This window comes from Bacillus sp. 2CMS4F (genome assembly GCF_023161785.1).
In the GTDB taxonomy this organism is placed as follows: domain Bacteria; phylum Bacillota; class Bacilli; order Bacillales; family Bacillaceae; genus Bacillus; species Bacillus halotolerans.
In genome coordinates this window covers 115,344-172,355 of record NZ_JALNTO010000006.1, presented here as the reverse complement: position 1 = coordinate 172,355, position 57,012 = coordinate 115,344, and the positions used below count along the sequence as shown (strand labels likewise).

At 45.5% G+C, this 57,012-nt stretch carries 61 protein-coding genes (2 of these 61 running past the window's edge); 9 read left to right on the top strand and 52 right to left on the bottom strand.

Annotated elements, in window-relative coordinates; translation table 11 throughout:
* The 4 genes from spoIID to MTN95_RS11340 form a co-directional block, all read right to left on the bottom strand.
* Positions 1-145, bottom strand: partial view of a stage II sporulation protein D gene (spoIID, locus tag MTN95_RS11355; protein WP_248338199.1) — the 5' portion only. Its footprint begins 887 nt before the window's first position; the window shows 145 of its 1,032 coding nt (coding positions 1-145); its start codon is at positions 143-145; its stop codon lies off the left edge, out of view.
* 193 nt (positions 146-338) lie between these two features.
* Complete coding sequence (gene murA, locus MTN95_RS11350; RefSeq protein ID WP_024123156.1) at positions 339-1,649, bottom strand: UDP-N-acetylglucosamine 1-carboxyvinyltransferase; 1,311 nt, start codon at positions 1,647-1,649, stop codon at positions 339-341.
* A gap of 33 nt (positions 1,650-1,682) precedes the next feature.
* The gene (locus MTN95_RS11345; protein ID WP_248338197.1) at positions 1,683-2,423 is read right to left on the bottom strand and encodes a YwmB family TATA-box binding protein; all 741 of its coding nucleotides are present in this window, start codon (positions 2,421-2,423) and stop codon (positions 1,683-1,685) included.
* Between the two features lie 143 nt (positions 2,424-2,566).
* Positions 2,567-2,797: a DUF1146 family protein gene (locus tag MTN95_RS11340; protein WP_010332226.1), complete on the bottom strand. Its 231-nt coding sequence runs from the start codon at positions 2,795-2,797 to the stop codon at positions 2,567-2,569.
* Positions 2,798-2,974: 177 nt separating this feature from the next.
* Between MTN95_RS11340 and MTN95_RS11335 the strand changes: the two genes are divergently transcribed.
* Positions 2,975-3,448, top strand: a complete 474-nt coding sequence (locus tag MTN95_RS11335) for a hypothetical protein (RefSeq protein ID WP_044159725.1) — start codon at positions 2,975-2,977, stop codon at positions 3,446-3,448.
* A 34-nt stretch (positions 3,449-3,482) separates the two neighbouring features.
* Here MTN95_RS11335 and MTN95_RS11330 read toward each other — a convergent pair whose 3' ends face one another.
* The 18 genes from MTN95_RS11330 to spoIIR form a co-directional block, all read right to left on the bottom strand.
* Positions 3,483-3,881 (bottom strand): F0F1 ATP synthase subunit epsilon, encoded by a 399-nt coding sequence (locus MTN95_RS11330; protein ID WP_010332228.1) that lies wholly within the window; start codon positions 3,879-3,881, stop codon positions 3,483-3,485.
* 23 nt (positions 3,882-3,904) lie between these two features.
* Positions 3,905-5,326 (bottom strand): F0F1 ATP synthase subunit beta, encoded by a 1,422-nt coding sequence (atpD, locus tag MTN95_RS11325; RefSeq protein ID WP_105954102.1) that lies wholly within the window; start codon positions 5,324-5,326, stop codon positions 3,905-3,907.
* Between the two features lie 25 nt (positions 5,327-5,351).
* On the bottom strand, positions 5,352-6,212 hold the full coding sequence (gene atpG / locus MTN95_RS11320; RefSeq protein ID WP_010332230.1) for an ATP synthase F1 subunit gamma: 861 nt from the start codon (positions 6,210-6,212) through the stop codon (positions 5,352-5,354).
* 76 nt (positions 6,213-6,288) lie between these two features.
* The gene (gene atpA / locus MTN95_RS11315) at positions 6,289-7,797 is read right to left on the bottom strand and encodes a F0F1 ATP synthase subunit alpha (protein WP_044159727.1); all 1,509 of its coding nucleotides are present in this window, start codon (positions 7,795-7,797) and stop codon (positions 6,289-6,291) included.
* A 16-nt stretch (positions 7,798-7,813) separates the two neighbouring features.
* The gene (locus MTN95_RS11310; protein WP_024123165.1) at positions 7,814-8,359 is read right to left on the bottom strand and encodes a F0F1 ATP synthase subunit delta; all 546 of its coding nucleotides are present in this window, start codon (positions 8,357-8,359) and stop codon (positions 7,814-7,816) included.
* Positions 8,356-8,868 carry a F0F1 ATP synthase subunit B gene (atpF, locus tag MTN95_RS11305; RefSeq protein WP_105990810.1) on the bottom strand — a complete coding sequence of 171 codons (513 nt, stop codon included), beginning with the start codon at positions 8,866-8,868 and terminating at the stop codon, positions 8,356-8,358. Before atpF ends, MTN95_RS11310 begins: the two co-directional genes overlap by 4 nt.
* Before the next feature lie 162 nt (positions 8,869-9,030).
* On the bottom strand, positions 9,031-9,243 hold the full coding sequence (gene atpE / locus MTN95_RS11300; RefSeq protein WP_003151167.1) for a F0F1 ATP synthase subunit C: 213 nt from the start codon (positions 9,241-9,243) through the stop codon (positions 9,031-9,033).
* Positions 9,244-9,288: 45 nt separating this feature from the next.
* Positions 9,289-10,023 (bottom strand): F0F1 ATP synthase subunit A, encoded by a 735-nt coding sequence (gene atpB, locus MTN95_RS11295; RefSeq protein WP_024123167.1) that lies wholly within the window; start codon positions 10,021-10,023, stop codon positions 9,289-9,291.
* Between the two features lie 7 nt (positions 10,024-10,030).
* Positions 10,031-10,414 (bottom strand): ATP synthase subunit I, encoded by a 384-nt coding sequence (atpI, locus tag MTN95_RS11290; protein ID WP_010332235.1) that lies wholly within the window; start codon positions 10,412-10,414, stop codon positions 10,031-10,033.
* Positions 10,415-10,836: 422 nt separating this feature from the next.
* Positions 10,837-11,466 (bottom strand): uracil phosphoribosyltransferase, encoded by a 630-nt coding sequence (gene upp / locus MTN95_RS11285; RefSeq protein WP_003235778.1) that lies wholly within the window; start codon positions 11,464-11,466, stop codon positions 10,837-10,839.
* Between the two features lie 134 nt (positions 11,467-11,600).
* Positions 11,601-12,848 (bottom strand): serine hydroxymethyltransferase, encoded by a 1,248-nt coding sequence (glyA, locus tag MTN95_RS11280; RefSeq protein WP_105954104.1) that lies wholly within the window; start codon positions 12,846-12,848, stop codon positions 11,601-11,603.
* 208 nt (positions 12,849-13,056) lie between these two features.
* Complete coding sequence (locus MTN95_RS11275) at positions 13,057-13,599, bottom strand: TIGR01440 family protein (RefSeq protein WP_193659842.1); 543 nt, start codon at positions 13,597-13,599, stop codon at positions 13,057-13,059.
* A gap of 12 nt (positions 13,600-13,611) precedes the next feature.
* Entirely contained in the window at positions 13,612-14,061 is a 450-nt protein-coding gene (rpiB, locus tag MTN95_RS11270) for a ribose 5-phosphate isomerase B (protein ID WP_024123169.1), read from the bottom strand.
* A 157-nt stretch (positions 14,062-14,218) separates the two neighbouring features.
* On the bottom strand, positions 14,219-14,671 hold the full coding sequence (locus MTN95_RS11265; protein WP_105990808.1) for a low molecular weight protein arginine phosphatase: 453 nt from the start codon (positions 14,669-14,671) through the stop codon (positions 14,219-14,221).
* A gap of 74 nt (positions 14,672-14,745) precedes the next feature.
* Positions 14,746-15,303, bottom strand: coding sequence for a manganese efflux pump MntP (locus MTN95_RS11260; RefSeq protein WP_105954141.1), 558 nt, complete (start codon positions 15,301-15,303; stop codon positions 14,746-14,748).
* A gap of 77 nt (positions 15,304-15,380) precedes the next feature.
* Positions 15,381-16,421: an L-threonylcarbamoyladenylate synthase gene (locus MTN95_RS11255; protein WP_105954106.1), complete on the bottom strand. Its 1,041-nt coding sequence runs from the start codon at positions 16,419-16,421 to the stop codon at positions 15,381-15,383.
* 156 nt (positions 16,422-16,577) lie between these two features.
* Positions 16,578-17,021: a GNAT family N-acetyltransferase gene (locus tag MTN95_RS11250; protein ID WP_248338195.1), complete on the bottom strand. Its 444-nt coding sequence runs from the start codon at positions 17,019-17,021 to the stop codon at positions 16,578-16,580.
* Positions 17,022-17,088: 67 nt separating this feature from the next.
* A complete protein-coding gene (gene spoIIR, locus MTN95_RS11245) occupies positions 17,089-17,763 on the bottom strand; it encodes a stage II sporulation protein R (RefSeq protein WP_248338193.1) in 675 nt (224 codons plus the stop codon).
* 140 nt (positions 17,764-17,903) lie between these two features.
* Between spoIIR and MTN95_RS11240 the strand changes: the two genes are divergently transcribed.
* Positions 17,904-18,269 (top strand): UPF0715 family protein, encoded by a 366-nt coding sequence (locus MTN95_RS11240; protein ID WP_248338191.1) that lies wholly within the window; start codon positions 17,904-17,906, stop codon positions 18,267-18,269.
* A 15-nt stretch (positions 18,270-18,284) separates the two neighbouring features.
* Here the strand turns inward: MTN95_RS11240 and MTN95_RS11235 are convergent, their stop codons facing one another.
* The 3 genes from MTN95_RS11235 to prfA all read right to left on the bottom strand — a co-directional run bounded on the left by MTN95_RS11235 (position 18,285) and on the right by prfA (position 20,584).
* Positions 18,285-18,572 (bottom strand): DUF5316 family protein, encoded by a 288-nt coding sequence (locus MTN95_RS11235; RefSeq protein ID WP_248338187.1) that lies wholly within the window; start codon positions 18,570-18,572, stop codon positions 18,285-18,287.
* Between the two features lie 73 nt (positions 18,573-18,645).
* Positions 18,646-19,512 (bottom strand): peptide chain release factor N(5)-glutamine methyltransferase, encoded by an 867-nt coding sequence (gene prmC / locus MTN95_RS11230; RefSeq protein ID WP_202853132.1) that lies wholly within the window; start codon positions 19,510-19,512, stop codon positions 18,646-18,648.
* Between the two features lies 1 nt (position 19,513).
* The gene (gene prfA / locus MTN95_RS11225; protein ID WP_024123179.1) at positions 19,514-20,584 is read right to left on the bottom strand and encodes a peptide chain release factor 1; all 1,071 of its coding nucleotides are present in this window, start codon (positions 20,582-20,584) and stop codon (positions 19,514-19,516) included.
* A gap of 121 nt (positions 20,585-20,705) precedes the next feature.
* Between prfA and gloA2 the strand changes: the two genes are divergently transcribed.
* Positions 20,706-21,095, top strand: a complete 390-nt coding sequence (gene gloA2 / locus MTN95_RS11220) for an SMU1112c/YaeR family gloxylase I-like metalloprotein (protein WP_202853149.1) — start codon at positions 20,706-20,708, stop codon at positions 21,093-21,095.
* A 121-nt stretch (positions 21,096-21,216) separates the two neighbouring features.
* Positions 21,217-21,771 (top strand): chromosome-anchoring protein RacA, encoded by a 555-nt coding sequence (gene racA, locus MTN95_RS11215; protein WP_024123181.1) that lies wholly within the window; start codon positions 21,217-21,219, stop codon positions 21,769-21,771.
* 35 nt (positions 21,772-21,806) lie between these two features.
* On the opposite strand, the gene MTN95_RS11210 is transcribed toward racA, so the two are convergent.
* From MTN95_RS11210 to spo0F, 11 genes are all read right to left on the bottom strand, one after another.
* Positions 21,807-22,766, bottom strand: coding sequence for an AEC family transporter (locus MTN95_RS11210; protein ID WP_024123182.1), 960 nt, complete (start codon positions 22,764-22,766; stop codon positions 21,807-21,809).
* 81 nt (positions 22,767-22,847) lie between these two features.
* On the bottom strand, positions 22,848-24,545 hold the full coding sequence (gene malS / locus MTN95_RS11205; RefSeq protein ID WP_024123183.1) for an oxaloacetate-decarboxylating malate dehydrogenase: 1,698 nt from the start codon (positions 24,543-24,545) through the stop codon (positions 22,848-22,850).
* Between the two features lie 288 nt (positions 24,546-24,833).
* Positions 24,834-25,421 (bottom strand): thymidine kinase, encoded by a 588-nt coding sequence (locus MTN95_RS11200; RefSeq protein WP_024123184.1) that lies wholly within the window; start codon positions 25,419-25,421, stop codon positions 24,834-24,836.
* A gap of 89 nt (positions 25,422-25,510) precedes the next feature.
* On the bottom strand, positions 25,511-25,711 hold the full coding sequence (rpmE, locus tag MTN95_RS11195) for a 50S ribosomal protein L31 (RefSeq protein ID WP_003151132.1): 201 nt from the start codon (positions 25,709-25,711) through the stop codon (positions 25,511-25,513).
* A gap of 118 nt (positions 25,712-25,829) precedes the next feature.
* Positions 25,830-27,113, bottom strand: coding sequence for a transcription termination factor Rho (gene rho, locus MTN95_RS11190; protein WP_010332253.1), 1,284 nt, complete (start codon positions 27,111-27,113; stop codon positions 25,830-25,832).
* A 31-nt stretch (positions 27,114-27,144) separates the two neighbouring features.
* Entirely contained in the window at positions 27,145-27,306 is a 162-nt protein-coding gene (locus MTN95_RS11185) for a hypothetical protein (RefSeq protein ID WP_032731180.1), read from the bottom strand.
* Between the two features lie 214 nt (positions 27,307-27,520).
* Positions 27,521-28,486, bottom strand: a complete 966-nt coding sequence (gene glpX, locus MTN95_RS11180) for a class II fructose-bisphosphatase (protein WP_044159762.1) — start codon at positions 28,484-28,486, stop codon at positions 27,521-27,523.
* Between the two features lie 31 nt (positions 28,487-28,517).
* A complete protein-coding gene (locus MTN95_RS11175) occupies positions 28,518-29,807 on the bottom strand; it encodes a UDP-N-acetylglucosamine 1-carboxyvinyltransferase (protein ID WP_024123187.1) in 1,290 nt (429 codons plus the stop codon).
* A 376-nt stretch (positions 29,808-30,183) separates the two neighbouring features.
* Positions 30,184-30,822 carry a fructose-6-phosphate aldolase gene (gene fsa / locus MTN95_RS11170; RefSeq protein ID WP_024123188.1) on the bottom strand — a complete coding sequence of 213 codons (639 nt, stop codon included), beginning with the start codon at positions 30,820-30,822 and terminating at the stop codon, positions 30,184-30,186.
* 117 nt (positions 30,823-30,939) lie between these two features.
* The gene (locus MTN95_RS11165) at positions 30,940-31,797 is read right to left on the bottom strand and encodes a class II fructose-bisphosphate aldolase (protein WP_024123189.1); all 858 of its coding nucleotides are present in this window, start codon (positions 31,795-31,797) and stop codon (positions 30,940-30,942) included.
* A gap of 180 nt (positions 31,798-31,977) precedes the next feature.
* Positions 31,978-32,352 carry a sporulation initiation phosphotransferase Spo0F gene (gene spo0F / locus MTN95_RS11160; protein ID WP_003227621.1) on the bottom strand — a complete coding sequence of 125 codons (375 nt, stop codon included), beginning with the start codon at positions 32,350-32,352 and terminating at the stop codon, positions 31,978-31,980.
* A gap of 165 nt (positions 32,353-32,517) precedes the next feature.
* On the opposite strand from spo0F, the gene MTN95_RS11155 reads away from it, so the two are divergent.
* Positions 32,518-33,039, top strand: coding sequence for a DUF2529 domain-containing protein (locus tag MTN95_RS11155; protein ID WP_024123190.1), 522 nt, complete (start codon positions 32,518-32,520; stop codon positions 33,037-33,039).
* Between the two features lie 82 nt (positions 33,040-33,121).
* Here MTN95_RS11155 and pyrG read toward each other — a convergent pair whose 3' ends face one another.
* From pyrG to MTN95_RS11135, 4 genes are all read right to left on the bottom strand, one after another.
* On the bottom strand, positions 33,122-34,729 hold the full coding sequence (gene pyrG, locus MTN95_RS11150) for a glutamine hydrolyzing CTP synthase (protein WP_024123191.1): 1,608 nt from the start codon (positions 34,727-34,729) through the stop codon (positions 33,122-33,124).
* A gap of 243 nt (positions 34,730-34,972) precedes the next feature.
* Positions 34,973-35,506, bottom strand: coding sequence for a DNA-directed RNA polymerase subunit delta (gene rpoE, locus MTN95_RS11145; protein WP_248338184.1), 534 nt, complete (start codon positions 35,504-35,506; stop codon positions 34,973-34,975).
* A 182-nt stretch (positions 35,507-35,688) separates the two neighbouring features.
* Positions 35,689-36,828: an acyl-CoA dehydrogenase gene (acdA, locus tag MTN95_RS11140; RefSeq protein ID WP_248338182.1), complete on the bottom strand. Its 1,140-nt coding sequence runs from the start codon at positions 36,826-36,828 to the stop codon at positions 35,689-35,691.
* Complete coding sequence (locus MTN95_RS11135) at positions 36,825-38,942, bottom strand: heterodisulfide reductase-related iron-sulfur binding cluster (protein WP_248338180.1); 2,118 nt, start codon at positions 38,940-38,942, stop codon at positions 36,825-36,827. The genes acdA and MTN95_RS11135 overlap by 4 nt, the downstream gene beginning before the upstream one ends.
* Before the next feature lie 155 nt (positions 38,943-39,097).
* Between MTN95_RS11135 and cls (MTN95_RS11130) the strand changes: the two genes are divergently transcribed.
* The 3 genes from cls (MTN95_RS11130) (at position 39,098) to MTN95_RS11120 (ending at position 41,625) form a co-directional block, all read left to right on the top strand.
* Complete coding sequence (gene cls, locus MTN95_RS11130) at positions 39,098-40,297, top strand: cardiolipin synthase (RefSeq protein WP_248338178.1); 1,200 nt, start codon at positions 39,098-39,100, stop codon at positions 40,295-40,297.
* A gap of 12 nt (positions 40,298-40,309) precedes the next feature.
* Entirely contained in the window at positions 40,310-41,272 is a 963-nt protein-coding gene (gene uvsE / locus MTN95_RS11125; RefSeq protein WP_248338176.1) for a UV DNA damage repair endonuclease UvsE, read from the top strand.
* An 80-nt stretch (positions 41,273-41,352) separates the two neighbouring features.
* Complete coding sequence (locus tag MTN95_RS11120; RefSeq protein WP_105954118.1) at positions 41,353-41,625, top strand: hypothetical protein; 273 nt, start codon at positions 41,353-41,355, stop codon at positions 41,623-41,625.
* 41 nt (positions 41,626-41,666) lie between these two features.
* Here the strand turns inward: MTN95_RS11120 and MTN95_RS11115 are convergent, their stop codons facing one another.
* The 9 genes from MTN95_RS11115 to MTN95_RS11075 all read right to left on the bottom strand — a co-directional run bounded on the left by MTN95_RS11115 (position 41,667) and on the right by MTN95_RS11075 (position 53,458).
* Positions 41,667-42,191, bottom strand: coding sequence for a dihydrofolate reductase family protein (locus MTN95_RS11115; protein WP_105954394.1), 525 nt, complete (start codon positions 42,189-42,191; stop codon positions 41,667-41,669).
* A gap of 9 nt (positions 42,192-42,200) precedes the next feature.
* The gene (locus MTN95_RS11110) at positions 42,201-43,928 is read right to left on the bottom strand and encodes an ABC transporter ATP-binding protein (RefSeq protein ID WP_248338174.1); all 1,728 of its coding nucleotides are present in this window, start codon (positions 43,926-43,928) and stop codon (positions 42,201-42,203) included.
* A gap of 88 nt (positions 43,929-44,016) precedes the next feature.
* A complete protein-coding gene (cls, locus tag MTN95_RS11105) occupies positions 44,017-45,519 on the bottom strand; it encodes a cardiolipin synthase (protein WP_248338172.1) in 1,503 nt (500 codons plus the stop codon).
* A gap of 104 nt (positions 45,520-45,623) precedes the next feature.
* Positions 45,624-46,253 carry a YitT family protein gene (locus MTN95_RS11100; protein WP_248338170.1) on the bottom strand — a complete coding sequence of 210 codons (630 nt, stop codon included), beginning with the start codon at positions 46,251-46,253 and terminating at the stop codon, positions 45,624-45,626.
* Positions 46,254-46,417: 164 nt separating this feature from the next.
* Complete coding sequence (gene narI, locus MTN95_RS11095) at positions 46,418-47,110, bottom strand: respiratory nitrate reductase subunit gamma (RefSeq protein WP_105954398.1); 693 nt, start codon at positions 47,108-47,110, stop codon at positions 46,418-46,420.
* Complete coding sequence (narJ, locus tag MTN95_RS11090) at positions 47,107-47,661, bottom strand: nitrate reductase molybdenum cofactor assembly chaperone (protein ID WP_095712798.1); 555 nt, start codon at positions 47,659-47,661, stop codon at positions 47,107-47,109. Before narJ ends, narI begins: the two co-directional genes overlap by 4 nt.
* A gap of 25 nt (positions 47,662-47,686) precedes the next feature.
* The gene (gene narH / locus MTN95_RS11085; RefSeq protein WP_248338167.1) at positions 47,687-49,150 is read right to left on the bottom strand and encodes a nitrate reductase subunit beta; all 1,464 of its coding nucleotides are present in this window, start codon (positions 49,148-49,150) and stop codon (positions 47,687-47,689) included.
* Positions 49,140-52,826: a nitrate reductase subunit alpha gene (locus MTN95_RS11080; protein WP_248338164.1), complete on the bottom strand. Its 3,687-nt coding sequence runs from the start codon at positions 52,824-52,826 to the stop codon at positions 49,140-49,142. Before MTN95_RS11080 ends, narH begins: the two co-directional genes overlap by 11 nt.
* A 155-nt stretch (positions 52,827-52,981) precedes the next feature.
* Positions 52,982-53,458 carry a cyclic nucleotide-binding domain-containing protein gene (locus MTN95_RS11075; protein WP_024123206.1) on the bottom strand — a complete coding sequence of 159 codons (477 nt, stop codon included), beginning with the start codon at positions 53,456-53,458 and terminating at the stop codon, positions 52,982-52,984.
* Between the two features lie 142 nt (positions 53,459-53,600).
* Between MTN95_RS11075 and MTN95_RS11070 the strand changes: the two genes are divergently transcribed.
* Positions 53,601-54,320 (top strand): YwiC-like family protein, encoded by a 720-nt coding sequence (locus MTN95_RS11070; RefSeq protein ID WP_248338161.1) that lies wholly within the window; start codon positions 53,601-53,603, stop codon positions 54,318-54,320.
* Positions 54,321-54,352: 32 nt separating this feature from the next.
* Here the strand turns inward: MTN95_RS11070 and MTN95_RS11065 are convergent, their stop codons facing one another.
* The 3 genes from MTN95_RS11065 to argS form a co-directional block, all read right to left on the bottom strand.
* Positions 54,353-55,069 carry a fumarate/nitrate reduction transcriptional regulator Fnr gene (locus MTN95_RS11065; RefSeq protein ID WP_101859805.1) on the bottom strand — a complete coding sequence of 239 codons (717 nt, stop codon included), beginning with the start codon at positions 55,067-55,069 and terminating at the stop codon, positions 54,353-54,355.
* Between the two features lie 110 nt (positions 55,070-55,179).
* Positions 55,180-56,367: a nitrate/nitrite transporter gene (locus MTN95_RS11060; protein ID WP_010332275.1), complete on the bottom strand. Its 1,188-nt coding sequence runs from the start codon at positions 56,365-56,367 to the stop codon at positions 55,180-55,182.
* A 134-nt stretch (positions 56,368-56,501) separates the two neighbouring features.
* Positions 56,502-57,012, bottom strand: partial view of an arginine--tRNA ligase gene (gene argS, locus MTN95_RS11055; protein ID WP_248338159.1) — the 3' end only. It continues 1,160 nt past the right edge of the window; only the last 511 of its 1,671 coding nucleotides appear in the window; the start codon falls outside the window, past its right edge; it ends in the stop codon at positions 56,502-56,504.

Below are 57,012 nucleotides of genomic sequence, written 5' to 3'. Positions count from 1 at the left end.
ATTCTTGTATCGTGTTGACTGCTGTCTTTCCTGATTCTCCTCTGGCCCCGGCTTCTTTATTATGCTGAAACGGGATCACTAAGAGTGTGGGGACCAAGAGAATCAATGCACATAGTACGGATAGTGTGATTGCGAATTGTTTCATATTCAGCTGCCTCCTGCTCGGGATTCGACTCTAGTCTAGTCTATGGGCAGTGACAAGCTAATATGACTCTCCTTTTGGACAGAAACTTTATTTGTCATTTACGTATTCTTTTTTGCTATTTTGCGCATAATGATGATAATACACTAAAAATAAAAAACCAGTATGCCAGAATGACATACTGATTTTCAATCCTTTATGCGTTTAAGTCTGAGACAACTTCTTTGCTTTCTTGCTCAGAAGCAGACTCATCGTTTACACGTTCGATGTCTGCGCCAAGACCGGCAAGCTTCTGATGGAAATCAACATAACCGCGGTCTAAGTGTTTCAGTTCAGTAACACGTGTATGACCTTCAGCCACTAACCCCGCAAGAATCAACGCTGCACCTGCACGCAAGTCAGTAGCTGCAACTTCAGCTCCTTGAAGCTGTACAGGGCCGTTAATAATCACAGAACGACCTTCAATCTTGATATCACCATTCATACGGCGGAATTCTTCCGCATGCATAAAACGGTTTTCAAAAACAGTTTCCGTAATCATGCTTGTGCCGCTTGCACGAAGCAGAAGCGCCATCATTTGTGACTGCATATCAGTCGGGAATCCAGGGTGAGGCATTGTTTTAATGTCGATCGGTTTCAGTTCTTTCGGACCGATCACACGAAGGCCTTCTCCTTCATCCTTAATCGTAACACCCATCTCTTCCATTTTTGCGATTAAAGAAGTGAGGTGTTCAGGAACCGCTCCTTTAACTAAAACATTTCCTTCAGTGATTGCAGCGGCAACCATGAATGTGCCCGCTTCAATACGGTCAGGTATAATATGGTGTCTTACGCCGTGAAGCTTGTCGACTCCTTCAATTTTAATGGTGCCGGTGCCCGCTCCGCGGATTTTTCCGCCCATGCCGTTGATATAGTTTGCTAAATCAACGATTTCAGGCTCTTTCGCCACGTTCTCAAGCGTTGTTGTTCCTTCAGCTAAAGCAGCTGCCATAATCAGGTTTTCTGTTGCTCCCACACTTGGGAAATCCAGATAGATTTTTGCGCCTTGCAGACGGCCTTTTACTTCAGCTTCAATGAAGCCATTACCGACTTTAATTTCTGCGCCCATTGCTTCAAAACCTTTTAAATGCTGGTCTATTGGTCTAGATCCAATTGCGCATCCGCCCGGAAGCGCTACTCTTGCATGACCTGTACGCGCAAGAAGCGGTCCCATGACAAGCACAGACGCACGCATTTTACGCACATATTCAAAAGGTGCTTCAGTTTGCAAAGCGTATGAAGCATTTACAGTGACTTCATTATTCTCAAAATGCACATCTGCTCCTAAATGACGCAACACTTCATTAATTGTATATACATCGGAGAGCGTAGGTACATCACAAATTACGCTTTTTTCTTCACTTGCTAATAAAGATGCAGCGATAACTGGTAAAACGGCATTTTTAGCGCCTTCAACTTTGACTGTGCCGTTTAACTTTTGACCGCCGCGGACGATGATTTTTTCCAAGGTATTCCCCTCCGCGTCCCTAAATTCTCTATATTAATATTCAGTCGTAACGATTGGTGTGCCAACCGTAACGATATGTTTTCCGCCCATTCCTGCACTTCTAAGTGCAATTTGCAAATTCATTTTATGTTCTGAGGTCATGATAGACTCTTTCCACTCATCTGTATACGCAGAAATAGAAACGAAACTTGGCTCAACTACATGTTCAACAGATCTTGCTTGAAATTCATTTAATAACTGATTTGCTTTTTTTTGCAAAACAATATTCATATTATCATCTAAATGACCATTTAGACAAGTAAAAATAACTACTTTTTCTTGGAATATCCCGAGTGCCTGCCGTTCAAACTGTTCATATGTATCATTCCAGCTAATCGGTGTCTCAAGACTCATTTGCTCATATAATAAATACGAAGTTGGGTTGTGTTTTTTGAGGGTTGTGACAAGCTGCAGTTTAAAAGAAGTATGATTTTTTTTGTCAGTATACGTGCCAATGGCCTTTACTATTTGGTCTTCCTGTGCAAGTGCCCAATTATATTGACGATACTCTGATTTTAAACGTTGCACTTTTTGATAAAATTCTTTTTCGGTCAGAGACATATTTTGTTTTGCATGCAAAGTCCACTTATCAATTGACACATTCTGGCGTTCCATTCCCTCTGCAATTTGTGCTAATGGCGTTAACTCACTCGCATGAATCGTATGGAAAACAGCAATGACGAAACTTAACACAACAGATACAATAATAGCATGGCTTACTTGTTTTTTCTTCATTATGATCTCTCCCCCCTAATCTCCAGTTTTACCGGAGGCAAGGGGTGCCATACGTGAAAATCTTCGTCAAAACTCGCGTGATTACAGGAAGCGATTTAACCCGCTCCCCCAGCCATTCCCATGTTTTCGGCAATCAAAACCTATCAAAATAAATAGGGAAGCTGCTGTGAATAATTAAGGTAATCTAAAAAGAAGTTTCCGACAGTCGTTCCGATTGCAATCGTCAGCAAAATCATTAGAAGTCTTGCCTGCACGACTTTGCCTTTTCTGATTAACGGATCAATATTGACGGCTTGCAACGCCCACCAAGTGACCGCGATAAAAATCAAGTGAACGATAATGCCAATTGCAGCCTGCTGTCCCAATACGCTCATCTATACGCACTCCTTTCATCCATTCTCCGCTTTATACCCTTTCTTATTATATAAGAAGAAGAGATAAAGATGATACATTTTATACAGAACGGAATATTCATCCAAAACTAGGGCTAATCTCCGCTTAAACAGCGGCTCTTTTGCATGGTATACTTTTTTGGAAAGGAGCTGGCAATTATGAATCATTCATTTTTTCAGCCTGAAAAGCAATATGGTGAGGACTTGCCTGTATTTGAGCAGGAATGGGAAGCAATTGCATTCTATTATGATTATAGACAGTCACAGATTGAAGAACTGAATGAATTGTGTCAGTTTTATAACATTTCTCTCACCCAAACGAGAGAAAGCCTCGAAGAACTTGAACATCTTTATTTTCAAAGCATACAAGAGCTTTTGCTTGCTGATTGGAATCTTCCTATTGAAGAATTTGAGAAGATGATCAGTGTTTATCTTATAGATTGTGTGATTGCCCATCACGAAGATGCCGAATGGATCGTAAAGCCTTATCCGTATACAGACGGGGCTTATACAATGGGCTTTAGAAGACACCGTAAATCATGGCATACCGTGAATTGCTGTGACCGTTTATACTTGCGTCAAAAAGAGAGTCAGCCGCTGCTGTCACTGTTTGATTCTCTTGTGCAGTCATAAAAAAATCCTTCTCTTAATGAGAAGGATTTTTTTATTATTTCCCTGCTACATCCAATCTGTTCAAAGCCCGCTGTAATGCAAGCTCAGCCCGACGAATGTCAGTATCATCTGATTGAGAATTCAAACGCTCCTGCGCCCGCTGACGTGCAGCTTCAGCACGCTCTTTATCGATGCCTTCCGCTGTCTCAGCAGTTTGGGCAAGGATGGTCACCTGATCAGGACGAACTTCTATAAATCCGCCGCTGACGGCAACCAATTCAGTCTGTCCGTCTTTTTTCAGACGAACAGCGCCGATTTTAAGAGGAGCCACGGTTGGAATATGACCTGGCAAAATACCGAGATCGCCGCTTTCGGCTCTCACACTCACCATTTCGATATTCGCATCGTATACTGGGCCGTCGGGAGTAACGATATTGACTTGAACGGTCTTCATGCTTTTACCCTCCTAGGACCAGTTTAAACTTCTACACCCATTTCTTTTGCTTTCTCAATAACTTCTTCGATACGGCCTACAAGACGGAACGCATCTTCAGGAAGATGGTCGTATTTGCCGGCTAGGATTTCTTTGAAACCTTGAACCGTTTCTTTTACAGGCACGTAAGAACCTTTTTGTCCAGTGAACTGTTCAGCCACGTGGAAGTTTTGAGAAAGGAAGAACTGAATGCGGCGTGCGCGTTGAACGACAAGTTTATCTTCGTCACTCAATTCATCCATACCGAGAATCGCAATGATATCCTGAAGCTCTTTGTATCGCTGAAGCGTTGATTGGACTTCACGGGCTACCGCATAATGCTCTTCTCCAACGATTTCTGGAGCAAGGGCGCGTGATGTAGAAGCCAACGGATCAACCGCAGGGTAGATACCCATCTCAGTTAACTTACGCTCAAGGTTTGTTGTCGCATCCAAGTGAGCGAACGTCGTTGCCGGCGCCGGGTCAGTGTAGTCATCGGCAGGCACGTAGATCGCCTGGATAGATGTAACGGATCCAACGTTTGTAGACGTGATACGCTCTTGAAGCTGACCCATTTCAGTTGCAAGCGTCGGCTGATAACCAACCGCAGAAGGCATACGGCCGAGAAGGGCAGAAACCTCTGAACCCGCTTGTGTGAAACGGAAGATGTTATCGATGAAGAACAGTACGTCCTGTCCTTGCTCATCACGGAAATGCTCAGCCATTGTAAGACCTGTCAGTGCAACACGCATACGTGCGCCCGGCGGCTCGTTCATTTGTCCGAATACCATGGCTGTTTTGTTGATTACGCCAGAGTCGCTCATCTCGTAGAATAGGTCGTTCCCTTCACGAGTACGCTCTCCTACGCCGGCGAATACAGAGATACCGCCGTGCTCTTGCGCGATGTTGTTGATCAATTCCTGGATTAATACGGTTTTACCTACACCGGCACCGCCGAACAATCCAATCTTACCGCCCTTGATGTATGGAGCAAGCAAGTCAACAACTTTAATTCCTGTTTCAAGGATTTCAACTTCTGTTGAAAGCTGATCAAATGAAGGAGCCTGTCTGTGAATCGGGTCCTTCTTCGCATCCGCAGGAACCGGCTCATTTAAATCAATATTTTCTCCGAGTACGTTAAATACACGGCCGAGTGTCACATTACCAACCGGAACTGAAATCGGCGCTCCCGTATCGACAGCTTCCATTCCGCGCTGAACACCATCCGTAGATGCCATTGCGATTGTACGGACTGTGTCATCGCCTAAATGAAGAGCGACCTCAAGCGTCAAATCAATACCTACTTCGTTTTCACTTCCAGCCGGCTGTGAAATTTTAATCGCATTATATATTTCAGGTAAGTGACCGTCTTCAAAACGTACGTCGACAACTGGTCCTAATACCTGGCTAACGCGTCCTTTCTTCATCGCTATCCCTCCTGACAAAATCTTTCTATTCTAAAGCGGCTGCTCCGCCGACAATTTCCGTAATTTCTTGTGTGATCGCTGCTTGGCGAGCGCGGTTGTAAGAAAGCGAAAGTGAATCGATAAGATCCTTCGCATTGTCTGTCGCGTTTTTCATCGCCGTCATTCTTGCAGCATGTTCACTTGCTTTACTGTCAAGAAGCGCACCGAAGATTAAGCTTTCTGCGTATTGAGGAAGCAAAACCTCCAGAACCTCCTCTTCAGACGGTTCAAATTCATAAGACGCCGTTCTTTTTCCGCCGCCGCCCAAATCAGATAGCGGCAGAAGTTTTTTCTCCGTCACTTCTTGAGAAATGGCGCTGACATAATGGTTATATACAAGGTGCAATTCATCAAATGCACCGTCTATAAACATTTGAATCGTTTGACGGGCAAGGTCCTTAATTTCTGAAAACGACACTTCGTCTCCAAGTCCTGTTAACTCAGAAATGATCGGAATGTCGCGTTTTTTAAAGAAATCACGGCCCACTCGTCCGATAACGATCACTGCATACTCATCCTTAGACTGATGACGTTCTTGAATGGCCTGATAAGCACTTCGTAAAACCGAACTGTTAAAAGCGCCAGCAAGACCGCGGTCAGATGTAATGACGAGGTATGCCGTCTTTTTCACTTCTCTGCTGAGAAGCATCGGATGTTTCGCGCTGCCGGATACTTTTCCGACATTTGATACAACCTCTTGGATCTTATCCATATATGGCACAAATGATTTTGCATTGTTTTCAGCACGATTCAGCTTAGCTGCAGATACCATCTGCATGGCTTTTGTAATCTGGCTCGTTTTTTTCGTTGACGTGATCCTTGACTTAATATCGCGTAATGAGGCCAAAGATTTCACCACCTTTTCTCTTCATTTGCGTAAAAAGAGAGAAAAAGAGAACCTTTTTCTCTCATCAGCATTCGAGTTAGTTGCTTGGTGCAAATGTGCGTTTGAAGCCTTCGATTGCAGCAGCGAAGTCTTCATCAGCAGGAAGGTTCCCTGTTTTTGCAATTCCGTCAAGCAGCTCTTTATGGTTTTGGTCAAGGTACATGTAGTACTCTTCTTCAAAACGTCTGATGTCCGCTACAGGAATATCATCAAGATATCCTTTTGTCAGCGCATAAAGAATGGCTACCTGTTTTTCAACCGGAAGCGGCTTGTTCAGATCCTGCTTCAGCACTTCAACTGTGCGCGCACCGCGGTTCAGTTTCGCCTGAGTAGCTTGGTCGAGGTCAGATCCGAATTGAGCGAATGCTTCCAGCTCACGGTATGATGCAAGATCAAGACGCAATGTTCCTGATACTTTTTTCATCGCTTTGATTTGCGCGGAACCGCCGACACGTGATACAGACAATCCGGCGTTGATCGCTGGGCGTACGCCTGAGAAGAACAAATCAGATTGCAGGAAGATCTGTCCGTCGGTGATGGAAATAACGTTTGTCGGGATATACGCTGAGATATCTCCGGCTTGAGTTTCTACGAACGGCAGAGCTGTAATTGATCCTGCGCCTTTCGCGTCGCTAAGCTTTGCTGCACGCTCAAGCAGACGGGAATGAAGATAGAATACATCCCCCGGGAACGCTTCACGGCCTGGCGGACGGCGAAGAAGCAAGGACAGCTCACGGTAAGCAGCCGCTTGTTTAGAAAGATCATCGTATACAACAAGAACGTGCTTGCCATTGTACATAAATTCTTCTGCCATTGTAACCCCTGCATACGGAGCAAGGTACAGAAGCGGTGCCGGCTGTGACGCAGACGCCGTTACGACAATTGTATAATCAAGCGCGCCGTGCTTACGCAATGTTTCTACTACGCCGCGGACTGTAGATTCTTTTTGACCGATCGCTACATATACGCAGATCATGTCTTGGTCTTTTTGGTTTAAGATCGAATCGATCGCAACAGATGTTTTACCTGTTTGACGGTCACCGATGATCAGCTCACGCTGGCCGCGGCCGATCGGAATCAGTGCATCAATTGCTTTAATACCAGTTTGAAGCGGTTCATGAACGGATTTACGGTCCATAACACCAGGTGCCTGGCTTTCGATCGGACGTGTTTTGCTTGTGAGGATCGGGCCAAGACCGTCTACCGGCTGGCCTAACGGGTTCACAATACGGCCGATTAATTCTTCACCGACAGGAACCTCCATGATGCGGCCTGTTCTTTTTACTTCGTCCCCTTCACGGATCTCTGTGTAAGGTCCTAAGATAACGATACCTACGTTTGATTCTTCAAGGTTTTGAGCCATACCCAAAACGCCGTTTGAAAATTCAACAAGTTCACCGGCCATACAGTTGTCAAGACCGTGTACACGAGCGATACCGTCACCGACTTGGATGACTGTACCTACGTCATGAACTTCAATTTCAGATTGATAATTTTGTATTTGCTGTTTTATCAGCGTGCTAATCTCTTCAGCTTTGATGCTCACTTAGGTTTCACCCCTTCTATCGATTTTCCCCGGCAAGTTGACGTTCAATGCGCTGAAGCTTTCCGCTTACGCTGCCGTCAAAAATCCGGTTTCCAATGCGGACTTTAATGCCGCCTATTAAATCCGTCTGCACTTCATTTCTGATTCTCAGAGAAGCGACTCCGGCTTTTTTTGCAAACACTTGTGATAATGATGAAATTTCCGCATCCGTCAGCGGTTTAACTGAATATACAATTGCGTCTTCTGTTTGACGGGCCTCGTTTGCGAGTTTCACAAACTCATCTGTGAGATCAGGCACAATTGATGCCCGATGACGGTCAATCAAAAGAAAAATCGTATGGAGCACGGACTGTGATAAAGATCCAAAAGCGTTTTGGATGAGTTCTTTTTTCTTTGCGCCCGGCACCTTCGGATGGTTTAACACATCATTTAGCGCTTTTTCATTTTGAAATACTTCTTTTACAACTTTTAGCTCTTCTTCTACCTGATTGAGCTGAGAGGACTCATTGGCAATATCGAAAAGAGCTGATGCATATCGTTTAGAGACAGCTGATCCACTCATCGGCTTTCTCCTACCTCTTTAAGATAGTCCTGGATCAATTTCTCTTGAGCCTGTTCATCCAGTTCTTTTTCGATCACTTTCGACGCAATCATGACAGAAAGAGACGCTACTTGCTCACGGAGAGCAGAAACCGCCTGTTCTTTTTCCTTCACGATTTCAGTTCTGGCTGCTTCTTTCAGACGTTCAGATTCTGCACGCGCAGCCTGAATAATCTCTTCTTTTTGATTCTCTCCCAGTTTCTTCGCGTTTTCGATAAGCGTTTGGGATTCCTGTCTTGCTTCTTTTAACAGAGCGCGCTGCTCATCAATAAGCTGCTGCGCTTCTTTATTTTTTTCTTCAGCAGACGTAATTTCTCCAGCGATATGATCTTCACGCTGTTTCATTATGTTTAATAGCGGCCCTAAAGCGTATTTCTTCAGAAGCGCTAATAAAATTAACATAGCTAACAGTTGGAACAGGATATCTCCGCCGTTAAACGACAGTCCTAGTTCAAGTGGTAATTGAGACATCTACTACGGCAACTCCCTTCTGCAGGTTTTTCTTTGCTGATCCAGCAGCCGCACTTGTCTCTTTTCAGCCGGCAAGGCGGGATGCTTATCAGACATAAAGCAATGGCGAAGGTTCTCTTGGAATGATCTTCGCCATTTTTAGTTCATATAAGGCTTTTATGCTTAGCCAAAGAACGCTAAGAATGCGATAACGACAGCGATAATAGGAAGGGCTTCAACTAATGCGATACCCATGAACATAAGAGTTCTAAGTTCTTTACCTGCCTCCGGCTGACGGGCGATTCCCTCTACCGTACGTGAAACAATCAAACCGTTACCAATACCTGCACCAAGTGCGCCTAAACCAATTGCAATCGCAGCTGCTATTAAATTCATGAAAAAGTTCCTCCTTTAAAATGTTATCCGTTTGGATATAATGTTTTAATGATCATTACTGATTTTATGAGACATGTACACCATCGTCAGCATCGTAAAGATAAACGCCTGGATGGCACCTATAAATAAACTGAATGCCTGCCATGCCAGCATCGGCAGAATGGCACCGATTGTACCGACAAGTCCGAGAACCACGCTTTGCGAATAGAAGCTTGTCGCTAATCCCGCAAGCAGGCCGAGAAGAATCTCACCGGCGAAGATGTTACCATAAAGCCGCAAACCGAGAGTCAGCGTATTCGCAAACTCTTCTATGATTTTCATCGGGAGCATGAACGGAACAGGTCTTAAATACTCCTTGGAATATTCCTTGAGCCCTTTCATCTTTACACCATAATAATGGGTTAAAGCGACGACCATTACGGCAAGCGTTAATGTAATGGCAGGATCGGCTGTCGGAGATTTCCACCAGAGCTCATGTCCGATTGTGACAGAGAACGGCAGCCCCAGCATATTCGACACAAATATGTACATCAGCAATGTGACACCAAGTGCCAAGAAGTTAGCCCCTGTTTTCAAATCCATTGTACTGCCGATAATATTGCGGACAAAATCAACAATCCATTCCATAAAGTTCTGGGCTTTTCCGGGACGGATCGAAAGCGTTCTTGTGGTAAGGATGGCAATCAATAACACGATCACACTCGCCACAGTAATCATCAGAATGTTTGTCAGATTAAAAGTAAGTCCTAGAAATTCAATAGTTCTGTATTCATGATTCAAAGGGTTTTCACCTCTCTTCCATTGATGAACGTTTAAGCTGGATAAAGGAATCTATCATAATGACAGGATAAATTGTCATTAATCCAATAACTGTACTTGCCATATGAAAATGCTCGGGATATTTATAGGCGACAGCCGCAGCAAGAATCGCATTGCACCACCGCGCTGCGCTCCCAAGGGATCGTATGGACTTGCCTTTCGCAACGGCCCTGTCAAAAGCATTCATTCTTCTGACGAGCAGTAAAAAATTAAACAAACTGAAAACAGTTCCCAGAATAAGGCCTAAAAAAACGGTTTTATACGCTGTTAAACCATAACCCAGTACATACGCTGCCAAAATGAACAATAGATATTTTCGTTGTCTGCTAAATTGTAGCTTGGGATCGTCCATCAACTATCTGTCTCCTGATGAAAAAATAATGTATTTCTTGGATACGGCAAAATCAGCGGTTAACCCTAGTAGAAGACCTTTTTTGTCCGGCAAAACGGGCCTGTTCGAAAAAATCATTCATCCGCAAGCCTTGCAGGGATGCTGTTTCATTCGCTTGAATAAATCCTCATAAAACGGGTTTTCTGGGAGGATTTACATTGGGGATGAGGACTATAATGAAAGCTATGAAAACCTTCTCATAATACCCTCGTTTAGCATACAATAGCCCCTAACATGTGTCAATCTGTTTAAAGTTAAAAAACTTTTTATACTGTAAGCCTCCACAGAATGTTCACATTTTCACCTATAATTGTATAGAGATTCACCGAATAGCAAATAACTGGATAACAAAAAAAAGAAAACCCGCTAACGGGTTTTCTTTTTTATTTTGTTCCGAACATACGGTCTCCTGCGTCTCCGAGACCCGGAACGATATAACCTTTTTCATTTAATTTTTCATCAAGCGCCGCTATGTAAATATCCACGTCAGAATGATGCTTCTGCAATTCTTCCACACCTTCAGGCGCAGCTACGAGACACATGAAACGGATGTTTTTCGCACCGCGTTTTTTCAGGCTGTTAATCGCTTCAACTGCGGAACCGCCTGTGGCCAGCATCGGGTCAACCACGATGAATTCACGCTCTTCCACATCAGAAGGAAGCTTCACATAGTATTCCACGGGTTTTAAGGTTTCAGGATCACGGTACAGACCGACATGTCCCACTTTTGCCGCAGGGATCAGTTTCAAGATGCCTTCAACCATTCCTAAACCTGCTCTGAGAATAGGAACAACCCCGAGTTTTTTCCCTGAGATGACTTTCGATTTCGCAGTCTGAACCGGTGTGTTGATATCCACTTCCTCTAGAGGGAGATCACGGGTAATTTCAAACGCCATAAGCGTGGCTACTTCGTCTACAAGCTCTCTAAAATCCTTCGTGCCTGTCTCTACATTCCGAATATATGTCAGCTTGTGCTGAATTAAAGGATGATCAAATACATAAACCTTTCCCATACTGTGTTTCAGCTCCTTTTTTATTGTCCCATCGACAATTTCACACTTCTATTGATTCTACAAAAAAAGACATTGAGTTTCAAGGACATCGTCAAAAAACCCGCCGGGCATAAGCCCGAGCGGGTTTTTCAATCTTAGTAATCTAATTCTTTATATAGAGGGAACTTGCCAGTCAGAGCAGCTACGCGCTGTCTTGCTTCTTCAAGTTTTCCTTCATCTTCGTGGTTTTTCAATGCAAGCGCAATGATGGCACCGACTTCATCCAATGCCTCTCCGTCAAAACCGCGGCTTGTCACAGCAGCTGTTCCGAGACGGATACCGCTTGTTACGAACGGTTTTTCAGGATCGTATGGAATCGCGTTTTTGTTTGATGTAATCCCGATTTCATCAAGCACATGCTCTGCAACCTTGCCTGTCAGTCCGAGAGAACGAAGATCAACCAGGATGAGGTGGTTGTCAGTTCCGCCGGAAACGAGCTGAACACCCTCTTTTGTTAATGATTCTGCAAGACGCTTCGCGTTTGAAATCACGTTTTGTGCGTACGTTTTGAAATCATCGCGCAATACTTCGCCGAATGAAACAGCTTTTGCGGCAATTACGTGCATCAGCGGTCCGCCTTGAATGCCAGGGAAGATGGACTTATCAATTTTCTTGCCGAACTCTTCACGGCAAAGGATCATACCGCCGCGAGGTCCGCGAAGTGTTTTATGTGTCGTTGTTGTAACGAAATCAGCGTAAGGAACCGGGTTTGGATGAAGGCCTGCCGCAACAAGTCCTGCGATATGCGCCATATCCACCATAAAGTAAGCGCCGACTTCATCAGCAATTTCACGGAATTTCTTAAAGTCGATTGTACGAGGATACGCACTTGCTCCTGCCACGATTAGCTTAGGCTTGTGAGCGAGAGCTTTTTCACGCACGTCATCGTAATCAATATGTTGAGTTTCTTTATCTACGCCGTACTCAACAAAGTTATATTGAACACCGCTGAAGTTAACTGGACTTCCGTGTGTTAAATGACCGCCGTGGGAGAGGTTCATCCCAAGTACAGTATCGCCTTGTTCCAAAATCGTGAAATAGACTGCCATGTTTGCTTGTGCGCCTGAATGTGGCTGAACGTTTACATGCTCCGCTCCAAAGATTTCCTTCGCGCGGTCACGAGCGATATCTTCAACGACATCGACGTGCTCACATCCGCCATAATAGCGTTTGCCAGGATATCCTTCAGCGTATTTGTTTGTTAAAACAGAACCTTGTGCTTCCATAACCGCTTCACTTACAAAGTTCTCAGAAGCAATCAATTCGATCTTAGTCTGTTGGCGTTCACGCTCATTTTTAATGGCGTTAAACACCTGTTCGTCTTGCGCAGGTAAATGTTTCATCAGCGAGATCCTCTCCTATCCGTATCCTGTTCTTTGTTTTTACCACCACTATTGTACATGGTTTTTTAGGCCGATGTAAAAGATTATTTTCAAAAAAACGAAAATTTTATTGGCAAAAACGAATATTTATAACTTAAATTTAATTTAAAGTTCGGAATTTATTTCGGCAGCGAAAATTAAAGAAAAGACTGGCCCATGCAGTCCTTTCTCATTCACACTCATAAACTGCCCGCATTCCGCCGATCAGCTTTGGCCGTGCGCGCGCCAATGTCACATGGGCAGCACCGAGACTGTTCTGAGAAATGCGTACAGGAACAGCAACCGGCTTTAAATGCATGCCGATAAACGTGTCGCCTATATCTATTCCGGCATCTGCCTGAATGGTTTCTACCAGAACAGGAGACTTCATTTGCTTAAACGCATAAGAAGCCATCGCCCCGCCCGCTTTTGGAACAGGTACAGCGGAAACGGCCGGAAGCCTGAACAGCTCGGCCGTTTCTTCCTCCACTACAAGCGCTCTGTTTAAATGCTCGCAGCATTGAAACGCCAGATGGATTCCCGTTTTTTCCTTCAGCTCTGCAAGTCCGCTGTAGATGCTTTCCGCGATGTCTGTACTGCCTGATGTGCCGATATGGCTGCCGGCCACTTCGCTTGTGCTGCAACCAAGGACAAAGAGCTGATTTTCTTTCAATCCCGCTTTGTCCTGAAACTCTGACAGCATCGTCTTCCACGTTTGTGTGATCTCACTCATTGAGCAGCACCCCTACAGGTTTTTCTCTTCATAGTCCGAGATTTTTCCGATGCGGGTTTGATGTCTACCGCCAGTAAATTCAGTGGTCAGCCAGATTTTCGCAATTTCACGTGCCAAACCGGGTCCAATCACCCGTTCGCCCATCGCGAGGATATTCGTATCGTTATGTTCTCTCGTCGCCTTTGCACTGAATGTATCATGTGCCAGCGCACAGCGGATGCCTTTGACTTTATTGGCGGAAATGCTCATGCCAATGCCTGTCCCGCAAATTAAAATGCCTCTGTCCACTTCACCGTTTACTACTTTTTCGGCCACCGGAAAAGCATAGTCCGGATAATCGACAGATCCGCTGCCGCAGTCACAGCCCATATCGACATATTCAATTTGCAATTCGTCCATTAGATCTTTGATTTCGTTTCGAATGTGAACGCCGCCATGATCCGATGCTATGGCTACTTTCATCAGCTTTTCCTCCCAGCGTGTGTGATGCGGCCCGCCCGCTTTGTTGACCGCGCAGCCTGTCCGCTCATTGATTCACACCATATCGATGTGCTTTTCACTATATTCTACTCCTTCACGCAGGATTTGCAAATGACCTGTCTGCAGATTCTCTGACAAGTTATTTGCCGTTATTTTTCAATCGTTCTGCCAGCTGCTGAAGAAGCTCTTCAAGCTCATCTCTCGTTTTTTTGTAAATTTCAACGGAGCCGCCAAACGGGTCTATAATATCGCCCCGGCTGCCTGTCACATATTCTTTTAGCGTAAACACTTTATCACGATAACGTTCGAATTGGCTGACGATAACCTGTTTGTGCTGGTGGGTCATTGCCAGAACCAAATCTGCCGATTCCATATGTTCTTCAGTTAATGGCGAAGAAACATGATTAAGGGCAATGCGCTTTTCAAAAAGCGCTTCGACCGCGTGAGGCGACGCTTTCCCGTTAGGTGAGGCAAATACGCCTGCCGAGCGGATGCTGACATCCAGCCCTTCCGCTTCTGCAATTGATTTAAAAAGCGCCTCAGCCATTGGACTGCGGCACGTATTTCCAGTACAGACAAAAATGATGTTCATGTCAGTCACCCCTTATTTTTTCTATTATATATGAAGAAAAAAGAAACGGCGACATCGTTTCTTTTCTTGGTATATTAAATTGGCAAAAGCAGCTTAAGGCCAAATACGATTAATATGGTCCCCCCGAGCGCTTCACTGTATGAGCCGAGCCAGGATTGCACTTGCTTTCCGATTATCAGGCCCAGCCAAGTCAACATCATGCTGAAAAGCCCAAACAGGGTAATGGTGAGAAGCGGATGCGAGCCGTATATTCCAAGGCTCAGACCGACGGAGAAACTATCGAGGCTGACGCCGACTGCAAATAACAATAAGCCAGGCCCAGCCGGTGACATCAAACGTTCTTCTGACTGTTTAAAAGATGCGATCACCATTTGAACACCGAGAACAAACAGCAGCGCCCCCCCGATATATACGGCTACCATGCCGAGGAGCCCTGACAGCATATTTCCCGCCGCCATCCCTCCGAGAGGCATGATGACGTGAAAGAGACCGATAATGAATCCAATATAGATTATCTGCTTTTTTCTGAGTTTGACCATGCCCATTCCGAGGCCGACAGAAAAAGCATCCATACCTAAAGCAAACGCCATGATGCTTAAGGTAATCAGTTCGCCTATAAACATATCCGACATCACATGCATAACCCCCTTGGACACGCCCGCTTTTTTAGCCTATGCGTGTCCAAAAGGGGTTAGAACTTCTGACTGTGTCAGCGAATCACTCTTCCTCCGGCTGCTTTCATCAGCCTGTTCATAATAGCAAGTCCGACGCCTGTGTCAGGAAACGATTCTGCAATAATAAAATCAACCTTTTCTTTATCAAAACTGCGCAATGCATCATAAAGGGCTGCCGCTACTGTTTCAAGCTGATCTCTTCTGCCGCAGCTCTTCACAAAGTCAGCCGAATAAAAATCCGCATTTTCTTCTGTCGTCAGGACGCCGACCCGTTTTCCGCCCTGCTGATATTCTTGAATAAGCGTTTGAATGCGCTCAGGGCTTCCTTCAGAAATAACAAGCGGCGCTGACGGCGCGTAATGTGTATATTTCATTCCCGGAGAAATCGGCTTCTCATTTTGATCAGCAAGCCCTTTATCCACAAGAATCGGTCCGATTTCGGCTTCTATTTGTTCTTTTGTAATGCCGCCCGGACGAAGGAGCACAGGGGTTTCTCCTGCACATGAAAGTACGGTTGATTCGACACCGATTCCCGTAGATCCCCCATCCATCATTCCAGCTATGCGGCCATCCAAGTCGTGAGCCACGTGTTCAGCCTTTGTCGGACTTGGTTTGCCCGATAAATTTGCACTCGGCGCCGCAATCGGGAGACCCGCGGCACGGATGAGTGCCAGAGCCAGCGGATGATCAGGCATTCTGACGGCCACTGTATCCAGCCCTGCCGTTACACGGGGTGACAGCGCACCAGGTTTACAAGGCAAAATCAGTGTAAGCGCCCCTGGCCAAAAGCGCTTCATTAATATTTTCGCCTTGTCTGGCGCCGGGCCTGTTAAACCGTCAAGCTGACTGATATCCGCAATGTGGACAATCAGTGGATTATCACTCGGCCGCCCTTTCGCCTCATATATTTTTTTGACAGCATCTGTGCTTTTCGCATTTGCGCCGAGACCATATACAGTTTCTGTCGGAAACGCGACAACCTCATTTTCCCGTAGCAAAGCGGCTGCTTGTGCAATTTGTGGATCATTTGTGGATAACTCGTCCATTACATCCACAAACCATCTTTTCGTTTTCATTTCTGACCAAACTCCTTATTCACAACAATAAAACGATCGTTTTACGCGTGTAATCCTTTTGAAAGTATAAAAGATGTCCTGTAATAAAACAAGCGTTATCCACAAATTGTGGACAACGCATATAAAGAAGTGGATAAGTTTGTGTATAAATCTCACTTATCCGGATGCTTTTTTCATTAAGACGGCCCCTTCCGCTTCCCTTGATTCACAGAAGTGATCCGAGGCAAACAGCTCTTCCGGCACACTCTCTGCCCGTTCAAAGCCCATGGCCCCCAGGAAATCAGCCGAAGAATGCTGATTGGCTACCAAGTATACCGTTTTAATTTCATGCTTTTCACAAAGCACCTCCATGCTTTGAAAGAGCGATACAATATGACCTTGGTGAAGCTTGTCCGATATCACAAGTGAGCGAAGCAGGGCTTGATCGCAGCTGATTTTTTCGATCCCCAGACAGCCGGCTATGTTTTTCTCGCTGTCCTCCAGCATCAGAAACTGGGTGAACCCTTCCTTTACGCCCTCATGATTCGTTTTGGCCTGTTTTAAAAATTCCTCAAGTATGTCTCCGTCCTTTTCCCTTGCCACCCGCAGTTGATAAAACATTCGTTCACCCCGTTTTCAGCGTTCTTTCTTCCAATCTATGAGGCAAATCTATTTTTAGACCTGGTGATTAAGAAAAAAGATCGGAAAACCATTCTACAACGAAGAATTTCACTTCTGTATTGTCTTCTTTCTCTTTCTTATCTTCTTTTTCAGCTTTCTCCGCTTTGGCTGTTAAGTCCTCAAGCGCTTTTTCCGTTTGTTTTTTTGAGGCTTCTTGATCTTCTTGTTCTTTTACGGCTTCCCCATTCGAAAAATCAAGAAAGCAGAGCGGCGGGAATAACACGCACCACCAATTGGCGCCTTCACCGTTCCCAAGCGTAATCAGAATGGCTTCGTATTCTCCAGCAGGATATACCATGCTGCCGTAAAGTTTTGTCGGAAATGAGATTTTGTCAAAATCAACAGATATTGATTGACTGGCGCCTTCTTTTTCCATGGTTTCTTTTGCAATTTCCTTGATCTCAGGCAGCTTTGAGCGGATCAAACGCCGCGCTTCTTCAATAGAAGTAATATCCTTGACCCATGTTGTGATTTCTTTATTGACGGCGTCTCTGATATGACGCTTTAATGCTTGGTCCTCGCCACGATCGCTGTTTGCCAATATTCTCAGGCGAATCGCCTCGTCCGGAATGACAACCGGCTCATTTTCAGATTGCTGTGCCGTCTCTTCTTTCGCCAATCCTACGAGTGCCCCAGATAATAAAAGAAACATATATATACAAATGATAACTGTTTTTTTCATCGGTCCCCACCGTTCCTCTCCGTGCTTTGTATCTAGCCCTATTATGGACAAGGAACGTATGGAGTAAACCTGCAGCGGCAAAAAAATCTAGCAAGCTTTTAATCTAATTTATGGTACGATAGTGTTTTAGGAGGTTTAAAATGAAATATAATTACACAGTGCTGCTGTCAGCGTTCACGATGTCAGTTCTTTATTCGATTATTTACATTCATTCCTTTATTATAGCTGCTCTCGTAACGATGGCCTTTTATTTCTTATTCCCTTATTTAATATTCGCGCTGCCGCTTCAGATCATGATGAATAAAAAGCCGAAACGGTTCAGCCCTTTGTACTTGCTGTATTATCTTGCCGCGGCGTTTATCGCCAACGCGATCATCTTTGGGGTGCTGCAGCCTTCCGGGCAATCTCTGCTTCAAAATACAGCCTTTTACATCTTCGCTGTATTAACAGCTGTTGTCTACTGGATATGGGATTCTGTTTTGCTGCAAAAAAAGGAAGCCTCCTAAGGGCTTCCTTTTTCATTAGATCAAAACGGTCAATAGATAACATAGAATAGAAGGTATGGCAGCAACAAAGAAAGCAGCTGATATTTTCAACCGGGCTGTCCGGCCTTCTTTGGTTTCTGAATGGTAATTTGCCCGCTGGTTGCCTCCGCTTACAGCTAAACCCGATGTCACAATGGCAAGCCCGATCAAAACAAGAGACGCAATGCCGAAAATGTATTCATAAGAAATGGCTTGCGCAAAAATAGAACCCACCATACTTTCAATGGCAATAAGTAAAATTCCTGCTGTCAGGGCCTTTTTCATCTTTTACATCCCCTTTGCTGGTGTTAAAACAGCTTGCTGGTCCCGTTCTTATCTCAACTCACCAGCAAGCTGCTTATTTATTCTTATGAATTACCGCGCATATGGTTCTGTCTTTTCCGTTAATATCCTTCAGGACTTCAACTTCCGCATCCTTAAACGCATGCAGAATCAGCTCTTTTACAGCTGCGCCCTGCTTCCACCCGATTTCAAAGACGACAAGCGCGGTATTCTTCATGACCAGCGGAATGGCTTCCATAAACCGCTTATAAAATTTCAGCCCGTCTCCGCCGTCAGTGAGGGCATGCAAAGGTTCATGGAAACGGACAATCTCAGATAAATCGGCCATTTCTTCTTCAGAAATATAAGGAGGGTTTGAGACGATAATATCCGCTTTTTTTCCTGCCTTAATAAAGGGCTCAAGCAGGTCGCCTTGAAGAAAATGCACCTCCGCTCCGAGCTTTTCCGCATTGGCTGAAGCAACGTCCAGCGCCTCTTTGGAGATATCAATCGCTGAAACAGAAAAGTTTTTGTTTTCCAGTGCAAGCGTGACGGCTATTGCGCCGCTGCCGGTGCCGACATCTACCACTTCGAGCTGTTCTCCTTCAGAAAAGACACTTCTATATTTCTCAAGAAGATGGCAGACAACCTCTTCCGTTTCCGGACGCGGGATCAGCACATCATCATTCACCATAAATTCCCGTCCGTAAAAAAACTCTATTCCGATAATGTACTGAACCGGTATGCCTTCTTTGTGCATATCGACGTGACGTTTAAAGCGATACAGCTCATCTTCACCGATCGGTTCCTGCAGGCTGGCGAGCAGCTTGCTTCTATCCATTCCGGTATCATAAAGCAAAAGCAGCTCAGCCGCATTTTCTTCTCTTCCCGCTTCCGTTAAATAAGAAGAAGCCCATTTCAGGGCTTCAAATATCGTCTTCATCTTAACTATCCGCCTGCTGAAGCTTGCTTGCCTGATCTTCTACAATCAGTGTTTCAACCACTTCGTCAAGTTTTCCTTCAAGAATCTGATCAAGCTTTTGAATGGTCAGGCCGATTCTGTGATCCGTCACACGGTTTTGCGGGAAGTTGTATGTGCGGATACGCTCAGAGCGGTCACCTGATCCGACAGCCGATTTCCGTGTTTGATCATATTCAGCCTGGGCTTCCTGCTGAAATTTATCATAGATTCTGGCACGGAGAACCTTCATTGCTTTTTCTTTGTTTTTGATTTGAGATTTTTCATCCTGGCATGATACGACAACGCCTGTCGGCAAATGTGTCAGACGAACGGCAGACATTGTCGTGTTCACGCTTTGTCCGCCCGGTCCGCTTGAAGCAAACGTATCAACACGGATATCCTTCTCGTGAATGTCAACCTCTACCTCTTCCGCCTCAGGAAGACATGCTACTGTTGCAGTAGAAGTATGGATACGGCCGCCTGATTCTGTTTCCGGAACACGCTGAACACGGTGAGCGCCGTTTTCATATTTGAGTTTAGAATATGCGCCGCTGCCCGTAATCATAAAGATGATCTCTTTGTAGCCGCCCGTTCCGGTTACACTTGCTTCCATGACCTCGGTTTTCCAGCCTTGAAGCTCGGCATAGCGGGAATACATTCTGTACAGGTTGCCTGCAAATAAAGCAGCTTCCTCTCCGCCTGCAGCTCCGCGGATCTCCATGATAACGTTTTTATCATCATTAGGATCTTTCGGGATCAGGAGCACCTTCAGACGCTCTGACAGTGTTTCCGTTTCTTTCTGGAGTTCAGAAATCTCTTCCTTCACCATGTCGCGCATCTCAGCATCAAGCTTATCCTCAAGCATCGCTTTTGCATCAGCCAGCTGTTCTGACGCATCTCTGTATTGTCTATATACGTCAACTGTTTCTTGTATATCAGATTGCTCTTTCGAATATTCTCTAAGCTTTTTCGGATCGTTGACAACTTCTGGATCGCTTAAAAGCTCATTTAATTTTTCATATCGTTCTTCGATTGACTTTAAACGGTCTAACACGGTCTTCACCTCTGTTTTCCTGTGCGTAACATTCTCATTATAGTATAGGGACTATCGCCAGTCAAAAGCATTTCAATCCCAGTTAAAAAAGCCTCCTCTGCTATACTGAAAAAGAGGAGGGATCGTATTGCTTACATCCATACATCATATTGCAATCATATGCTCAGAATATGAAAAGTCGAAAGCTTTCTACGTACATAAGCTCGGTTTTCAGGTGATACAAGAAACATACCGAGAAGAGCGCGACTCCTACAAGCTTGATTTGTCGCTTAACGGCTCGTACGTCATTGAGCTGTTTTCGTTCCCTGATCCGCCCGCACGTCAAACCCGTCCTGAAGGTGCAGGGCTCCGTCATCTTGCCTTTACGGTCAGCAGCTTAGAACAGGCTGTTCAGGAGCTTCACGAAAAAGGAATCGAGACAGAGCCAATCAGGACAGATCCGCTGACAGGCAAGCGGTTCACCTTCTTTTTTGATCCCGATCAGCTTCCGTTAGAGCTGTATGAGCAATAACGGTTTTTGAAGAAAAAAGGGAGATGCCCACTTTCTTTGCCGAATCTTTTCTTGTTTTGTCTAATAGGAAGGGAACCGCTCCCCATGGTCGAATACCTAGCTAAAAAGGAGGTATGGGATCATGAATACAAATATGGTAGCAAGTGAACTCGGCGTCTCCGCAAAAACAGTGCAGCGGTGGGTGAAGCAGCTGAACCTTCCGGCTGAACGGAACGAGCTCGGACACTATTCGTTTACGGCTGAAGATGTGCAAGTCCTGAAATCTGTTCAAAAACAAATTTCTGAAGGCACGGCGCTTCAGGATATCAATGTGCCGCAAAGCAATAAGAAGCGCACAGGCTTCCTTGTCCAAAAAACAAACAGTGACACAGAGAAAAGAATCGAACAGCTCGAACAAAAGCTTGACACCTTATTACAGCAAAAACAGGACGAAAACGGGCTTCTGGCAAGAATTGAGGAACTGGAACGCCAGCTTAAACAAAAAGCCGATGAAGGCGTATCCTATCAGCTTCTGCAGCACAGAAGAGAAATTGATGACATTCTTGCTGACCTGCAATCACTGACCTCACAAATGAAAGAATTCACCGCTCAGCCGACCCCTGAGACTGCTGCTTCTTCCGAAAAAATAAAAACAAGAAAAAAACCGCTGCTGTCACTGTTTAAATTTCAAACGTAAAGTAAAAAAGCTCCCCTTAAAGGGAGCTTTTTTGATTACGCAGTAAGCGCAATAATAATTGGAAGTGAAATCAATGACAGAATCGCACTGATCACAAACGCAGTCGCAGTTTCTTCCTCTTGTTTCTCGAAACGAGTCGCAATCATGGCTGCAACGGCAGAACCAGGGAATGCAACAAGAAGGATCGCTTTTGTTGTTTGGTCAGCTGGAAGTCCGACTGCAAGAGCAATCAGGAACATTAACGCAGGCTGAACCGCAACTTTTAGTAACGCAATACCGATAGCCGGCAGACTGAGTTTAATTTTACGAATACCAACGGTAACACCGACAGCAAAGAGAGCAACACCAGATGTTGTGCTTCCAAGCTGATCAAGCATTTTAACACCCAGCTCAGGAAGAGTGAAATTGAAAACCAGCACTAAGATCATACTGATTAACGGAGCAGCTGCAAGCGGCTCACAAAGACCATGCAGAATTGATTTTCCTGTCATCTTCCAGAAACTGTCGCCGCTCTCTTCGTTTTTCTTAGAAGACTCACCCACTGTAGCAACAATGATCGCAAGCGGATCAAGAATCGCGTTAACAACGATACCTGTTACAGCGATCGGAATCGCAACCTCTTGCGCACCGAACAAGCTTCCCAATACAGGAATACCCATAAATGCGAATGTCGGCTGTGCAGAGTTCAAAGAAAATACGGATGAGTTCGTTAAATCATACTTAAAGACAAATCTGCAAACCAATAGAATGATGATATAGAAACCAACAATCCCGATAAGTAAAGAAACCATTAATGGAACTTGTGATAAAAATTCACTTCTGGAAGTTGTCAAAATACCAGCGATAAAGTGAGCTGGAAGTGCGTATTTCGTTACTAACGTACTTACCCCTTTTGCTGACTTGGCATCATAACTTCCGAAATGTCCTGCAAACCAACCCAGCACGATAACAAAGAAGATCGGTGCCAGGAGGATTAAGATATCTAAGATGCTCAAAATATTCTCCTCCAAATCCTATGTCCGTATACTTTAGCTTTATTCAAAGCTTTCCCTCGGACAGAAAAATTACACGCTCAATTATTTTGCGATGACTTTTTTGTATTCAGGTGTCCACATTGCATCAAGAACAGCTTGTTTTACATCTTCAGGCTGACGATTTGCTACGCCGTCTTTGATCGCTGCTTCAGCTACAGCAATGGCAACTTGAATAGATACTTCTTGAAGCTTGTCGATGCTTGGAAGCAATCCAGCTCCAGGTGTTTCAAAATCAACCATTTCAGCAATCGCATCAGCTGTTGCAGCAAACATAGCAGGCGTAATAACACGCGCTTCAGCTACGATTGAACCAAGGCCAAGACCAGGGAATGCGAATGCGTTGTTAGATTGTCCGATTTCATAAGAAACGCCATTGTACTCGACATTGTCAAATGGGCTTCCTGTTGCTACAAGCACTTTTCCGTCAGTCCATTTGAACAGATCTTCAGGAACAGCTTCTGCAAGGTGAGTCGGGTTAGACATCGGCATGATCACCGGACGGTCTACGTGAGATGCCATCTCTTTCACAATTTCCTCTGTGAACGCTCCTGAAACCCCTGAAGTACCGATTAAGATCGTTGGTTTCGCTTGGCGAACCACTTCATCGAATGAAATTTGGCCTTTTTCATCACGTTTCCAGTCTTTCACTTCTGCTGCACTGCGAAGGTAAGGTTTTTGGAAATCAAGGATGCCTTCCATATCGTCTGTTAACAGGCCTCTGTAATCAAGTGTGAAGAACGCTTTGTTTGCTTCTTCCTCAGATAATCCAGCAAGCACCATTGTGTCACGGATTTGGTCAGCAATACCGATACCAGCTGAACCTGCACCGAAGACAACTACACGCTGATCTTTAATAGATGCGCCTGTTTTCTTCATAGCAGCAAGCACACCAGCAAGTGTAATTGCGCCTGTACCTTGAATATCATCGTTGAATGTCAGGATTTCGTTGTTGTATTTTTTCATGATATTGCGCGCGTTTTTGTTGCCAAAGTCTTCCCAGTGAAGAAGCGCTTTAGGGAAGAATTTAAGCGCAGCTTTTACATACGCATCAACGAATTCTTCATAACGTTCATCAGAAATACGTTCATGATGGTTACCAATGTATAAAGGATCATTTAAAAGTTTTTCGTTGTTTGTACCGACATCAAGCACTACAGGGATAACACGGCTAGGGTCAATACCAGCTGCAGCAGTGTAAACAGCCAATTTACCGATAGCGATGTTAATACCGCCTACTCCCCAATCACCGATACCAAGGATACTTTCAGAGTCAGTTGCAACGATAAGATCAATATCGCCTGCTGTCGCATGAAGGTTTTCAAAAGCCTTTTCAATACCGTCAATGTTGTCGATTGACAAGTAGATACCTTGAGGTCTTCTGTACTCATGGCTGTATTCTTGAATTGCTTCACCAACTGTTGGTGTGTACACAACAGGAAGCATTTCACGAAGGTGATTTTGCAGCAATTTATAGAAAAGAACTTCATTGCGGTTAGCAAGATCATTTAAGTAAACATTTTGACGAAGGCGGTCAGGCTGAGCTTTAAATTGCTCGTATGCGCGTTTTGCTTGTTGATCAAGAGAAAGTACAGTTGGCGGAAGAAGTCCTTCTAAGCCAAGTTCTTGTCTTTCTTCTAATGTAAAAGCAACACCTTTATTTAAAGTAGGAATAGATAAAACTTCTTTTCCTCTTAATGTTGTTTCTAAATGGCCTTCCTTAGTTTTTTTAATGTTATTCAAGCAAATCTCCTTCTTTCTTGAAATAGTTAACCAAGTTAAGTAATAACTCATCTAAAAATAACCGATCATGATCTTTATGCGACTTTGTGACAATTATTCGAACAATGTCTCAAAACTATTTACATTACGTTAGTTATTTTATGCCTGTCAAAATCAAAATTCAAGGGAAGAAAATTACTTAATTTTTTAATACACTTAATTAAATTTTTTAATTGATTGTTGTCAGAATATATAAAAAAACACCAGCTTTTCGGCCGGTGCTTTCTATCTTTTTACCCATGTTTTGTATTAGTTTTTAGATTTTCCCGGGACTTCGTGATGATGTCTGCATCTTGCTTCATAGGATTCGGACGCACCCACCAGAATAACCGGATCATCATAAGAAGCCGGCTTTCCGTCAATGAGCCGCTGTGTTCTGCTTGCCGGTGATCCGCAGACGGAACAGACGGCCTGCAGCTTCGTCACACTTTCAGCGATGGCCATAATATCCGGCACAACGCCGAACGGCTCTCCTCTGAAATCCATATCAAGACCCGCCGCGATCACACGGTAGCCTTTATCGGCAAGAGACGATAAAACACCAATGATTGACCGATCGAAGAATTGAACCTCGTCCACTGCAATCACATCCGTGCTCTCACTGATATGATTCCAAATGTCCTCAGCCGAAGAAATGGCATAGCTCGTCATAGATGTTCCATTATGGGAAACAACAGCATCCTCGCTGTATCGATTGTCAATCACAGGTTTAAAGACCCTGACCTCCTGCTTGGCATAAGTTGCTCTCTTCACTCTTCTGATCAGCTCTTCAGATTTTCCCGAGAACATGCTGCCGCAAATCAGCTCCAGCCACCCGCTTTGCTTCATTATGTACATTGGCTCTGCTCCCCTCTCTCTGCCAGCTGTGTTTTTGACAATATAAAAAACAGGCAAGAAGTGCTTCTTGCCTGTTGAAAAATCTATTATTACTTAAGACCGTATTTTTTATTAAAGCGATCAACACGACCATCAGCAGAAGCGAATTTTTGACGGCCAGTGTAGAATGGGTGGCATTCAGAGCAAATCTCAACGCGTACCTCTTCTTTTACTGAGCCTGTTTCAAATTCATTTCCGCAAGCGCATTTAACTGTTGCTTTTTTGAAATTAGGATGAATTCCTGCTTTCATTGTATCCATCTCCTTCCGCCCTGAATCCCGTGTGGAAACAGAGTTATTATTTCGGAGCATTGTCCGAAACGCATATGAGAAAATTATATCAGTGATTTACTTCTTTTGCAAATAGATTTTATCGTCTGGCTGATGATAGATTTGCCTGTTTCCATTCTTGATTGAGAATATCGAAAAATTCCTGGTTTGTTTTGGTTTTTTTCATTTTTCTCATGAATTTTTCCGCGAAATCAGGCGAATCTGACATCGTTTTGCGGATAGACCATAAACGATCAAGATGCTCCTTAGGCACAAGCAACTCTTCCTTACGCGTTCCAGAACGGCGAATATCGATGGCAGGGAAGATGCGGCGTTCTGCCAGAGAGCGGTCAAGATGAAGCTCCATGTTGCCCGTTCCCTTGAATTCTTCATAGATTACATCATCCATACGGGATCCTGTATCAACAAGAGCAGTGGCGAGGATCGTTAAGCTTCCGCCCTCTTCGATATTTCTCGCCGCCCCGAAAAAACGCTTCGGACGGTGGAACGCTGCCGGGTCAATCCCTCCGGAAAGTGTTCTTCCGCTCGGCGGAATCACTAAGTTGTAGGCGCGGGCCAGACGTGTGATACTGTCCATCAGGATAATGACGTCTTTCTTGTGTTCAACAAGGCGCATAGCGCGTTCAAGCACAAGCTCGGCTACTTTGATATGGTTTTCCGGCACTTCATCAAACGTTGAGCTGACGACATCCCCAGCAACAGAACGCTCAATGTCTGTAACCTCTTCCGGTCTTTCGTCAATCAACAGCACAATCAGCTCTGCTTCAGGCTGGTTCGCTGTAATGCTGTTGGCGATTTCCTTCAGCAGCATCGTTTTCCCGGCTTTCGGCGGCGCAACAATCAAACCGCGCTGGCCAAAGCCTACCGGCGCCATCATGTCCATAATTCTTGTAGACAAGAAATTCGGTTTTGTTTCGAGCACCATATGGCGGTCTGGATAAAGCGGAGTAAGGGCTGGGAAGTGAACGCGCTCTTTTGCCGATTCCGGATCATCTCCATTTACCGCTTCAACGTGCAAAAGTCCATAATAGCGCTCGTTTTCTTTTGGCGGGCGAACCTTGCCTGATACTTTGTCTCCGTTCCGTAAATCGAAACGGCGGATTTGTGAAGCTGAGATGTAAATGTCTTCAGAGCTTGGAGAATAGTTGATCGGTCTCAGGAAGCCAAATCCCTCTGATTGGATGATCTCAAGAACACCTTCCATAAACAGAAGATCTTCCTGCTCTGCATTCGCTTTCAGAATGGCGAAAATCAGCTCTTTTTTTGTCAGTTTGCTGTAGTAGGAGATTTTATAATGTCTTGCAAGTTCATATAGCTCTTTCAATTTCATATTTTCCAAAGAGGAAATAGATACGTCTTTCATAAAAAACACCACGCTTTTCATAGTCAATATCTTACTTTACACATGTAATCTGCTGCTTTTGCACAACATCCGCCAAAGCACATTCTTTTTTTAACATAAAGGAACTTCTATCGGTAACACTTCCACCCATGATCGGCGCTTTTGTTAAAAGGATTGTCTTAATGAGTTTTGAAGGAAGCGAGGACAAAAACATGAGAAGATCAATACTTATATCGTCTGTATGCGGTAGAAATTGAAACTTTCCTAGTGCTTAAAAGAAGGAATTACGCAGTTAAAAATCGCAGCACTCTTTATTTTTACCTTATTTCAAACAATTATTCAACTGAAATAAGGTTTTGACACGCAATTGATAGGGTTGTCTCTTTTTTGCAAAAGAAAAGCGGGTCAACACCCGCTTTTTCTCTTTGTTATGGACGGATTACGAGATTTGGTTTTTTCTTCAGGCTGTGTCTGCCGTCAACGAAACGGACAGTTCCTGACTTCGCACGGATGACCAAGCTTTCAGTCGTGCCGACAGACCCTTTGAATTGAACGCCTTTTAACAGCTCGCCGTCAGTTACGCCGGTAGCCGCAAAAATCGCGTCATCGCCTCTCACAAGGTCTTCCATACGCAGCACTTTGCTTAAATCAAGGCCCATTTTGTTGCAGCGTATGATTTCTTCCTCGCTTTGCGGAAGAAGTTTACCGATAATTTCTCCGCCCAGCGCTTTTAACGCTACAGCAGATAGGACGCCTTCAGGAGCACCGCCTGATCCGAACAGGATGTCTACGCCTGTGTGGTCGAAAGCCGTGTTGATGGCGCCTGCGACATCCCCGTCATTGATCAGTTTGATTCTGGCGCCGGCCTCGCGAAGCTCGGAAATGATTTTTTCGTGTCTATCACGGTTTAAAATGGTGGCAACGACGTCCTCGACGTCTTTGTTTTTCGCTTTTGCTACCGCTTTAAGGTTATCAATGACTGGAGCTTCAATATCAATGCAGCCCACTGCTTCCGGACCGACTGCGATTTTCTGCATATACATATCTGGAGCGTTTAAAAGCGTGCCGTGGTCCGCAACTGCAATGACCGTCAGCGCATTCCAGCCGCCGCTTGCCAAAATGTTTGTGCCTTCGAGAGGATCAACGGCGACATCGACACGCGGACCGTACCCGTTTCCGAGTTTTTCCCCGATATAAAGCATCGGTGCTTCGTCCATTTCCCCTTCTCCGATCACAACCGTTCCTTTCATCGGAACTGTATCAAAAACGTCTCTCATTGCGCTTGTTGCTGCTTCATCAGCCTCGTCTTTTTTTCCCCGGCCCATCCATCTTGCAGATGCTAATGCCGCAGCTTCAGTCACACGAACCAATTCCATTGATAAACTTCTTTCCATCTCAACACGATCTCCTCTCGCAAATAACCAATTAAGAATTTTGCAGCTGTTCTATCTCTTCATCAGTCATTCTCTCGCGCCAGATTGTGGCTCCCAGACCCTCGAGTTTTTTCTCAAGGCTGCTGTATCCGCGATCAATATGTTCCAGACCTGTAATTTCTGTGACGCCGTCGGCCATCAGCCCGGCAACCACTAAACAGGCTCCGGCCCGCAGATCGCTCGCCTTGACCTTAGCGCCTTGAAGGTCGACAGGTCCCGTTATGATTGCAGATCTGCCCTCTACCTTCATATTAGCGCCCATTCGTCTCAGCTCATCAATATGCTTGAATCTCGCCGAATAGATGGTGTCAGTCACGACGCTTGTCCCTTTTGCTCTCGTCAAAAGCGCTGTCATCGGCTGCTGCAAATCAGTCGGAAAGCCCGGGTATACTAGGGTTTTTACATCAACCGGCTTTAGGTTTTTCTGCCCGCCGACAATAAGCAGCTGGTCGTCGCTTGTCTCAATGTGAAAGCCCATTTCTCTCAGCTTTGCTGTTAAGGACTCAAGGTGTGTCGGGATTACATTATCGATGATGACCTCTTTGCCCATCGCAGCACCGGCAATCATAAATGTTCCGGCCTCAATTCTGTCCGGGATGATCGTATGTTTGCAGCCGTGCAGTTCCTTTACGCCATCGATTCGGATTACGTTGGTTCCAGCGCCTTTGATTTTTGCGCCCATGCTGGTGAGCAGTGTCGCGACATCAATAATCTCCGGCTCTTTCGCAGCGTTTTCAATGATGGTTTTCCCTTCTGCCAAAACTGCCGCAAGCATAATGTTAATCGTTGCCCCGACGCTTACGACATCTAAATATATACGTGCGCCTCTCAGCCTTTCAGCGCGCAAATAAATCGCGCCCTGTTCATTGGTCACTTCAGCTCCGAGCGCTTCGAAGCCCTTGATGTGTTGGTCAATCGGACGGGGGCCCAAGTGGCAGCCGCCAGGCAATCCGATGACGGCCTGTTTAAAGCGGCCGAGCATCGCCCCCATTAAATAATACGACGCGCGCAGTTTTTTCACTTTTCCGTTAGGAAGCGGCATGCTGATCATTGATGTGGGGTCTACAATCATATCCCCATTCTCAAAATGCACATTGCCGCCGATTTCCTGTAACAGGTCACGCAGCGTTTCAATATCTGAAATCTCAGGAAGCCCTTCTATTGTCACCTCGGAATTTGCCAAAATGGTTGCTGGTATTAATGCAACAGCACTGTTTTTAGCGCCGCTGATGTGTACTGTACCGTTTAACGAGTCACCGCCGGCAATATTCAACTTTTCCATGATAGTCTCCTTCCATAAGAAGATAGCTGCGGAGCTAAATAAAATGGCATTTTATTCTGTCTCTGCAAATAAAGCTCATGTCCAAAATCTAGCCAATTCGAAGAGAAAGAATACAACACATTGTAAAATATCAGGAAGAAAATAGCGAAGGTTTGCGGGGGCATAGGTTTCAAAAAATCGACAGAGACCCGCCGGCTAAAGAGACATCTTCGTCATCCGGCAAAAGCAGCACGCAACCCTCATTCCGATATCAGCTTCTGCAGCCCAATGATTCCTTCTCTGTAAGCGGCGTGCATCTGAAGGTCCGCTGGATCAGGACGGTGAAAAGCAAAGGCCGCGGCAAACAGACACTACAATCTGTTTGCCGCCGCTTGAATTACTTGTTCCAGTCTGCCAGGAATTGTTCGATTCCTTTGTCTGTTAACGGGTGCTTTGTCAGCTGATAAATGACTTTAAGCGGCATTGTGCCGATATGAGCCCCTCTTAATGCAGCTTCAGTTACATGCTGAGGATGGCGGATTGACGCCGCGATGATTTGCGTATCAAGCCCGTGGATATCAAAAATCTGCTTGACTTCTGAAATCAGGTCAAGCCCGTTATGGCCGATATCATCTAAGCGGCCTAAGAATGGAGATACATATGTAGCGCCCGCTCTTGCAGCAAGAAGCGCTTGGTTTGCATTGAAGATCAATGTGACATTTGTTTTGATGTTTAAGTCAGTAAGTGCTTTTACGGCTTTTAAACCGTCAGCCGTCATCGGGATTTTCACCGTGATGTTCGGGGCGATTTTCGCCAGTTCTTTTCCTTCCTCGATCATTTCCTCAGCTTTCAGAGAAATAACCTCCGCGCTTACAGAGCCCGGAACGACTTCTGTGATTTCACGAAGGCGGTCATGGAATGATACGTTAGCTTCTTTTGCTACTAAACTAGGATTCGTTGTTACACCGGCAAGAACTCCTAATTCATACGCTTCTTTAATCTCATCGATATTGGCTGTATCAATAAAAAATAACATTTACAAAAGCCTCCCTGAGTAAGAATTTTCAGAACTGTGAATATGATTGCGCTTTCTAAAGATAGACGGAAAACCGCCTGTCAAGCTGTCAGGCGGCTATAAAAAGTTCCAATTGAATTAAGCTTGGTTTGAAGAACCAAATTCACGCATTTTACCGATAACAGTTTCTTTAATCGCTTCGCGAGCAGGTCCAAGGTATTTACGAGGATCGTACTCATCAGGCTTAGCTGCCAACGTTTCGCGAACAGCTTTTGCAGAAGAAATTTGGTTTTCAGTATTTACGTTGATTTTAGCTGTACCAAGTGAGATTGATTTTTTGATGTCAGCAGTCGGAATTCCAGTACCGCCGTGAAGAACGAGCGGAAGACCAGTTGAATTTCCGATCTCTTCCATTTCTTTGAAGCCAAGGTTTGGCTCACCTTTGTAAGGGCCGTGAACAGAACCTAATGCAGGTGCAAGGCAGTCGATGCCAGTGCGCTCAACAAGCTCTTGGCACTCTTTAGGATCAGCGTAGATTACGCCTTCAGCGATAACGTCGTCCTCTTGTCCGCCGACTGTTCCTAGCTCAGCTTCTACAGATACACCGTGGAAATGAGCAAGCTCAACAACTTTAGAAGTTGTTGCTACGTTTTCTTCAAATGGATGGTGAGAAGCGTCGATCATTACAGATGTGAAACCTGCATGAATCGCTTTCGCACAAGATTCAAAGCTTGAACCGTGGTCTAAGTGGATCGCAACAGGAACTGTCACTTTGTACTCTTCCATTAGTGCTTTTACCATAGCTACGACTGTTTTGAAGCCGCCCATGTAGCGTCCCGCACCTTCGGAAACACCAAGGATCACTGGAGATTTTTCTTCTTCAGCTGCTTGTAAAATCGCTTGAGTAAACTCAAGGTTGTTTAAGTTAAATTGTCCTACAGCATAACCTTTTTCTTTAGCTGTATTCAACATTTCCGTCATTGAAACTAAAGGCATGTCGAATGTCCTCCTTATGTAGCCTGATTGTCTTCTAGCGAAAAAAGCTTTCCACCCTAGCATGACCCATAATTTGCTGTCATATGTAAATACTCAGATCGCTTTTTCTCCATAACTAGAATACCAACTTTTCGACAAATCGGCAACACAATGAGCTCATTCAATTGTTTCTTCTTTTTGTCAGTTAGACTTCAGGGGCAGATATTTTTTGACGGCGTCTCTGATTTCGTCGATGTCAAACGGCTTCGCAAAGTGCGTCAATGCGCCCAGTTCCTTTGATTCCTGGATCATATCGAGTTCTCCGTAAGCCGTCATGATGATCACGCGGATGTTTTCGTCAATGACTTTCATCCGTTTTAAAATTTCGATTCCGTCCATGCCGGGAATTTTCATATCCAGAAGGACAAGGTCCGGACGTTCTTTTGTCACAATATCAAGCGCTTGAAGGCCGTTCGCAGCCTGAAATGTCTGATAGCCCTCTTTATTGAACACTTCGTTAAGCAAAATACGTATTCCGTATTGATCATCAACGATTAAAATTTTTTCATTCATCATTTTACACCCCAATATTATGATTTTCGTCAAAAGTAAGCAGTAGTTTATGTATTCTGTTTGATTTTCCTATTTCCTTTAATTATAATAGTCTACTTTACGACATTTTCTGAGCATTTTCTCTTTTGTTGTATACTGTTATTGTACGTTATAAAGGAGGATTCACTTATGTTGAAAATATTTACGACACAGTTAACAGGTATTTTTTCCCGCATTCAGGATAAGGAATCTGACGCGATTGAAGATGGGGCGCGATTGCTTGCTCAAGCGGTGGTCAGCGGACATTCCATATATATATACGGGGCAAATGAGCTTCAGGGCGTCTTATATGAGGCTACCGAAAGCAAAGAGCCGCTTCCTTCCGTCAAAGCGTTTCCCGCCAACGCGGATGAAGTGACAGAAAGCGACAGGGTGCTGATGTTTTGTTCAGGGACAGGTACAGATGAAGAACAGGCGCTCGCGAAAGAGCTTTATGAAAAAGGCGCGGGAGTCGTTTGCGTATCGCCGGCAGCCAAAGACAGCGCCGGAATCGAACAATATTGCGATGTGCATATTGATTCGAAGCTGAAAATGCCGCTCGTTCCCGATGAAGACGGCACCCGTTACGGCTTCCCTTCATTAATGACAGCATTGTATGTCTACCATGCTCTATCATTTACATTAAAAGAAATTTTGCAAGAATATGCATAATCATTTATTGTACATGCTGTATCTTGCCGGAAACAAATAAAAAAGACTTGTCCGCTTTTGACAAACGGCAAGTCTTTTTTTATTACTTCTGATTTGCAGCTTCAACAGACGCTCCGATAAAGCCTTTGAATAATGGCTGAGGTCTTGTCGGTCTTGACTTGAACTCTGGGTGGAACTGAGAAGCCACGAACCAAGGATGGTCTTTCAGCTCGATAATTTCAACAAGGCGTCCGTCCGGGCTGGTGCCTGAGAATACGAAGCCTTGGTCTTCCATTTGCTGTCTGAATTCGTTGTTGAATTCATAACGGTGGCGGTGACGCTCGTACACCACTTCATCCTGATACACTTCAAATGCTTTCGTGCCCTCTTCAAGCTTACAAGGGTAAAGGCCGAGACGAAGTGTTCCTCCAAGATCTTCAACATCCTTCTGTTCAGGAAGAAGGTCGATGATCGGGTATTGAGTTGACGGATCAATTTCCGCAGAGTGAGCGCCTTTTAAGCCTAATACGTTTCGGGCATACTCAATAGATGCAACCTGCATGCCTAAGCAAATGCCCAAGAACGGAATGTTGTTTTCGCGCGCATGTTTTGTCGCAATGATTTTACCTTCAACACCGCGGTCACCGAAGCCGCCCGGTACGATAATACCGTCTGTGCCGCTAGTAAGCTCTCCGATGTTGCTTTCTGTTACTTCCTCAGCGTTAATCCATTTCACTTTTACATCTGTGTCAAACGCGTAGCCCGCGTGGCGAAGTGATTCAACGACAGAGATGTAAGCGTCAGGAAGCTCAACATATTTTCCGACAAGTCCGATTGTGGTCGTTTGAGACAGGTTGCTGACTTTGTTTACAAGCTCTTTCCACTCGGACATTTCCGCTTCTTTGCATTCCAGCTGCATGTGCTGGCAAACAAGCTTATCAAGTCCTTGCTTTTGAAGCTCAAGCGGAATGGAATAGAGGTTGTCCGCATCTTCACATTCAATAACCGCTTTTGTATCAATGTCGCAGAATAATGCGATTTTGTCCTTCATATCTTGAGAAATCGGCATTTCTGTACGAACAACGATAATGTTTGGCTGAATGCCCAGGCTTCTTAATTCTTTTACGCTGTGCTGTGTCGGTTTTGTTTTCAGTTCGCCGGCTGCTTTAATGTAAGGCACAAGTGTACAGTGGATGTACATCACGTTTTCACGGCCGATGTCACTCTTCATTTGGCGGATCGCTTCAAGGAATGGCAGGGATTCGATGTCTCCGACAGTACCGCCGATTTCTGTAATCACGACATCCGCGTTTGTTTCTTTACCTGCGCGGTATACGCGGTCTTTCAATTCATTTGTGATGTGCGGAATAACCTGCACTGTTCCGCCGAGGTAATCGCCGCGGCGTTCTTTTTTAAGAACTGTTGAATAGATTTTACCTGTTGTTACGTTGCTGAATTTATTCAGGTTGATGTCGATAAAACGCTCATAGTGGCCCAGGTCTAAGTCTGTTTCAGCGCCGTCATCTGTTACGAATACTTCACCGTGCTGGTACGGGCTCATTGTTCCCGGATCGACGTTGATGTATGGATCGAATTTTTGAATGGTGACGTTCAGTCCGCGGTTTTTCAGCAAACGCCCTAATGAAGCTGCTACAATTCCCTTTCCAAGTGAGGATACGACTCCCCCGGTTACAAAAATATATTTCGTCATTTCGTTTGCTCCTCTCTTCGCTCTAAGCTACATTTCTTAAAATGTACCGTTTTATAGGAAATCATTTAGCCTTTTAAATGATTTATAAGAAAAATGAGGGGTGAAAATAAGAAAGCTCCCTTTCAATTTCTTGAAAGGGAGCATAACGTTCTATGTTCTCTCTTCGTTTTTGAAGAGCCCAAAATACATACTACATAGTTCGACTATGAAAGTCAAGATCGATTTGAGGATGAAATTCTTTTACTATTTTTTATCCTCATCGCCTTCATCATAGTCATCTTCATCTTCTTCTTCATCGTCATCAATGAGATCATCGTCAATTTCGAGCTCGTCTTCGTCGTCGTCTTCATCGATATCGTCAAACTCATCAGCATCGAGATCAAGTTCTTCCTCAACCTCAGCCAAATCGAGGTCGTCTTCGTCAACCTCTTCAAATTCATCAAGATCAAGATCTTCTTCAACAGCTTTTTTCGCTTTTTTCTTTTTCGCCTTAACTGTCGGCTGTGTTTCTTCATCAAGCTGATCGTACGGATACCAGCTGCGAAGGCCCCAAGTCTGGTCAGAGAGCGCCAAGAAGCGGCCGTCAATGTTTAAATCTGTATAAAATTGTGCGACGCGGTCTCCAAGCTCTTCTTTTTTCACGCCGAGCAATGATGCAATTTCATTTAAAAGCTCCTGAAACGGAACTGGTTTTTTATGATCTTCAAATAATTCGTGAGCGATTTCAACTAAAGCCATTTCCTTTAGCTGTTCCTGTGAATATTGTTTGATACCCAAGGTCGGACACTCCCTTTCTATTACTTATATGTATCTGTTTTATCAATAATGAAAGCGATATTGTATCGTTCTTATACAAACCATACCTCTCATTATAAACAAAATAAAACAGAATATGCTACCCTTAACAGCGTTAATTTAAATAATTTTACAAGAGTAATCCGACTGATAGATGTTTTGCCTTATTCTGAGAGCATTCTGGAGATAACCAGCCTTTGAATTTCTTGGGTGCCTTCGTAGATTTGCGTAATTTTCGCGTCGCGCATATAGCGTTCAACCGGATAATCCTTCGTATAGCCGTAGCCGCCGAAAATCTGCACAGCTTCGGTCGTCACCTTCATTGCCGTATCCCCTGCCAGCAGTTTGGACATAGCGGAGGCTTTTCCATACGGAAGGCCTGACGATTCCAGCCATGCCGCCTGATAGGTCAGTAGCCTTGAAGCTTCTATCATTGTCGCCATATCTGCAAGTTTAAAAGCTATGCCCTGCTGCTCGGCGATCGATTTGCCGAACTGTTTTCTTTCTTTTGCGTATTGAAGTGCCGCATCAAGCGCTCCCTGAGCGATGCCAACAGCCTGTGCCGCAATGCCGTTTCTTCCTCCGTCAAGCGTCTTCATCGCGATTTTGAAGCCTTCTCCTTCTTCTCCGAGACGATTTTCTGCGGGAACGACACAGTCTTCAAAGATGATCTCTGTTGTCGGAGAAGAACGGATGCCTAGTTTCTTTTCTTTCTTGCCTGCCAAAAATCCTTCAAAATCCTTTTCTACAATAAATGCGGAAATGCCTTTTTTCTTTTTCTCAGCGTCAGTGACTGCAAACACAATATAAATATCAGCGGCGCCGCCGTTTGTGATAAACACTTTTGATCCGTTTAATACATAGTCATCACCGATTCGCTCAGCGGTTGTTTTCATCCCGCCGGCGTCTGAACCGGAGCCCGCTTCAGTCAAAGCGAAAGCCCCGATTTTCTGCCCAAGGGCCAGCTGTGTTAAGTACGCTGCCTTTTGTTCTTCTGTGCCAAATGCAAACAGCGGCCAGCCGCAAAGCGAGATATGGGCTGAAAGCGTCACGCCGGTGGAGGCGCAGACTTTTGACAGTTCCTCCACCGCTATGACATAAGCCAGGTAGTCACTTCCGATTCCGCCGTAAGCTTCAGGCCACGGAATCCCCGTTAATCCTAAATCCGCCATTTCCCGAAACAGGTCACGATCGAAGCGTTCTTGTTCGTCACGTTCTGCCGCTGTGGGTGCAACCTCATGCTTCGCAAAATCACGAACCAATTTCCGAATCATTTCGTGTTCTTCTGTTAATGAAAAATTCATCGCTTTTCCCCCATTGTCATATCAGCGCCCAAGACAGATTGAGCCAGAAGCTCCGCGACGTCATACGTTTTGACACGATCTTCCGCTTCTTTTGCCTTTGTGCCGTCCCCAAGCATCGTGAGGCAGTACGGACAGCCGGAGCTGATTACCGACGGATTGACTGCCAGCGCTTGCTCTGTTCTGGCGACATTAATCCTGTTGCCTGACTCTTCCTCCATCCACATCAAGCCTCCGCCAGCTCCGCAGCACATGCCGGTTTCCCGGTTTCTCTCCATTTCAATAAGCCGCACACCCGGAATGGCTTTTAAAATCTCTCTCGGCGGATCATAGACTTCGTTGTACCGTCCCAAGTAGCACGAGTCGTGGAAGGTGATCGTTTCATGAACTGGGTGCTGCGGTTTTAGTTTCCCGCTCTTCACAAGATCGGCCAGCACTTCCGTATGATGATACACTTCGCCTTCAAAGCCGAAATCAGGATATTCGTTTTTAAATAAATTATATGCGTGCGGATCAATCGTAACGATTTTTTTCACATTATTTTTTTCGAATTCCGAGATATTCTTTTCGGCCAGTTCTTGAAATAAAAATTCATTTCCGAGGCGGCGCGGGGTGTCCCCTGAATTTTTTTCTTTGTTGCCGAGGATCGCAAAGGTCACACCTGCTTGGTTCAGCAGTCTTGCAAAGGAGATGGCGATCTTTTGGCTTCTGTTGTCGTACGAACCCATGGAACCGACCCAAAAAAGATATTCGAATTCTTTTTCCTCTTTTTTTAATTCTTTTACTGTCGGAATATCGGCATCTGGGGCTGCGTCCCGCCAATTTTCACGTTCCTTTCGGTTGAGGCCCCACGGATTTCCCTGCCGCTCAATACTCGTCATCGCCCGCTGTGCGTCACTGTCCATTTTTCCTTCAGTCAGCACGAGATAGCGGCGAAGGTCAATGATTTTATCAACATGCTCGTTCATGACGGGGCACTGATCTTCACAGTTCCGGCAAGTGGTGCAGGCCCAAATTTCTTCTTCGGTAATGACATCGCCGATTAAGCTCGGACTGTAATCTAGCGCGGCGGCGGCTTCCTGTGATCCGCTCCCTGAGGCTGCCGCAGCCAGCTGGTTCCCTTTCGTATGCCGGAATGCTGCAGCCGGCACCCATGGCGAGCGCGAAGTGACGGCAGCGCCTTTTTCTGTGAGGTGGTCCCTGAGGCGTAAAATTAAATCCATCGGCGACAGCATTTTTCCGGTGCCTGTCGCAGGGCACATATTGGTGCAGCGGCCGCACTCGACACACGCATACAGATCAATCAACTGGGACTGTCTGAAATCCTCAATTTTTCCCGCTCCGTAGCTTTCTTTCGTTTCGTCTGTGAAATCAATTTTTTCGAGCTTTCCGGACGCTTCAAGCCTGTTGAAAAAGACATTGGCAGGACCGGCAATTAAATGAGCGTGCTTTGACTGCGGCACATACACTAAAAAGCTCAGTAAAAACAGCAGATGCACCCACCATGCGATATAGAAAATCACCGCGGCGCCCGTCTCCCCGACGCCGCCAAGCAAAAACGCGATGCCTGAAGCGATCGGCTCGCTCCAAGAAAGCCCGTGATCATGCCAGATCAGATTCATTGCGTTCCCCAGTAAAACCGTCAGCATTAAACCGCCGATAAAAATGAGAACAAGTCCAGATTTAAAGCCTCGTTTCAGCCTGACGAGCTTTTCGATATAGCGTCTGTAAAATGCCCAGCCAACCGCAATTAAGATCAGAAACGTAACGATTTCCTGAAAAAAAGTGAAGGCGGGATAGATCGGGCCAAGCGGCAGATTTCGATCTGGGACCAGCCCTTTGATGATAAAGTCAATCGCTCCGAACTGAACCAATATAAAGCCGTAGAAAAATATGACGTGAATGATGCCGCTTTTCTTATCCTTGAGCAGTTTTTTCTGCCCGAATACATTCACCCATATGGCCTGAAGCCGTTCCTTGATCCGTTTATCGAACTGTTCCTTTTGGCCAAGCCTGATGTAAGCAAGCCTTGTTTTGATCAAATAGACAAACAAATAAACAGCGTAAGCGGTTACAATCAGAAATAATAATGCATTGACAATGAGAAAGCCGCTCATTCCAATTCCCCCTTTTTACTGATGAAGACCGTGATCCCCTGCCCCAAAATCTGTATAAGATTATCTTTATGATAAATAATGAATGAGTGTTCAGTCAATAATTAAATTCCTGCTGTTCGGGCACACTACCTACAACTACGGAAAGGAGTGCCGGGATGAAGGTATTTTTCGCGATTCTCATCATTGTCATCATACTATTGGCTTTAATCCTGCTGGATATCTTTATGGGCCGCGCCGCATACAGAAAGAAAGCGTACGAGCCTGTTTTTTCAAAAAAGAAAAGTGATATCGAATTGATTCACTGCGGCGCTGATCTCGTTGAACGGATGATGGAGGATATACGCGATGCCGTCTCTTCCGTTCACGTGATGTTTTTCATTATGAAAAACGATGAGGTCAGCCACAATATGTTCACACTGCTGAAAACAAAAGCCCAGGCCGGCGTATCGGTTTATTTGCTTCTGGATTGGTCGGGCAGCCAAAAAATTAAAAAACCGGCGCTGGAGACGATGAAAAACGCCGGCGTTCACGTTCATTTTCTGAACCGGCCCCGTTTCCCTTATTTCTTTTTTCATATACAAAAACGAAATCACCGGAAAATTGCTGTGATGGATGGAAAAGTCGGCTATGTCGGCGGGTTTAACATTGGTGAGGAATACCTTGGGAAGAAGGCGAAGTTCGGCAATTGGGAGGATTATCATCTGCGTATGACGGGAGAAGGTGTCCGCGATCTTCAAACGCTTTTTACAGCCGACCTGAAACGAAATACCGGATCAGCCGAACTGGGTCCGGATGTTTGGCCTGAGCTTCCCCAAGGGAATATCCCTCATAAGATTTATGCGACTGACGGCTATTCTCTTGAAAAAACGTATTTGGCAAATATCGCACAGGCAAAAGAGCGCATTACGATTTGCACGCCTTATTATATTCCGACTAAACCGCTTCAGCGGGCTTTGGTCAAAGCAAGAAAAAACGGTGTAGACGTTACATTGATTGTGCCGATGAAATCAGATCACCCGCTGGTCAGAGAAGCTGCTTTTACATATTATTCGGACCTGCTGGATGCCGGCTGTCTCATCTACCGTTTTTACCAAGGGTTTTATCATGTGAAAGCCTTGATCATTGACGATCACTTCAGCATCATCGGCACAGCCAATTTTGATCAGCGCAGCCTGTTTTTAAATGAAGAGGTAAACGTTGAAATTGATGATGTTGCATTTACAAAAGAAGTCTATGCCACGATTGAAGAGGATATTAAAAAGTCGGAGCTGCTGACAAAAGAAAATTTCAAAAAGCGCACGTTCAGGCAGCGACCGGCGGAATGGCTCGGTAAAGCATTATCTTATTTTTTATAAAGGAGAGTTCCTATGATTTTCAGATTCGGGTTCGTCTCAAATGCGATGAGCCTTTGGGATGCGTCTCCCGCCAAAACACTGACATTCGCCCGTTATTCAAAGCTGCCCGAGGATGAGAGAAAAGAAGCCCTTTTGGCTGTGACGAAAGCCAACTTGCGCAATACCATGAGAACCCTTCACTATATCATCGGCCACGATATTCCAATGTACCGTTTTTCCAGCTCAATTGTGCCGCTGGCTACTCATCCTGACGTGATGTGGGACTTTGTGACGCCGTTTCGCAAGGAGTTCCGTGAGATTGGAGAGCTCGTGAAAAAATACAATCTGCGTACAAGCTTTCATCCTAACCAGTTTACCCTGTTTACGAGCCCTAAAGAATCCATTACAGCAAATGCAGTAACCGATATGGCTTATCACTACCGCATGCTTGAAGCGATGGGGATTGCAGACCGCTCAGTTATCAACATCCATATCGGCGGCGCTTACGGAAACAAAGAAAACGCTCTGAAACAATTTCATCAAAACATGAAAATGCTTCCGAAAGAGATCAAACAGCGAATGACGCTGGAAAATGACGATAAAACGTACACCACGGAAGAGACGCTTCAGGTCTGTGAACAAGAGAATGTTCCGTTTGTCTTTGATTTTCATCATTTTTACGCAAACTCGGATGATCATGCAGACCTGAATGAAGCACTGCCCCGGATGATCAACACATGGCAGCGGATCGGATTGCAGCCGAAGGTCCATCTTTCCTCTCCAAAATCGGAGCAAGCGGTGCGCAGCCATGCGGAATATGTAGACGCCAACTTCTTGTTGCCGCTTTTGGAGCGCTTCAGGCAATGGGGAACCAATATTGATTTTATGATCGAGGCGAAACAAAAGGACAAGGCGCTTCTCCGGCTGATGGATGAATTGAGCTCAATCCGCGGCGTGAAACGGATGGGCGGCGGCACTCTGCAATGGAAATCATAAGTGTGCAAAAACAGGTTTACAGTTTGTACACATTGGGAACATACGCTATATAAGACAAGAATCAATGGAGGAGAAAGAACATGAAAAACATCAAGTCTCTAAAAGTAGCCGCACAGGCATTTACTTTAAGAAATTTGATTCACCTATATAAAATGTGCCATTCCGGAAGCCACGAGGTTTATATTTACTCAAAGAAAACGATGTGCAAAATCAAAAGCTTAATCGAGCTGGAAACGTTCCGTATGGCTCATAATGAAAAAGAATATCTGATTGTGGTTGAAGGAACAAAAGCGTCTCAGCTGGTTGAAAAGTTTCAGAATATGATTGAGCCCACTGAGAGAGAAGCGCTCTAACTTACATAAAAAAGGATAGACAGTGATGTCTATCCTTTTTCTTATGCTCGTTTATAATGCAGCTGCACCGCCTGTCCAAATCGTTTCATATCGGTTAAACGCAGCTTTGTTTCGGTATTTTGTTCATGAAACAGCGGAATGCCGCTCCCTAATACAACCGGGATGACAGTGATGATGTATTCGTCGATGGCGTCCTCTTTCATAAAGGTATTCACCAGCTCTGCTCCGCCCGCGATCCAGATGTTTACGCCTTTTTGCTGTTTTAAGCGGCCGGTGAACGCTTTGATGTCTTCATCGATAAACGTCACGTGTTTATCATGATAGCTGTCGGGCGTTCCCGTAAACACGTAACATGTTTTATCCTGGTACGGAAAATCGGGTGTGAGAATTTTGATGTGTTCGTATGTGCTCCGCCCTAATATGACGGTATCAACAGTCTGATAAAATTCACTGTACCCGTTATCACCCTCGCCTTCAAATTCATCCAGCCAGTCGACGCTCCCATCCTCTCTCGCGATCATCCCGTCTAACGAAACAGCTATGTACAGCACATTTTTTCTATCCATACTCTCCTCCTATTGCTGCACCATCTCTCCGAACTGTGCATGATGCAGTCTGCTGTAAATACCACCGGCTTCGATCAGTTCCTGATGCCGCCCTTGTTCCTCGATACCGTTTTTTGTCACGACGACAATTCTGTCCGCGTGTTTGATCGTCGCCAGTCTGTGGGCGATCACCAGCGTCGTGCGCCCCTCCGACAATTCTTGAAGCGCCTTTTGGATCGCCGCTTCTGTTTCTGTATCAAGGGCAGAAGTTGCCTCGTCCAGAATCAGGATAGATGGATTTTTCAAGAACATCCTCGCAATTGAAAGGCGCTGCTTTTGCCCGCCGGAAAGTTTTACGCCGCGTTCTCCGATGACAGTGTCCAATCCATCCGGCATGTGACTGACGAGTTCTTCCAAGTGAGCCTGCTTCACTGCCTGCCAGATTTCCTCTTCTGATGCGTCCAAACGGCCATATGCAATATTCTCTCTCAGTGTGCCCGAGAATAAGAAAACGTCCTGCTGCACAACGCCAATCTGCCCGCGCAAGGAAGACAGCGTCATGTCTTTAGTGCTGATGCCGTCAATGGTAATGTCGCCTTCTGACGCTTCATAAAAGCGCGGAAGCAGACTGCAAAGTGTTGATTTCCCCGCTCCGGACGGACCGACAAACGCTACCGTTTCCCCCGCCCGAATGGTCAGGTTAATGTCATGAAGGACATGTTGATTCTCATCATAGCCAAACGAAACATGCTGATAGCGGATATCTCCTTTCAGTCCGGAAACGTCTCTCGCCTCTGGAGAATCCTGAATATCCGGCTCCGTCTCTATCAGTTCCATGTAGCTTTTAAAGCCGGCAATTCCCCGCGGATACATTTCAATAATGGCGTTAATTTTGTCAATCGGCCGAAAAAGGACATTCGTTAATAGCACAAACGCCACAAATTCTCCGTTCGACAAGGAGCCTCGGATGACAAACCACGTACCGCACAAGAGGACAAACAGCGTGACAAACCGTGTCAGCATATAGCTGATGGAGCCGTTTTTCGCCATGATTTTATATGATGACAGCTTAGTGATGCGGAATCGCTGATTGTTAACAGCGAAGCGCTCTTTTTCAAACGATTCATTGCCGAACGCCTGAACGAGCCGGATGCCGCCGATATTATTTTCTACCCGCGCACTGAAGTCTCCGATATCCTTGTTCAGCGTCGTAAACGCTTTGGTCATTTTTTTATTGAAGTAAAGCGCAAGCCAAATGACAATCGGCATGATAATAAACGTCAGCAATGCCAGCTGCCAGTTGATAAACAGCATAACCCCGAACGCCCCGAGAATCGTCATAATGGCGATGAACAAATCTTCTGGACCGTGATGGGCGACTTCGCCTATGTACATTAAGTCGTTCGTCAGCTTCGACATTAACGTTCCCGTCTTGTTGTTGTCGTAAAATTTGAAGGACAGCTTTTGCAGATGGTCAAATAGCGACTTTCTCATATCGGTTTCAATATTGATTCCGAGCATATGCCCCCAATACGTAACGACATATTGAAGAGCCGAGCTGAGCGCGTAAACCGCGAACAATCCGATTGAGGTCGCGATGATCAGGCCCCAGTCTCTCCCCGGAAGCAAGGTATCAATAAAATAATTGACGATTAAAGGAAAACTCAGCTCCATTAAGCCTCCTGCGATCGCCGAGAAAAAGTCGAGAAAGAACAATGTTTTATATGGTTTATAATACGCAAAAAATTGCCGCAGCACCCTATCTTCCCCCAATGCATTAATAACTGATAAGATTTCTCAATTATACTATACACTGGCTGTTTTGAAAGACAGTATTTCTTTTTTCTTACAGAACACTTGAAAAGAGACGGGCAACTGATTCCTTTGTCCGGTCGGCCATTCCTCTTTTATAAAAGCCGACAGGGCTAAGCTTCTCACTTTCCAGCATATCCTCTTCGAAATGGTCTTCCAGGGTGCGGATCGCTTCGGCATCCGTGAAGAAAACGTTCACTTCAAAATTGAGCTGAAAGCTGCGCATATCCATGTTTGCGGTTCCGACTGAGGCGAGATCGCCGTCAATGATTATCACTTTTTGATGCATGAAGCCTTTTTGATAGGAATACACCTCAATCCCTTCTAGAAGCAGCTCAGGGAAATACGATCTCGACGCGTATTGCGTTAAAAAGCTGTCATTCGTCTCCGGCACCATAACCCGCACCTGAACCCCTTTTGTCGCCGCGGCTTTCAAAGCCGTACGGATGGATTCATTCGGGACAAAATAAGGCGTGGCGATCCACACAGATTTCTGCGCTGCAGAAATCATTTCATAGTAGAGGTCACTCATGCTTTCCTTCATGTCAGGCCCTGTCGCGACAATTTGATAAATGCCTCCTCCCTCCACGGGGACTGGCGTATTGTATTCTTTTTGATCAATTAACACTTCATTAGAGACATATTCCCAATCCAGCATAAAGATGGCGTGAAGCGTTTGCACAATTTCTCCTTCCAACCGCAGATGAGTGTCTCTCCAAAAACCGATAATCGGGTCTCGACTGATATATTCCTTCCCAACATTCAATCCGCCGACAAAGCCGATTTTTCCGTCTATGATCACGATTTTACGGTGATTTCGAAAATTCAATTTCTGATTGAAGAACCCGTATTTCAGCGGAGAAAAAGGAACGATGTCCACGCCCGCTTTTTTCATTTTCATAATATCTCTTCCTGCCAATTTGATACTGCCCGCAGCGTCATATAAAAACCGCACCTCGACACCCTGACGCGCCTTTTCCATCATAATCTCCATCATGCCGCGCCCAAGCATGTCCGATTTGAACATGTAGTATTCGATATGCAGATAAGATTCCGCTTTCCGCATTGCTTTGAAAATATCAGGAAAGGTTTCTTCCCCGTTTTTCAAAACCTTCACACTGCTTTTCGTGTTGATCTTCATATGTGAAGCCCTGATGGAATAGGTAAAAAACCTTTCTTGATTGTCCTTCAATCCGGTCACTTCAGGCGTTTCCTCCATGTCAAACTGCTTTCGAAGCTTCTCCCTGTTGTACATTCGTTTTGTTTTAAACAGCTTTCCTTTTACATACAGCTGTCCGGAAAACAGATAAAACATGTAGCCCGCGATCGGAAAAAAGACTAGAATATGTATCCATAACAGCGTGTGCTGTGACGTTCGATTTTCAAGGATTAACGAATAAATGCTGAACAAAATAATGCCAGCATAGCAAAGCAGTCCTCCGTAAAACTCAAGCCTGGAAACCGGAAAAACCCATATGACGTATGCCCCGATGAGCATGATATATAAAAAGAAAAACTCCAGTCTCCTTTTCAGCATTTGTCCCCTCTCCATTCCGATCCGATTACCTTCGTATTTCCTCTTATTTCTAACCTTTAAACCTTTCTATGAAAAAAGCCTCTCCGCGCACGGGGCGGAAAGGCTTACGAGGAGGCTTCCTGTGATTGGCCGGAAGTAAAGTTTTTGAGCAAATCTGGCTTCAGCGAGTAGCTGCTTTTGATTTTATGTTTAAAGAAGCCGACAGCCAATCCCGTGATGGCAATGGACAGGATGGAGCAGAGGCCTTTTTGCAAACCGACGGAACAAATCCCGGCCAGCACAACGGCTAAATCGAAGGCGAAATTAACCGTCCCCGGATTCCACCCGTATCGCTTTTGCATAAATAAAGCGAGAATATTGGCGCCGCCAAGGGATGCCTGATGATAAAACATGAGCGACAGGCCGAACCCGATCAATGCTCCGCCGCAAATCGCGCCGGCAAACGGGGAAAAAGAGACGGGCGGAAGCCAGTGATCAGCGCTTGTAAAAAGGGTCAGTGCTGTTACTGCAAATATGGTGGATAAAGTGAAGCTGGCACCCATTCTGATAAAAGAAAAGACATAAAACGGGATATTAATCAGAAAGAAGATAATAGCAAACGAGGAATGAAACACGTACGTCAGGCTTAGAGAAAGGCCGGCTGTGCCGCCGGTTAATACATGAGAATGTCTGAGAGTCAGAACCCCGGCGCTAGTGATGAGGCAGGCAGTTAAAAGTAGGAACATCCGTTTCATTCTTCACTCTCCTTTTTCAAACATATTGTTATTTCCAAATACAAAAATATCAGTATTCCTTGCCGCCAAGCAATTGTCTTGTAAGAAAATATCTTAGGTTTTTATTTTTTCCTATAATGTAAGAGAAGATGAGAAATCCCCCTTTTTGGCAAAGGGGGATGGTTTTACGGATGCGGTATGTGTCGTTTCGAACGCTTGCGATATACGACATAGCTGCGGGTCAGGTATTTGAGCGGCAGGCTGAACACGTGAACCAATCTCGTAAATGGCCACATGATAAAAATGACGTATCCCATGAGAATATGAAGCTTAAACCATAGCGGAACACTCTCCATTAAAGAAGCGTCCGGCCTCAACAAAAAGATCTGCCTGAACCACGGCCCGACTGTTGTCCGGTAATCGAATCCTTTCGAATCAACGTTGAGAAATGTGGCTGCAACGCCCGAGACCATCACAAACAGCAGCAAAAACAGCGTGAGAAAATCGGAGGGCGAGCTGGTTTTGCGGATTCTTTTATCAAACAGCCTTCTGTATGTCAGGATGAAAAGTCCAATTACTGCAGCAATTCCCGCCGGCAAGCCGACGCCAATCGCCATTTTGTGATACACGTGTTCTGTGATGCCGATTGCACGATATACACCTTCGGGGATGAGAATGCCCATAACGTGTCCGCCGATAACAAACAGCATCCCCCAATGAAAGAGCGTGCTGCCCGCCGCAAGCTTTTTCTTTTCTAACAGTTCGCTTGATTTGGCGGTCCAGCCAAACTGGTCGTGCTGATAGCGGTAAATATGCCCGCCGATAAATATCGTCAATACCATATACGGCATGATGACCCACAGGATCTGCCCGCTCATGTCCGAACAGCTCCTTCGCTGCTTTCACACAAGCCGATTTCCTCAAGTGCGGTAAGCAGTGCATCCAGCAATACGGCATATAAACTTTGGTTTTGATCTAAACGGGATGTCAGCTCCCGCAAATTAGACAGATACTTCTCAAATATGCTCTTGGCTTCCTTCATCTCCGCAATGGCGGCGAATTCCAGCATAAGTGGCAGGTAATCGGGAAGCTCTTTGTCTGTCGGGAGGAAGCCGGATTGCTCATAAGTGTTCTTTAACTGCAGCAATTCAATGCCGCGTTCCCTTTGCTCGCCTGAGTTAAAGTAGGTGACATACATATTCGTTTTTTTCCCGAAGTCAAACGTGTATACATAATGTTCAATCAGGGCCTGCGGGGAAAAGCATGCTGATGACTTTACAAAGTGAAGCAGTTTCTCCCGGATATGCTGATTTTCGATTTCATTGATCAGATCTTCCCATTCGGGATGTTCCGCTCTCCACTCTTCATCCGGATACGAAAGAAGATAAGAAAGAGCCGAGAATGTGATTTGCCGGTCTGTGGTGTTCATCGTGTTACACCTCATTTTTCTTTGGTTATATACAAGAGCCGGGACCGCCTGAAAATGATAAGCCGCAGCTCCCTTGTTCAGCGTATAAATCAGAAATGTCTTCACGGTGGCTGCTCGGAATCACAAATCGGTCATCGTATTTGGCGATCGCAAGCAGCCGATACATGTCTTCAATTTGCTGTTCTGTTAAGCCGACACTGGAGATCAGTGCCGGGTCGATGGATTTATTCGTCTGGACCGCTCTCATATACTGGCGCATGACAGACATTTTCTTTAATGTCGACCGAATATGATCTGTATCACCGGCCGTTAATAGCTGCGCCAAATAGTCAATCGGAATCCTCATTTGGTCGATAGCCGGAAAAATGTCTTCCGCTGTTTGCCGGCTTCCCTCTCCTTCAAAGAGATTCATGATCGGACTCAAAGGAGGAATGTACCAAACCATCGGCAATGTCCGATACTCCGGATGAAGCGGCAGGGCAATTTTCCAGTCGATAATCATCTTATAAATGGGCGATTGCTGTGCAGCCTCTATCCAATCTGTCGGGATGCCCTGTTCTTTTGCTTGTTTAGCAACCTCGGGATCATTCGGATCAAGAAACACTTCTAATTGAGAATGATAGAGATCCTTTTCATTTTCTGCAGATGCCGCTTCCTCCACCTTATCCGCGTCATACAGCATGACGCCCAAATAACGGATTCTCCCTACACATGTTTCAGAGCAAATGGTCGGCAGTCCCGCCTCCAAACGCGGAAAGCAGAGTGTGCATTTTTCCGCTTTGTTCGTTTGCCAGTTAAAATAGACTTTTTTATAAGGACAGGATGAAACACAGTATCTCCATGAACGGCAGGCATTTTGATCCACGAGCACAATGCCGTCTTCCTCGCGTTTATACATGGCGCCGGACGGGCAGGACGAGACACATGCCGGGTTGATGCAGTGCTCGCAGATGCGCGGAAGATACATCATAAAGACTTCATCGAATTCTGTTTTGATAGACTCCTCCATCTTTTGAACGTTCGGATCTTCAAGTCCCGTAATATGTCCGCCCGCCAGATCATCCTCCCAGTTCGGCCCCCATTCAATATTCATAAAATCTCCTGTCAGCGACGATTTTGGCCGCGCTACGGGCTGATGTTTTTTCTGCGGACTGTTAGTCAGCGTTTCATAATCATAGTTCCAAGGCTCGTAGTAATCATCAATGGTTGGCTGATTCGGATTATAGAAAAGATTTGCAAGACGGTTGGTTTTCGGGCCTGATTTCAGCTCGAGCTTTCCTTTTTTTAAGGTCCAGCCGCCTTTATATTTGTCCTGATCCTCCCATTGCTTCGGATAGCCGATACCTGGCTTTGTTTCTACATTATTGAAATACATATACTCGGCACCGGAACGGTTTGTCCATGTGTTTTTGCAGGTCACGCTGCACGTGTGGCAGCCGATGCATTTATCTAAGTTCATGACCATTCCGATTTGCGCTTTAATCTTCAAGCCAATCGACCTCCTTCAGCTTGCGGATGACCACATTCAGATCGCGCTGATTCCCCGTAGGGCCATAGTAGTTAAAGCCGTAGCTGAGCTGGGCATAGCCGCCGATCATCTGTGTCGGCTTGACGTGAATCCTTGTCGGACTGTTATGGGTGCCTCCGCGGTTATTGGTCAGTTTTGTGCCGGGCACGTTGATGTGGCGGTCTTGGGCATGGTGCATAAACGCCATTCCTTTTGGTATCCGGTGAGACAGAACCGCTCTGGCTACGACAACACCGTTTCGGTTAAAGCATTCAATCCAATCGTTGTCTTTGATATCCGCATCTGCCGCATCATCTTTATTCATCCATACTGTCGGCCCGCCGCGAAATAGCGTAAGCATCGGCAGAGAATCAAAATACATGCTGTGCACGGACCATTTATTATGCGGCGTTAAATAATTGAGAACGATTTCTTTGCCCTCTTGATCAGGCCGTTTGCTTAAGAAAGGGCGATGCTGGAGGATCGGTTTAAAGGTCGCCATCGTTTCCCCGAACTCCATCATCAGCTCATGATCGACATAGTAAGACTGTCTGCCCGTCAGCGTCCGCCAAGGGATTAATTTTTCCACATTTGTCGTAAACGGTGAATACCTGCGCCCGCCTTTTTCCGAGCCTGTAAATGCCGGAGACGTGATGACCGTTTTGGGCTGAGCCGTGATTTGTTCGAACGTAAAGCATTCTTCCTCCCGCTCTTCAGCCAGATCTTTCAGCTTCAGATTCGTGATGTCTTCAAGCGATTCCCATGCTTTTACGGCAACTTTTCCATTCGACGTGGACGAAAGGGTTAAAACGGCTTCTGCCGCCTGCTTGGCCTCGCTTATATTCGGACATCCCTTTGCGACACTGTCTGAGGTGACTTCTCCCAGCCTTTTTTTGAGTGATTCGTATTCATCGGCTATCGACCAGCTCATTCCTTTTGTTCCGCTTGGTTTTAAGGCGGCGTTTGGGCCGAGCGCGGTCATTTTATGAAAGATTTGTTTGTAGTCCCTTTCAACGACTTGAATGTTCGGCATCGTTTTCCCCGGGACGGCTTCGCATTCGCCTTTGCTCCAGTCCTTTATTTTTCCGAGAGGCTGCGCCATTTCCTGCATCGTGTCATGAAGGAGCGGTGCGGCGACAGCTTCTTTTACCGGCTTCATATCAACTTCGTCCGCGAGATCGGAGACGGCTTTTGATAAAGCCTTGAAAATATCCCAGTCTGACTTCGATTCCCAAGGAGCCGAAATAGCCGGGGCAAAGGGGTGGATAAACGGATGCATATCAGTGCTGCTGAGATCGTGTTTTTCATACCATGTCGCCGCCGGAAGCACGATATCGGAATACAAGGCGGTACCGGCCATTCGGAAATCGAGATTGATTAACAAATCGAGCTTTCCTTCCGGTGCCTGCTCGCGCCATTTGATTTCTTCGGGACGGATGCTGTCGCTGTCGTCATTCATCAAGCCGTTCGTCGTTCCCAAGAGATGCTTGAGAAAATATTCATGCCCTTTTCCCGAACTGGAGATCAGATTCGCCCTCCACACGAACAGGTTTCTCGGAAAATTCGCTTCATTGTCAGGATCTTCAATGGCAAATTTCAGTTTTTTCTCTTGAAGCTGGCGGGCCACATAGTCAGCAACGTCTTTTGTTGTCTTCGCTCCCGCTTTTTCAGCTTCTTTGTACAGGTCAATTCCGTTTTTATCAAATGTCGGATAAGACGGAAGCCACCCCAGTCTTGCAGCCAGCACATTGTAGTCGGCGTGATGCTTGTAGCGGGAGGATGCCGCGATCGGAGATGCTAAGTCACTGACCGGCTGATCCTCGTAGCGCCACTGGTCAGTCGCAAAATAGAAAAAGGAAGTGCCGTTTTGCAGCTTTGGCGCCCCCTCCCAATCCTTAGCGTTGGCGATCGTCTGCCAGCCTTCAGCAGGGCGGAGTTTTTCCTGTCCCACATAATGAGCCCAGCCTCCGCCGTTTACGCCTTGGGCGCCTACCAGTAATACGAGATTTAATACTGCCCGGTAGATCGTGTCAGAGTTGAACCAGTGGTTGATCCCCGCCCCTACGATAATCATGGATCGGCCCTCTGTATCGATTGCATTTTGGGCAAACTCTCTGGCTATCTTAATGACGGCTTCTTTTTTGATCCCTGTCACCTGCTCCTGCCAGGCTGGCGTAAACGGTTCAGGATCGTCATACGAGCAGGCTGATTTTTCCCCGATCCCCCGATTCACGCCGTAGTTAGCCAAAATCAAGTCAAATACGGTTGTGACATACACATCTTCATTGTCCAGGGCCAGTTTTTTTATAGGCAGATCTCGCTCTAGCACTCTGTTTTCCTCATTTGAGAAATAAGGGATTCGAACCGTGCCGATTTCGTCCTCTATGCCGAGCACCGAAAGCCGGGGTTCAATCGATTCGCCTGTTTCTTCATCTATCATGTGCAGGTTCCATTTCTTTTGGCCGTCCCAGCGGGAGCCCATTGTTCCTTGCGGGATCGCGAATGCGCTTGTACGTTCATTCCACACCGCAGGCTTCCACTGATCATGCTCCGTCTGCCGCCCGATGTCCTTTGCATGAAGAAAACGCCCGGCCGTATACACGCCATCCTCTTTAGTTAGAGTGACAAAGAACGGGAAATCCGTATATTGCTTTGCATACTCTATGAAACGCTCTGTCTTCTGATTAACGTAAAACTCCTGCAGGATCACATGACCCATCGCCATCGCAAGCGCGCCATCTGTTCCTTGGCGGATGCTCAGCCAGTCATCTGCAAATTTAGAGGATTCCGCGAAATCCGGGCTGATTGAGATGACCTTAGCGCCTTTATAGCGGGCTTCTGCCAAAAAATGCGCATCCGGCGTCCTCGTTAACGGCACATTGGAGCCCCATGTGATGATATAGCCTGAGTTGTACCAATCACTGCTTTCCGGGACGTCTGTCTGGTCGCCCCAGATTTGCGGGGATGCCGGGGGAAGATCCGCATACCAATCATAGAAACTGAGCATAGGGCCGCCAATCAAAGACATAAACCGCGAGCCTGACGCATGGCTGATCATGGACATAGCCGGAATCGGAGAAAACCCGATATTCCGGTCAGGGCCGTATGTTATAACCGTATACAGCAGAGAAGCAGAAATCAGCTTCAGCACCTCCGGCCATTCAGCGCGCACAAAGCCGCCCTTTCCCCGCGCCTGTTTATAGGACTTCGCTTTATCCGGATTTTCAACGATCGATTTCCATGCTTCCAAAGGGTTTTGATGAGCCTGCAATGCTTCCCGCCACAAATTGATCAGCACACTGCGCACGTACGGATATTTCACACGGAGCGGGCTGTAAATATACCATGAAAAACTGGCCCCCCGCGGACAGCCTCTCGGTTCGAAATCAGGCATATCCGGGCCTGTTGAAGGATAATTCAAATTTTGCCCTTCCCACGTGACGATGCCGTTTTTCACGTATATATTCCAGCTGCAGGACCCTGTGCAGTTGACACCGTGGGTGGAGCGGACGACCTTATCGTACTGCCATCTGTTTCTGTATACATTCTCCCAATCACGATCTTCATAGGTTGTTTGGCTATGTTTATTTGATTGATGCTCAATAGGAGAGAAATAGTTTAATCTCCTAAACAACGGACTCATTTTCTTTTTTTTCATGAATATTTCACTCCTTCCGAGTCAGGTATTCTAAATTCACTATATACAGAGGCAGGATGTTTCCTTGTGAACTATGTCACACACTCCCCTTTTTTCACAGAAAGTTCACATGAGGAAGAAGGAATGGAAATACCGAACAAAAAACCCGGTTCCTTTTAGGAATCGGGCTCAGCGTTTTCGTCCTGAGATCTATGCATGTATCGCAAAAACAGCTCATAAGAGAAAAAGACATTTTGCTGGAGCATCACCAGAAAATTCATTTGCAGCTGCGGATAATAGGACATGATTTTCTTTAATATGTAAAAAGGGATATTGAGCATAAGAATGTCTTCGGATGTTCGGACTGAAATGAATGGAGATAAGAACATCCCGCCTTTTTGATCAATGGGAAACACATCGCCTTTTTCCCACAGCGCCACGGTTTGCGACCCTTCAGGCAGCCTGCTGTCAATAAAACGAATACTGCCTTTTAATACAATATAAATGGATTGAGAATGGAGAAAAGATGGATCCTGATCACATGAACCGCGGATAAACGTCCCGTTATTCAGCAATGTTTCGACAATGGATAGAGGCACTTCATTAAACATAGGAAGTTGTTTCAAAAAAAATAAATAGTCACACTGATTCATAGGGAAGCCTCCTGTGCTAAGGATAGCTTTAGTGTAGCCCGGCCGATCCATGACAGCAGTGATATATTTCACAGATGATATGATGAATGTCACTTATTGGCGTATTTTTGCTTTTATAATGAAACAAGAAAGGAGTGTTTCGATGAAGGCGCTTATTCCGAAGCAGCACGGCGCTTGGGCCATGCTGCTGATTCCGTTTTGCCTCGGTATGGTGAAGGGAGGAGCGGTTCTTTGGCATATCCCCCTATTTTTAGGCTGGCTTTTTCTTTATTTGGCTGTTTATCCTGTTACGCTGGCATTAAAAAAGAAACAAATCGAACCCTATCAAAAGTGGATATTTTCTTACAGTTTTCCAGCCTGCAGCTTTTTGCTTGCCGCTGTCATCCATAAGCCGTCTTTTATCTGGCTTGCCTTTTCTTTGCTGCCGATGTTTCTCATTCATGTGTATTATGCCCGGCAAAAAAATGAACGAGCGCTGCTGAATGATTTTGCGGGCGTCTTATTCTTTTGTACAGGCGGACTCGCCAGCTGCTGGCTGGGGACGGAGACTCTTGACGGCTGGGCATGGTTTATTTTCGCACAATCTGCTTTGTTTTTTATCGGAAGTTCATTTTATGTGAAGTCGGTGATCCGGGAGAAGAATAATAGAGTATTTGCTTACTGGTCGTGGGGCTATCACCTGATCCTCCCCTTACTTTCCGCAGCTCTCGGAGGTGGATGGGCCGTTCTCGCCTTTATCCCCAGCAGTTTGCGTGCATGGTTTTTTCATGGAAAGAAGTGGCCTGTTCAAACGATCGGCATTCTTGAAATCGTCAATGCGTGCTTCTTTTTCGCCATCATGTGTATTTGGCTAACAAGATAAAAACAAGGACATATTGCTGTCCTTGTTTCCTCTTAATCAATATTACAAATCTCTAACGGGCAATTTTCGCACTCAATCTCACACCGTAAATAGTCCCGCTGATGCAGTACAATCTTTCCGGAATCCTCTATTGAAATAACCCCTTGTTTGCGGAGATCCCCCAGCATGCGGTTGACGCTCTCTCTTGCAGCCGCGCAAAATTTTGCCAAATCCTGGTTTGTCAGGGCAATGTTAATGAGAATGCCGTCACTCCGGTTCACCCCATAGCTGTTTGACAAGCGGATGAGGGTGGAGTAGAGCGCCCCTTTTTTGCCATGAAGAAGAAGGTCTCTGATTTTGGATTGAATTTTGCGCAAATGGGTGCTCATCCATTTCATAAATTCAAATGTCAAAGCACCGTTGTGGATAAGTTCCTTTTCAAGTCTGCTTTTATTGATAACGAGCACTTCGCCATCCTCCAGCACTTTTGCACTGAGCATATATCTCGGTTCTTCTGTGAAAAGTGTTAATTCACCGACAATATCATTTTTTTGGCAGATTCTAAGCGTCAGGTCTTTGCCGTCAGCCGTCAGCTTCCCGATTTCAATGAGTCCTGACTGAATCAGATAAAGCTCTTCTGCATCCATTCCTTCTCGAAACAGGTATGTGTGTTTTTTGATTTTTCTTTTTGTGCTGATGGATTCCAGCAATTGATGAAGATCACTGGAAATAAGATCCTTATCAGATGTTCGAACAGAGAGAAAGTTCATGAGCTCACCTCGAAGAAAAGTCACGTTGTGTATCTATTGTAACGTGAAATCATTTGCGCTTTTCAGAAAAAACTTACAATCTCGTGAATTCCCCAATCGCCGGCGGCCCGTCAGTTTACGCTGTGCCCGCTTCTCTCTGTATGTGTTTTCATTCTTTCCTGCCAATACATCCATATGACAATGACAAAGCTTGCTAACGCGACTTCCGAAAGCGCCATAAATCCGATGGCGTATTGTCCCGTCGCCTGAAATACACTCGCCAGGATCAGCGGAGGGAAAAAGCCGCCTAATCCGCCCATGGCAGACACAACTCCGTTGGCGATTCCCGCCTGCTTAGAAAAATAGAAAGGAACCAGTTTAAAAACCGTCCCGTTTCCAATCCCGGAGCACACCGCAACCGTTAACGCCCCAAAGGCGTAAATGCCGATCGTCGGCGAAAACGACAGGATGACACCCGATAATGTCAGGCCTGCAAAGACAAACATCAGGATGCGGAGCGGACTCACTTTATCAGCCAGCCACCCGCCCGCCGGCCTGAGCAGCGTGGATACAGCAATAAAACCTGCCGTCCGCAGCCCGGCATCCGCAGGACTCAGATCAAACTGCTCAACAAGAAAGTTTGGCAGATAGATTGTAAAAGCGACAAAGGCGCCAAACGTAATAAAATAAAAGAGACTCAGAAACCACAGCACATGATTTCGGTAAACGGCTTTGATTTGAGTCTTTACGGACACCTTCACTTTCTTCTCATGCCGGTCACCGAAGAAAAAGTGCAGCAAAGCAAATAAAGCCAGCAGAACCATATACATTTGCACCGTACTTTTCCACCCCGCCGCTTGAGCAATCACGGGAGCTGCAAATGTAGTGATCGCGGTTCCGATATTCCCGGCACCGTAAATACCGTTTACAACGCCATGTTTTTCTTTAGGATAGTACTTCGGAAGAGATGTAACCCCAATGGAAAAAACGGCTCCCCCAATCCCTAAGAAAAAACCGCCCGCGATTAAATCAAACAGGGAATCTGCAATACTGATCCAAAATACAGGGAATAAAAGCAATATAAAGCTAATCATAAAAATGATCCGCGCGCCAAACCTGTTGGTCAAATACCCCAGCGGAATGCGGAGAAGCGATCCTAATATAACGGGTATGGCCGTTACCAGGGAGATTTCGCCTTTGCTCAAATGAATATCTAATGTGATTTGGGAAATAAGTGACGAAATCAGCACCCAAACCATAAACCCTGCCACCAAGCTTAATGACTGCAGCGATAATTGAAAGTGTTGACGGTTAATCATTCGGCTTGCCCCTTTCACTGATTCAATAATCAGCCTTATCATACAAAAACTCGGCGAAGAAGATTGTGAACTATATCACACGATTTTTTAACAAAAAAAGGACAAAGCCCTCTGGCTTTGTCCTTTCAGCTTGATTACATTTTTTCAGGAGCCGATACGCCGATCAATTGAAGCGCGTTGTTCAGCGTGATTTGCGTTGCTTTCATTAAAGCTAAGCGCGCACGGCTTTTCTCTTCGTTTTCAGGATCGATGACTTTCTCCGCATTGTAGAAGCTGTGCAGAGCTGAAGCCAAGTCATAAATATAATTCGTCACACGGTGCGGAATTCGTTTTTCCGCCGCTTCCGCCACTGCCTCCGGGAAACCGCCGATTGTTTTCAGCAGATCATATTCTTTTTCTGATTGAATAGGGCTGAAATCAAGATCTACCGCCGGCTTAAGTCCTTGCTCTTCCCCTTGGCGAAGCATGCTGCAAATGCGGGCATGTGCGTATTGCGCATAATACACAGGGTTTTCGTTAGATGTTGATACAGCAAGATCCAAGTCAAAATCCATATGCGTATCAGCGCTGCGCATCGCGAAGAAATAACGCACGGCATCAAGGCCGACTTCGTCAATCAGGTCGCGCATCGTTACCGCTTTCCCC

Excerpts from the sequence above, each read along its gene's own strand:
- MTN95_RS11345 (WP_248338197.1), bottom strand. The coding sequence starts at position 2,423 with ATGAAGAAAAAACAAGTAAGCCATGCTATTATTGTATCTGTTGTGTTA.
- MTN95_RS11340 (WP_010332226.1), bottom strand. The coding sequence starts at position 2,797 with ATGAGCGTATTGGGACAGCAGGCTGCAATTGGCATTATCGTTCACTTG.
- MTN95_RS11335 (WP_044159725.1), top strand. The coding sequence starts at position 2,975 with ATGAATCATTCATTTTTTCAGCCTGAAAAGCAATATGGTGAGGACTTG.
- MTN95_RS11330 (WP_010332228.1), bottom strand. The coding sequence starts at position 3,881 with ATGAAGACCGTTCAAGTCAATATCGTTACTCCCGACGGCCCAGTATAC.
- atpD (WP_105954102.1), bottom strand. The coding sequence starts at position 5,326 with ATGAAGAAAGGACGCGTTAGCCAGGTATTAGGACCAGTTGTCGACGTA.
- MTN95_RS11310 (WP_024123165.1), bottom strand. The coding sequence starts at position 8,359 with ATGAGTGGATCAGCTGTCTCTAAACGATATGCATCAGCTCTTTTCGAT.
- atpF (WP_105990810.1), bottom strand. The coding sequence starts at position 8,868 with ATGTCTCAATTACCACTTGAACTAGGACTGTCGTTTAACGGCGGAGAT.
- atpE (WP_003151167.1), bottom strand. The coding sequence starts at position 9,243 with ATGAATTTAATAGCAGCTGCGATTGCAATTGGTTTAGGCGCACTTGGT.
- atpI (WP_010332235.1), bottom strand. The coding sequence starts at position 10,414 with ATGGACGATCCCAAGCTACAATTTAGCAGACAACGAAAATATCTATTG.
- upp (WP_003235778.1), bottom strand. The coding sequence starts at position 11,466 with ATGGGAAAGGTTTATGTATTTGATCATCCTTTAATTCAGCACAAGCTG.
- glyA (WP_105954104.1), bottom strand. The coding sequence starts at position 12,848 with ATGAAACATTTACCTGCGCAAGACGAACAGGTGTTTAACGCCATTAAA.
- MTN95_RS11275 (WP_193659842.1), bottom strand. The coding sequence starts at position 13,599 with ATGAGTGAGATCACACAAACGTGGAAGACGATGCTGTCAGAGTTTCAG.
- rpiB (WP_024123169.1), bottom strand. The coding sequence starts at position 14,061 with ATGAAAGTAGCCATAGCATCGGATCATGGCGGCGTTCACATTCGAAAC.
- MTN95_RS11265 (WP_105990808.1), bottom strand. The coding sequence starts at position 14,671 with ATGAACATCATTTTTGTCTGTACTGGAAATACGTGCCGCAGTCCAATG.
- MTN95_RS11260 (WP_105954141.1), bottom strand. The coding sequence starts at position 15,303 with ATGTCGGATATGTTTATAGGCGAACTGATTACCTTAAGCATCATGGCG.
- MTN95_RS11255 (WP_105954106.1), bottom strand. The coding sequence starts at position 16,421 with ATGAAAACGAAAAGATGGTTTGTGGATGTAATGGACGAGTTATCCACA.
- MTN95_RS11250 (WP_248338195.1), bottom strand. The coding sequence starts at position 17,021 with ATGTTTTATCAACTGCGGGTGGCAAGGGAAAAGGACGGAGACATACTT.
- spoIIR (WP_248338193.1), bottom strand. The coding sequence starts at position 17,763 with ATGAAAAAAACAGTTATCATTTGTATATATATGTTTCTTTTATTATCT.
- MTN95_RS11240 (WP_248338191.1), top strand. The coding sequence starts at position 17,904 with ATGAAATATAATTACACAGTGCTGCTGTCAGCGTTCACGATGTCAGTT.
- MTN95_RS11235 (WP_248338187.1), bottom strand. The coding sequence starts at position 18,572 with ATGAAAAAGGCCCTGACAGCAGGAATTTTACTTATTGCCATTGAAAGT.
- prmC (WP_202853132.1), bottom strand. The coding sequence starts at position 19,512 with ATGAAGACGATATTTGAAGCCCTGAAATGGGCTTCTTCTTATTTAACG.
- racA (WP_024123181.1), top strand. The coding sequence starts at position 21,217 with ATGAATACAAATATGGTAGCAAGTGAACTCGGCGTCTCCGCAAAAACA.
- MTN95_RS11200 (WP_024123184.1), bottom strand. The coding sequence starts at position 25,421 with ATGTACATAATGAAGCAAAGCGGGTGGCTGGAGCTGATTTGCGGCAGC.
- rpmE (WP_003151132.1), bottom strand. The coding sequence starts at position 25,711 with ATGAAAGCAGGAATTCATCCTAATTTCAAAAAAGCAACAGTTAAATGC.
- rho (WP_010332253.1), bottom strand. The coding sequence starts at position 27,113 with ATGAAAGACGTATCTATTTCCTCTTTGGAAAATATGAAATTGAAAGAG.
- MTN95_RS11185 (WP_032731180.1), bottom strand. The coding sequence starts at position 27,306 with ATGTTTTTGTCCTCGCTTCCTTCAAAACTCATTAAGACAATCCTTTTA.
- glpX (WP_044159762.1), bottom strand. The coding sequence starts at position 28,486 with ATGGAAAGAAGTTTATCAATGGAATTGGTTCGTGTGACTGAAGCTGCG.
- MTN95_RS11175 (WP_024123187.1), bottom strand. The coding sequence starts at position 29,807 with ATGGAAAAGTTGAATATTGCCGGCGGTGACTCGTTAAACGGTACAGTA.
- fsa (WP_024123188.1), bottom strand. The coding sequence starts at position 30,822 with ATGTTATTTTTTATTGATACAGCCAATATCGATGAGATTAAAGAAGCG.
- MTN95_RS11165 (WP_024123189.1), bottom strand. The coding sequence starts at position 31,797 with ATGCCTTTAGTTTCAATGACGGAAATGTTGAATACAGCTAAAGAAAAA.
- spo0F (WP_003227621.1), bottom strand. The coding sequence starts at position 32,352 with ATGATGAATGAAAAAATTTTAATCGTTGATGATCAATACGGAATACGT.
- MTN95_RS11155 (WP_024123190.1), top strand. The coding sequence starts at position 32,518 with ATGTTGAAAATATTTACGACACAGTTAACAGGTATTTTTTCCCGCATT.
- pyrG (WP_024123191.1), bottom strand. The coding sequence starts at position 34,729 with ATGACGAAATATATTTTTGTAACCGGGGGAGTCGTATCCTCACTTGGA.
- acdA (WP_248338182.1), bottom strand. The coding sequence starts at position 36,828 with ATGAATTTTTCATTAACAGAAGAACACGAAATGATTCGGAAATTGGTT.
- MTN95_RS11135 (WP_248338180.1), bottom strand. The coding sequence starts at position 38,942 with ATGAGCGGCTTTCTCATTGTCAATGCATTATTATTTCTGATTGTAACC.
- cls (WP_248338178.1), top strand. The coding sequence starts at position 39,098 with ATGAAGGTATTTTTCGCGATTCTCATCATTGTCATCATACTATTGGCT.
- uvsE (WP_248338176.1), top strand. The coding sequence starts at position 40,310 with ATGATTTTCAGATTCGGGTTCGTCTCAAATGCGATGAGCCTTTGGGAT.
- MTN95_RS11120 (WP_105954118.1), top strand. The coding sequence starts at position 41,353 with ATGAAAAACATCAAGTCTCTAAAAGTAGCCGCACAGGCATTTACTTTA.
- MTN95_RS11115 (WP_105954394.1), bottom strand. The coding sequence starts at position 42,191 with ATGGATAGAAAAAATGTGCTGTACATAGCTGTTTCGTTAGACGGGATG.
- cls (WP_248338172.1), bottom strand. The coding sequence starts at position 45,519 with ATGCTGAAAAGGAGACTGGAGTTTTTCTTTTTATATATCATGCTCATC.
- MTN95_RS11100 (WP_248338170.1), bottom strand. The coding sequence starts at position 46,253 with ATGAAACGGATGTTCCTACTTTTAACTGCCTGCCTCATCACTAGCGCC.
- narI (WP_105954398.1), bottom strand. The coding sequence starts at position 47,110 with ATGAGCGGGCAGATCCTGTGGGTCATCATGCCGTATATGGTATTGACG.
- narJ (WP_095712798.1), bottom strand. The coding sequence starts at position 47,661 with ATGAACACCACAGACCGGCAAATCACATTCTCGGCTCTTTCTTATCTT.
- MTN95_RS11080 (WP_248338164.1), bottom strand. The coding sequence starts at position 52,826 with ATGAAAAAAAAGAAAATGAGTCCGTTGTTTAGGAGATTAAACTATTTC.
- MTN95_RS11075 (WP_024123206.1), bottom strand. The coding sequence starts at position 53,458 with ATGAATCAGTGTGACTATTTATTTTTTTTGAAACAACTTCCTATGTTT.
- MTN95_RS11070 (WP_248338161.1), top strand. The coding sequence starts at position 53,601 with ATGAAGGCGCTTATTCCGAAGCAGCACGGCGCTTGGGCCATGCTGCTG.
- MTN95_RS11065 (WP_101859805.1), bottom strand. The coding sequence starts at position 55,069 with ATGAACTTTCTCTCTGTTCGAACATCTGATAAGGATCTTATTTCCAGT.
- MTN95_RS11060 (WP_010332275.1), bottom strand. The coding sequence starts at position 56,367 with ATGATTAACCGTCAACACTTTCAATTATCGCTGCAGTCATTAAGCTTG.